This is a genomic window from Micromonospora sp. NPDC050784 (assembly GCF_044456765.1).
In the GTDB taxonomy this organism is placed as follows: domain Bacteria; phylum Actinomycetota; class Actinomycetes; order Mycobacteriales; family Micromonosporaceae; genus Micromonospora; species Micromonospora foliorum.
Genome location: NZ_JBITGG010000002.1, coordinates 113,422 through 154,388, shown reverse-complemented (window position 1 = coordinate 154,388; position 40,967 = coordinate 113,422). Strand labels below are relative to the sequence as shown.

The 40,967-nt window shown below is 70.8% G+C and carries 36 protein-coding genes; 18 read left to right on the top strand and 18 right to left on the bottom strand.

The annotated features are described in order from the left end of the window. Positions 1-403 (top strand): hypothetical protein (locus tag ACIBD9_RS03145; protein ID WP_396714055.1); only part of this gene is annotated, 403 nt, incomplete at its 5' end. A gap of 795 nt (positions 404-1,198) precedes the next feature. Here the strand turns inward: ACIBD9_RS03145 and ACIBD9_RS03140 are convergent. After that, the gene (locus ACIBD9_RS03140; RefSeq protein ID WP_396714053.1) at positions 1,199-2,074 is read right to left on the bottom strand and encodes a patatin-like phospholipase family protein; all 876 of its coding nucleotides are present in this window, start codon (positions 2,072-2,074) and stop codon (positions 1,199-1,201) included. Positions 2,075-2,158: 84 nt separating this feature from the next. Continuing rightward, positions 2,159-2,803: a class I SAM-dependent DNA methyltransferase gene (locus tag ACIBD9_RS03135; protein ID WP_396714051.1), complete on the bottom strand. Its 645-nt coding sequence runs from the start codon at positions 2,801-2,803 to the stop codon at positions 2,159-2,161. An 87-nt stretch (positions 2,804-2,890) separates the two neighbouring features. On the opposite strand from ACIBD9_RS03135, the gene ACIBD9_RS03130 reads away from it, so the two are divergent. Then, positions 2,891-3,442 carry a DUF4240 domain-containing protein gene (locus tag ACIBD9_RS03130; RefSeq protein WP_396714049.1) on the top strand — a complete coding sequence of 184 codons (552 nt, stop codon included), beginning with the start codon at positions 2,891-2,893 and terminating at the stop codon, positions 3,440-3,442. A 30-nt stretch (positions 3,443-3,472) separates the two neighbouring features. Here ACIBD9_RS03130 and ACIBD9_RS03125 read toward each other — a convergent pair whose 3' ends face one another. Beyond that, positions 3,473-4,090, bottom strand: a complete 618-nt coding sequence (locus ACIBD9_RS03125; protein WP_396714047.1) for a pyridoxamine 5'-phosphate oxidase family protein — start codon at positions 4,088-4,090, stop codon at positions 3,473-3,475. A gap of 166 nt (positions 4,091-4,256) precedes the next feature. On the opposite strand from ACIBD9_RS03125, the gene ACIBD9_RS03120 reads away from it, so the two are divergent. The 3 genes from ACIBD9_RS03120 to ACIBD9_RS03110 are packed head-to-tail and all read left to right on the top strand — an operon-like array spanning position 4,257 to position 6,425. Beyond that, positions 4,257-4,760, top strand: a complete 504-nt coding sequence (locus ACIBD9_RS03120) for a DUF2231 domain-containing protein (protein WP_387170939.1) — start codon at positions 4,257-4,259, stop codon at positions 4,758-4,760. Then, entirely contained in the window at positions 4,760-5,311 is a 552-nt protein-coding gene (locus ACIBD9_RS03115; RefSeq protein ID WP_396714045.1) for an Hsp20/alpha crystallin family protein, read from the top strand. Before ACIBD9_RS03120 ends, ACIBD9_RS03115 begins: the two co-directional genes overlap by 1 nt. Before the next feature lie 7 nt (positions 5,312-5,318). After that, the gene (locus ACIBD9_RS03110; protein ID WP_396714043.1) at positions 5,319-6,425 is read left to right on the top strand and encodes a glycosyltransferase family 9 protein; all 1,107 of its coding nucleotides are present in this window, start codon (positions 5,319-5,321) and stop codon (positions 6,423-6,425) included. Between the two features lies 1 nt (position 6,426). Here ACIBD9_RS03110 and ACIBD9_RS03105 read toward each other — a convergent pair whose 3' ends face one another. Both ACIBD9_RS03105 and rfaE2 read right to left on the bottom strand, forming a co-directional pair. Further along, positions 6,427-7,305 (bottom strand): glycosyltransferase family 2 protein, encoded by an 879-nt coding sequence (locus tag ACIBD9_RS03105; RefSeq protein ID WP_396714041.1) that lies wholly within the window; start codon positions 7,303-7,305, stop codon positions 6,427-6,429. Next, positions 7,302-9,137 (bottom strand): D-glycero-beta-D-manno-heptose 1-phosphate adenylyltransferase, encoded by a 1,836-nt coding sequence (rfaE2, locus tag ACIBD9_RS03100; RefSeq protein WP_396714039.1) that lies wholly within the window; start codon positions 9,135-9,137, stop codon positions 7,302-7,304. Before rfaE2 ends, ACIBD9_RS03105 begins: the two co-directional genes overlap by 4 nt. 180 nt (positions 9,138-9,317) lie before the next feature. Between rfaE2 and ACIBD9_RS03095 the strand changes: the two genes are divergently transcribed. Both ACIBD9_RS03095 and ACIBD9_RS03090 read left to right on the top strand, forming a co-directional pair. Continuing rightward, positions 9,318-9,857 (top strand): type 1 glutamine amidotransferase domain-containing protein, encoded by a 540-nt coding sequence (locus ACIBD9_RS03095; protein WP_387170949.1) that lies wholly within the window; start codon positions 9,318-9,320, stop codon positions 9,855-9,857. A 171-nt stretch (positions 9,858-10,028) separates the two neighbouring features. Continuing rightward, positions 10,029-11,705, top strand: a complete 1,677-nt coding sequence (locus ACIBD9_RS03090; protein ID WP_396714037.1) for an MDR family MFS transporter — start codon at positions 10,029-10,031, stop codon at positions 11,703-11,705. A 46-nt stretch (positions 11,706-11,751) separates the two neighbouring features. Here the strand turns inward: ACIBD9_RS03090 and ACIBD9_RS03085 are convergent, their stop codons facing one another. Beyond that, the gene (locus tag ACIBD9_RS03085; protein WP_396714035.1) at positions 11,752-12,606 is read right to left on the bottom strand and encodes a helix-turn-helix domain-containing protein; all 855 of its coding nucleotides are present in this window, start codon (positions 12,604-12,606) and stop codon (positions 11,752-11,754) included. 151 nt (positions 12,607-12,757) lie between these two features. On the opposite strand from ACIBD9_RS03085, the gene ACIBD9_RS03080 reads away from it, so the two are divergent. Continuing rightward, positions 12,758-13,867, top strand: coding sequence for an NAD(P)/FAD-dependent oxidoreductase (locus ACIBD9_RS03080; RefSeq protein ID WP_396714033.1), 1,110 nt, complete (start codon positions 12,758-12,760; stop codon positions 13,865-13,867). Between the two features lie 14 nt (positions 13,868-13,881). Here the strand turns inward: ACIBD9_RS03080 and ACIBD9_RS03075 are convergent, their stop codons facing one another. Beyond that, the gene (locus ACIBD9_RS03075) at positions 13,882-14,514 is read right to left on the bottom strand and encodes a TetR/AcrR family transcriptional regulator (protein ID WP_396714031.1); all 633 of its coding nucleotides are present in this window, start codon (positions 14,512-14,514) and stop codon (positions 13,882-13,884) included. A 125-nt stretch (positions 14,515-14,639) separates the two neighbouring features. Here ACIBD9_RS03075 and ACIBD9_RS03070 point away from each other — a divergent pair, with 125 nt between their 5' ends. Continuing rightward, on the top strand, positions 14,640-15,674 hold the full coding sequence (locus tag ACIBD9_RS03070; RefSeq protein ID WP_396714029.1) for an aldo/keto reductase: 1,035 nt from the start codon (positions 14,640-14,642) through the stop codon (positions 15,672-15,674). Between the two features lie 35 nt (positions 15,675-15,709). On the opposite strand, the gene ACIBD9_RS03065 is transcribed toward ACIBD9_RS03070, so the two are convergent. Beyond that, positions 15,710-16,201: an NUDIX domain-containing protein gene (locus tag ACIBD9_RS03065; protein WP_030334282.1), complete on the bottom strand. Its 492-nt coding sequence runs from the start codon at positions 16,199-16,201 to the stop codon at positions 15,710-15,712. 71 nt (positions 16,202-16,272) lie between these two features. On the opposite strand from ACIBD9_RS03065, the gene ACIBD9_RS03060 reads away from it, so the two are divergent. Continuing rightward, complete coding sequence (locus tag ACIBD9_RS03060) at positions 16,273-17,907, top strand: fatty acid--CoA ligase (RefSeq protein WP_396714419.1); 1,635 nt, start codon at positions 16,273-16,275, stop codon at positions 17,905-17,907. A 187-nt stretch (positions 17,908-18,094) separates the two neighbouring features. Here the strand turns inward: ACIBD9_RS03060 and ACIBD9_RS03055 are convergent, their stop codons facing one another. The 6 genes from ACIBD9_RS03055 to ACIBD9_RS03030 form a co-directional block, all read right to left on the bottom strand. Next, positions 18,095-19,105: an NADPH:quinone reductase gene (locus ACIBD9_RS03055; RefSeq protein WP_396714027.1), complete on the bottom strand. Its 1,011-nt coding sequence runs from the start codon at positions 19,103-19,105 to the stop codon at positions 18,095-18,097. A gap of 28 nt (positions 19,106-19,133) precedes the next feature. After that, positions 19,134-19,787 (bottom strand): HAD family hydrolase, encoded by a 654-nt coding sequence (locus ACIBD9_RS03050; protein WP_396714025.1) that lies wholly within the window; start codon positions 19,785-19,787, stop codon positions 19,134-19,136. Between the two features lie 32 nt (positions 19,788-19,819). Continuing rightward, positions 19,820-20,647, bottom strand: coding sequence for a hypothetical protein (locus ACIBD9_RS03045; protein WP_396714417.1), 828 nt, complete (start codon positions 20,645-20,647; stop codon positions 19,820-19,822). Between the two features lie 189 nt (positions 20,648-20,836). Then, the gene (locus ACIBD9_RS03040; RefSeq protein WP_396714023.1) at positions 20,837-21,517 is read right to left on the bottom strand and encodes an FKBP-type peptidyl-prolyl cis-trans isomerase; all 681 of its coding nucleotides are present in this window, start codon (positions 21,515-21,517) and stop codon (positions 20,837-20,839) included. A 146-nt stretch (positions 21,518-21,663) separates the two neighbouring features. Then, positions 21,664-22,302: a DUF4241 domain-containing protein gene (locus ACIBD9_RS03035; RefSeq protein WP_396714021.1), complete on the bottom strand. Its 639-nt coding sequence runs from the start codon at positions 22,300-22,302 to the stop codon at positions 21,664-21,666. A 72-nt stretch (positions 22,303-22,374) separates the two neighbouring features. Further along, positions 22,375-23,403, bottom strand: coding sequence for a Ku protein (locus ACIBD9_RS03030; protein WP_396714019.1), 1,029 nt, complete (start codon positions 23,401-23,403; stop codon positions 22,375-22,377). Positions 23,404-23,488: 85 nt separating this feature from the next. On the opposite strand from ACIBD9_RS03030, the gene ligD (ACIBD9_RS03025) reads away from it, so the two are divergent. Both ligD (ACIBD9_RS03025) and ligD (ACIBD9_RS03020) read left to right on the top strand, forming a co-directional pair. Then, a complete protein-coding gene (ligD, locus tag ACIBD9_RS03025) occupies positions 23,489-24,430 on the top strand; it encodes a non-homologous end-joining DNA ligase (protein ID WP_396714017.1) in 942 nt (313 codons plus the stop codon). Further along, a complete protein-coding gene (gene ligD, locus ACIBD9_RS03020) occupies positions 24,420-25,334 on the top strand; it encodes a non-homologous end-joining DNA ligase (RefSeq protein WP_396714015.1) in 915 nt (304 codons plus the stop codon). Before ligD (ACIBD9_RS03025) ends, ligD (ACIBD9_RS03020) begins: the two co-directional genes overlap by 11 nt. Positions 25,335-25,411: 77 nt before the next feature. Here the strand turns inward: ligD (ACIBD9_RS03020) and ACIBD9_RS03015 are convergent, their stop codons facing one another. Continuing rightward, complete coding sequence (locus ACIBD9_RS03015; protein ID WP_396714013.1) at positions 25,412-26,470, bottom strand: hypothetical protein; 1,059 nt, start codon at positions 26,468-26,470, stop codon at positions 25,412-25,414. A 144-nt stretch (positions 26,471-26,614) separates the two neighbouring features. Between ACIBD9_RS03015 and ACIBD9_RS03010 the strand changes: the two genes are divergently transcribed. The 3 genes from ACIBD9_RS03010 to ACIBD9_RS03000 all read left to right on the top strand — a co-directional run bounded on the left by ACIBD9_RS03010 (position 26,615) and on the right by ACIBD9_RS03000 (position 33,761). After that, entirely contained in the window at positions 26,615-27,367 is a 753-nt protein-coding gene (locus ACIBD9_RS03010; RefSeq protein WP_396714011.1) for a TIGR03089 family protein, read from the top strand. Between the two features lie 159 nt (positions 27,368-27,526). Next, entirely contained in the window at positions 27,527-28,480 is a 954-nt protein-coding gene (locus ACIBD9_RS03005; protein WP_396714010.1) for a zinc metalloprotease, read from the top strand. Between the two features lie 295 nt (positions 28,481-28,775). Next, positions 28,776-33,761, top strand: coding sequence for a carbohydrate-binding protein (locus ACIBD9_RS03000; RefSeq protein WP_396714008.1), 4,986 nt, complete (start codon positions 28,776-28,778; stop codon positions 33,759-33,761). A 192-nt stretch (positions 33,762-33,953) separates the two neighbouring features. Here ACIBD9_RS03000 and ACIBD9_RS02995 read toward each other — a convergent pair whose 3' ends face one another. After that, complete coding sequence (locus ACIBD9_RS02995) at positions 33,954-34,325, bottom strand: DUF4267 domain-containing protein (RefSeq protein WP_396714006.1); 372 nt, start codon at positions 34,323-34,325, stop codon at positions 33,954-33,956. Positions 34,326-34,413: 88 nt separating this feature from the next. Here ACIBD9_RS02995 and ACIBD9_RS02990 point away from each other — a divergent pair, with 88 nt between their 5' ends. After that, the gene (locus tag ACIBD9_RS02990; RefSeq protein WP_396714004.1) at positions 34,414-34,986 is read left to right on the top strand and encodes a TetR/AcrR family transcriptional regulator; all 573 of its coding nucleotides are present in this window, start codon (positions 34,414-34,416) and stop codon (positions 34,984-34,986) included. 19 nt (positions 34,987-35,005) lie between these two features. On the opposite strand, the gene ACIBD9_RS02985 is transcribed toward ACIBD9_RS02990, so the two are convergent. Further along, on the bottom strand, positions 35,006-35,272 hold the full coding sequence (locus ACIBD9_RS02985; protein WP_387170985.1) for a hypothetical protein: 267 nt from the start codon (positions 35,270-35,272) through the stop codon (positions 35,006-35,008). 484 nt (positions 35,273-35,756) lie between these two features. Between ACIBD9_RS02985 and ACIBD9_RS02980 the strand changes: the two genes are divergently transcribed. Both ACIBD9_RS02980 and ACIBD9_RS02975 read left to right on the top strand, forming a co-directional pair. Further along, on the top strand, positions 35,757-35,966 hold the full coding sequence (locus ACIBD9_RS02980; protein WP_396714415.1) for a GntR family transcriptional regulator: 210 nt from the start codon (positions 35,757-35,759) through the stop codon (positions 35,964-35,966). A 335-nt stretch (positions 35,967-36,301) separates the two neighbouring features. Then, positions 36,302-39,208 carry a hypothetical protein gene (locus tag ACIBD9_RS02975; RefSeq protein WP_396714002.1) on the top strand — a complete coding sequence of 969 codons (2,907 nt, stop codon included), beginning with the start codon at positions 36,302-36,304 and terminating at the stop codon, positions 39,206-39,208. 48 nt (positions 39,209-39,256) lie between these two features. Here the strand turns inward: ACIBD9_RS02975 and ACIBD9_RS02970 are convergent, their stop codons facing one another. After that, entirely contained in the window at positions 39,257-40,936 is a 1,680-nt protein-coding gene (locus ACIBD9_RS02970; protein WP_387116126.1) for a DNA repair helicase XPB, read from the bottom strand. Positions 40,937-40,967: the final 31 nt, after the last annotated feature.

The following is a 40,967-nucleotide window of genomic DNA, read 5'->3' as shown; positions in this document are numbered from 1 at the left end:
CCGCGTCGCCCTGCGGACCCTGGGCACCTGCGTCGCCTTGGGCGCCGGTGGCGCCTTGGAAGCCTTGGGCGCCTTGGACGCCTGCGTCGCCCTGTGGACCCTGGGCGCCGGTGGCACCTTGAGCACCCGCGTCGCCCTGCGGACCTTGAGCGCCGGTGGCACCTTGAGCACCCGCGTCGCCCTGCGGACCCTGGGCACCTGCGTCGCCTTGGGCGCCGGTGGCGCCTTGGAAGCCTTGGGCGCCTTGGACGCCTGCGTCGCCCTGTGGGCCTTGAGCGCCGGTGGCACCTTGGGCGCCGGCGTCGCCTTGAGCGCCTTGGGCGCCGGTGGCGCCTTGGAAACCTTGGGCACCTTGAGCGCCTGCATCGCCCTGAGCGCCCTGGGCGCCCGTGTCGCCCTGTGAGCCTTGGGCACCGGTGGCACCTTGAGCGCCCGTGTCGCCCTGAGCACCTTGCGCACCCGTGTTGCCTTGCGCGCCTTGAGCGCCCTGATTGCCCGCCTCGCCTTGGAATCCTTGGGCGCCTGCGTCGCCCTGGGCGCCCTGGGCACCGTTAGCGCCTGCGTCGCCCTGTGCTCCTTGAGCACCCTGGGGGCCCTGGGTGCCATGCTTGTCGTGCGGGTAGTCCCCCTTGTCCTTGTCGTGACCACCCCAGGGGCTCTGCCAGCCCTGCGGGCCGTAGTCCGTCTGGCCGTCGGGGTACTGGTCCCACGAATCGCCGGGTCCGTCGGCGTCTCGCCGGACGGTTGACCAGGATGACGGCCACCCGCCGTGCTGGCCCAGCGGACCGGGCGTACCGATGTGTACGTCCTGTGCGGAGGGCTTCGTCTCCAGCGGTTGCGCTGCGGTTGCGGGCCCACCCGTCATCCCGACTACCAGTAGAGCGGAACTCAGCCCTGAAGCGGCCCGGCCATGGTTCAGCTTTCGCCGCAGCCGTCGGTTGTTGCTCATGACCCCTCCAGAACCACCCCGGATCACCCAGGGCTACCTACTAGTCACCCAAAGTGGTTGTTGGGCGAGTCGTAGCGTATTCGACCGGTTGATCGGTCGAGAGGGGTTTTGGCCGCAGTTGCGTATATTTAGGAGAAAGAAGAATTTCTTTATGAGGGGGCGTAAGCCCTGGTCCGCGCTGTGAAGCCGCCGTGCGGCCGCCCATCCAAAGGAATCGTCACGTTCGACGGTGGATGACGAGGCCTGGGGTCAGCCGCGCGCTTCCTTCCCCGGCGATGTCTCCGAGAGTGCGGCAGCCACCCGGGACGCCTCGCGTCGGCCCTGGTCGCGAGCCGCGGCCACGAGCGCGGGTACGACGGATCGGTCCATCACGCTGGTTCCCTGCGCTCGCTTGGAGGCCGCGTCCCGGAGCAGCAGCTCGACCCGGCGACCCGTTCCCAGCGCTGCTCGCTGCTTGTCGATGCGCGCCCACGGTCCGATCGCGGCAGTGCTCGGCGCGAGGGCGATGACCGGGCCATTTCCGGGGGCGAGATCAAGGTTGAGGGTCGAGCGCATGCCGCCATCCATGTAGCGGCGGCCGTCGATGGTGACCGGGGCGGCGGAGATCGGCATGGCGCAGCTCGCGGCGACGGCGTCCACCAGCGGGACGCCGTCGTGCCGGGTGATGGTGCGACTGGCACCCGTCCCGGTGTCGACGACCACGATGCGCAGGTCGACATCGTTCTGCCAGGCGTGGTTGGGCAGTCGTGCCTCGGCTATCCGGCGCTGCCGGGACGGGTCGTCGATGCGTACGGAGAGGGCGAGTCGACCGAGGCGGCGAGCGGCCTGCTCGGGGGTGCGGGCGAACAGTTGTGCCCGGGCGAGCCGAAGCAGATCCAGAAGGCCCAGTGCGGGTGAGGTCTCGTGGGCGACGCCGCCGCGCTGGCGCTCGAAGAGTTCCGACAGTGGGGTGCCGCTGGCGAGCTGGGCTCCCACGACGGCACCGGAGCTGGTGCCGATGAGGACCGCCTCCGGGGTCACGGTCACTCCCTCGTCCGCAAGCCCGGCCAGGATGCCGACCTCCCAGGCGATGCCAGCCACTCCGCCGCCACCGAGCACCCAGACGGGCCGCGCGTCGTCCGTCATCAGTCGCCTCATTCGGGGTCGAATACTGCTAACGCTGTACGCAGTTAAGGCTAACAGCGGTGGCGGAGGATTGACAACGGGTGATCAGGGCTCGCGGCGCCCGACGATGATCCCGCCGAGCCGGCTCTCCGCCGAGGTGACGGTGGTCTGCGAGTCGACTGTGAACCCGTTCTGACGCAGCCAGGTTGCCATCTGGGCTGGCTGCCGACGATGGACGCGCACGTTCATCGGATGGCCGCCGTAGCCCTCCGTCTTGAGGGTCGTCTCGTCGCCCACGTGGAAGCCGAGCAGCAGGGGGCCACCGGGACGCACCACCCGCCGGAAGTGCGCGAACACCGCGCCGATCTGGTCGTCCGGGATGTGGATGAGGGAGTACCAGGCGACCAGGCCGGCGACCGAGCCGTCCGCCAGATCGAGGTCGGTCATCGAGCCGACCTCGAACCTCAGCTCAGGGTGATCACGGCGGGCCACGTCGATCATCCCGGGCGAGAGGTCGATCCCGAAGGCATCGACGCCGAGCGTGTGCAGGTGGGCGGTGATGCGCCCCGTCCCGCAGCCGACGTCCGCGACCGGCCCGCCGCCGATACCCCGCAGGAGCTGGGCGAACGATGCCAGAGCGGCTCGTTCGTGCGGCGCCTCCGCCAGGAGGTCACGTACCAGGCGCGCGTAGCTGACCGCGACCGTGTCGTAGGAGGTGCGGGTCGCTGCCAACCAACCGTCATCGTCCACCCGGGCAACGCTAGAGCAGCGACCCGGCGACCGGCCGATGTGGAGAGAGCCGGCGGGAGTGTCGGTGCTGGTCGATATGGTCCGGCGGTGACCGTGACCACCGATGCCCCCGGGACGTTGCCCACCCCCGCCGACGAGGCCCGGCTGTGGGCACTCATCGAGGCGGCCTGGGCCGAGTTGGGCGCCGAGCCCTTGGCGCTGCGGCAGGCCCTCATCGAGCGCGACCCCGCCGATGACGGCGGCGACGACGACGGCCCGTCCTCTGCGATCGACGCCTGGCTTGACGCCTTCCTGGGCCACCTCGGGGAGTTGACCGCCGAGTTGACCGGGCAGGAGTTGACCGATCTCGACCGGGTGGTGGAGCGCAAGCTGCACGACATCGATCGGGAGGACATCCACGAGGTGACCGACGGCTCGGACGACGGCTTCCTCTACGCCCGAGGTTTCATCGTTGCCCTCGGTCGGGAGTACTACGAGGCGGTCCGCGCCGACCCCGCGATGGCGCTGCTGGACGCCGACTGCGAAGGCATGTGCTACCTCTTCGCACACCTGCACAACGACCGGTTCGGTTCGTGGCCGGAGACCGGCTCGGGGATCTCCCGGGAGTCGTTCGGCAACCCGGCCGGCTGGTCGGCCTGACCGGTAGGGGCCGCGCGGCGCGGATCGGAATCAGACGTAGATTTTCGTGGCGTACTCCGGGCCGTAGTGCCGTTCCAGGTCTTCGAGGCTCTCCGTCGGCGCCTCGACCTCCTTGATCAGGCGTGCCCGGGACGGCAGTACCTCGGGCTGCCAGGTCTCCGGCCGCCACAGCGCGGACCGCAGGAACGCCTTCGCGCAGTGGTAGAAGATCTGCTCGATCTCGACCACCACGGCGAGCACCGGCCGGTGCCCCTTGACCACCATGTCGTCGAACCAGGGCGCGTCGCTGACCAGGCGGGCCCGTCCGTTGATCCGTAGCGTGTCGGTCCGCCCGGGGATCAGGAAGAGCAGCCCGACGTGCGGGTTGTCGAGGATGTTGCGGTAGCCGTCGGCGCGCCTGTTGCCGGGCCGCTCGGGCAGCGCGATGGTCGTGTCGTCCAGCACCAGGGCGAACCCCGCCGGGTCGCCCTTGGGTGAGACGTCGCAGCTGCCGTCCGCGCCGGCCGTGGCCATCAGGCAGAACGGCGAGGCACCGAGCCACTCGCGGTCCCGCTCGTGCAGGCGGGTGCGTTCCTTGTCGGCGGCCCGCGCGTTCGGTACGCCGAGCAACTCGCGCAACTCCTCGTGCGAGGTGATCTCCACCGTCACGTTGATCCTCCCTCAGGCGTTGAGCCGGTGGCGGGCACCACCGTCGTCAGCCTAGGCCGCCGTGACCAGCGCGAGGTTTGTGCCTGGTTGCCGGGGGTACGGCCTCACCCGACGCGCTCGCCGCACGAGACCGTTCCGCAGGACGCCGACCAGTGGAGGCCGGAAGATGGAGAGCCGACTCAAGGTGCTGGGTCACCCAGTCCATCCGATGCTGGTCATGTTCCCGGTCGCGCTGCTGGCCACGGCGGTGCTGTTCGACGTGGTGGACACCGTGGGTGGTCCCGACTTCCTCGGCGAGGTCGCGTACTGGAACATCACCGTCGGCCTGATCGGTGGCCTGCTCGCCGCGGCGGCCGGCTCGTTCGACCTGCTGGCGATCCCGACCGGCACCCGCGCCAAGCGGGTGGGTCTGCTGCACGCGGGCGCCAACGTCGCGGTGATCCTGCTCTTCGCCGCCGTGTGGGCCGTGCGGCTCAACGCGGATTCCCGGGCCGCCGGCGGGGCGCTGGTCGCCATCGAGGTGGTCGCGCTGGCGATTCTCGGCATCAGCGCCTGGCTCGGTGGTGAGCTGGTCGACCGGCTCGGTGTGGGCGTCGACCGCGATGCCGGCCTGGACGCGCCCAGCTCACTACGGCCGCCGGCGGCCACCCAGCGGATCGGAGAGGTGTGATGAGCGAGCAGCAGTTTGGTGGCTTCGGCCGGGGCTGGCGCGGCGGCCGGCAGCAGGGCTGGGACCCGATGGGGGAGTTGCAGTCGCTGCGCGCCGAGCTGAGCCGCCTGGTCGGAGGTCGCGCCGGGGCGTCGGACGTCGAGTTGACCGAGACCTCGGACGGCTGGGAGGTCGTCGTCCGGCTGCCCGGGGTGGCGCCGGAGGAGGTGGCGGTCGAGCTGGACGACCGCGAGTTGTGCGTGCGGGCCCGCTCGGAGGCGGAGGTCAACGCCGACCAGGGCATCCCCGGCGGCTTCGAGACGCGCGGCTTCGAGTACCGCGTCAACCTGCCGTCGCGGGTCGACCCGGACGCCATCGACGCGGTGATGGACCACGGCCTGCTCCGGGTCCGCCTGCCTCGGGCGACCCGACCCACGCCGCGCACCATCACCGTGGGCCGCACCGGGCCGCGCTCCGGCGACCTCGCCGCGGGTACGCCGATGCCGGCCGATCCCGCCGCGGACCGGGAGCTGCACCGCCCGGACACCGCTGGCGAGATCGACCGGCCGTAGCGGCCGGGTGGTCACCCCGTCCGTGCTCGGCCCGACGGCCGAGCGCCTTTCCGACGTGCGGCGGATCGCCGTGCTGCGCGCCAACGCGCTCGGTGACTTCATCTTCGCTCTGCCGGCACTGGAGGCGTTGCGTAGCGCGTACCCCTCGGCGGAGATCGTGTTGCTCGGTGCGCCGTGGCACGCGAAGCTCTGGCGCGACCGGCCCGGCCCGGTGGACCGGGTGCTGGTGGTGCCGCCGGCACCCGGCATCCGTAAGCCTGAGGCGGGTGAGCCGGAGTCGTCGATGGACGACTTCGTGGCCGCTGCCGCCGGCGCGGAATTCGACCTGGCGGTGCAGATCCACGGTGGGGGTGACAACTCCAACCCGCTGATCAGTCGGCTCGGTGCCCGGCTGACTGTGGGTCTGCGCACCGAGGACGCGCCGCCGCTGGACCGGTGGCTCCGCTACGTCTACTACCAGCACGAGGTGATCCGCTACCTGGAGGTGGTGGCGCTGGCGGGAGCGCCGGCCACCACCATCACGCCGACGCTGACGGTGACCGACGCAGACCGGGCCGAGGCCGCCCGGGTGCTCGGCCCGGCCGACCGGCCCCGGGTGGCGCTGCATCCGGGAGCCACCGACACCCGCCGCCGCTGGTCCGCCGAACGCTTCGCCGAGGTGGCCCGAGCGCTGCACGAGGACGGCTACGAGGTGTTGGTCACCGGCACGCCCTCCGAGCAGGAGGTGGTGGACCGGGTCGTCGCCGCGGCGCGGGTGCCGGTGCGACCACAGGTGGGCACGCTCAGCCTGGGCGGGCTGGTGGGCTGCTACGCCGACTGCGCGTTGGTCGTCTCGAACGACACCGGCCCGCTGCACCTGGCCGCCGCGGTGGGCGCGCCCACGGTGGGGATCTTCTGGGTCGGCAACCTGATCAACGGGGCCAGCCCGCTGCGCGGCCGACACCGGCCGATCAGCTCCTGGACGGTGCACTGCCCGGTCTGCGGGGTGGACTGCACACCGGGCATCTATCCGCACCGGCCCGGCGACGGTGAGTGCCCGCACCGGGATTCCTTCGTCGACGACGTTCCGGTGATCGAGGTGCTGGAAGCCGCCCGGGAGTTGCTCACCCTGTAGGTCAGGCCGGCTGCGGCGTGTCCTCCTCGGCGAGGACGACCTCCCACGCCTCCACGTCCCGTTCGGTGACCGTGGTGGGGGACTCCAGGTGGTATGCGCCGCTGGGCAGGACTCCCGCGCCGCCGTGGCGGGACATCACGGCGAGCTGCGCGGCCACGTCCTCGCCCTGGTGCTTCTCCTGCACCCGACGCCAGAAGTCGAAGCCACCGGCGTCGACGAGCTTGGCCCGGTCGTAGAGCACGCACCCACCGATCCAGGAGACCTTGTACGCCCGCCACGCGCCCGGCGGCAGCGCCAACTGCTCGGTGATGTGCAGCAGGTTCGCGGCGGAGTGGATCCGGGCCCGGTTCCACTCCGGGGTGTCGGGTCGGATCCGCTCCGGTGTGGGCGGGCCGACCCACTCCTCGTAGTGGCCATGCGACTCCGGCCGCACGTCGTCGGTGTACGAGAGCCCGTGCACGCCGTTGCCGACGAACCCGCAGCCCAGCTCCCCGATCGCGGTGACCAGTCGGTGCAGCGCACCCGGTTCCAGCCAGATGTCGTCGTCGAGGCTGAGGACGTACCGGGCGGCCGAGGCGGCGAGCAGGTACGCCCGGTGTTCGGCCAACCCCCGTCGGGGCAGCCGGCGGGTCAGCAGCACTGGGTGACCCCGGTGGCGCAGCGCCCGGACCATGGTGGCCGCGGCGGGATGCGCGTACGCCGGATCCCCATCGGACTGATCGCTGACGACCACGCCGAAGCCGGGTACGCCGTCCTGGGCGGCGAGCCCGCCCAGGGTGACGGCCAGCTCGGCGGGCCGGTTCCGGGTCGGAATCAGCACGTCGACCAGCCGGTCGGCGCGGAACTCCTCCGGGGATCCGGGGTCGAGAGGGCGGTTCACGACGCCTGGGTGCGGGAGCTGAGCGACGGGTCGGGCTCCCGGTCGTTGGTGTGTGGCGACGGGTCCTGGCTGTGCGACCGGATCCGCTCGATGATCGCGGAGGTGGACCGGTCCGGCACGTACCCCAGGGTGCGCACCTGGCCGCCCAGCCGGCGCACCAGCGGCGCCTCCGGCACCAGCTCCGGTGGATAGTCGCCGCCCTTGACGTACACGTCCGGTCGGACGGCCTCGATCAGGGCGGCGGGTGAGTCCTCCTCGAAGACCACCACGTGGTCCACGCAGGCCAGCGCGGCCAACAGGGCTCCCCGGTCCTCGACCGGGTTGACCGGCCGGTCCGGGCCCTTCAGCCGTCGTACGCTGCCGTCCGAGTTGACCGCCACGATGAGCAGGTCGCCCAACTCGCGGGCCTGTTCCAGGTAGCGCACGTGCCCGCGATGCAGCACGTCGAAGCAGCCGTTGGTGAAGACCACCGACCGTCCCGCCTCGCGGTACTCGGCGACGATCGCGTCCAACTCGTCGCCGTCGACAAGCGCGGGGTGGCTCGTGGTGTCGGTCGGCTGGTCCAGCGCCGCCAGCAGGTCGTCCCGTCGGCACACGCAGGTGCCGGTGTCCGAGACGGTGATGGTGGCCGCCAGTTGGGCGAGCTGGGCCGCGGTGGGGAGGGGCGCGTCGGCGGCCAGGGCCAACGTCATCGCCGCCAGGTACGCGTCGCCGGCACCCACGGCGTGGCTCGCCGGCACCGGGGTGCTGTGGCTGCGTCGTGGCTCCCCGTCGGCGCCGCCGACCACCGCGCCCTCGGTGTCCAGGGTCACCGCGACCACGTCGGCACCGGTGTGCGCGCGCAGTTCGGCCAGGCGCGACTCGGCCAGGACGGCCCGGTCGACGCCCTCTCCGGCCCGGGTGTTCACGGTGACACCGGTGCCGGTGACGCTGAGCCCGTCGCCGGTGAGGGCCACCCGTCCCTCCCCCGGGGTGGGCTCGCCGACCGGCCCCGGGCGGTCGGCCCGCGCCAACGCGGCGGTCGTGTCGTCGGCGCGTACCGCGCCCGGGGCCGCGCCCACGGTCATCTCGGAGGGCCCGTCGGCCGGGTCGCCGTCCGGGTGTTCCAGGTGCAGTTCGGTCCCGCCTGTCGGTCGGGTCGTACCGCCCGCGCGGGCCAACAGTCGGGTCGCCTCGGCGAAGCTGGGCGTGACCACGGTCGGCGCGAGGCCCCGCCAGTCGGCCAGGTCGTGGGCGTCCAGCGCGACCGTGGCGTACCGCTGGCGGTTCTCCACCAGCCACGCGCGGACCGGCGCGGGGAGTGCGCCCAGGCCGTAGTCGCAGACCACCAGGGTCGGCGCCTCCCCACCGGCGGCGGCGCGCAACTCCTCGGTGGCGCAGCTCAGGGCGGTGAGCAACCGAGCCACACCATCGTGGTCCAGGGCGTCCTCCGGGTCGCCGGAGTCCTCCCGCAGCAGGATCTGGTTGCCGGCCAACATCCGCCGCTTCACCGGGGTGGGCCGCCCGGGCTGGTTGACCGTACGGTCCCAGACGCTCGCGCGGTCCAGGCAGTCGTGCAGTTCGTCCCCGGCGACGTCGGCGCCGACCGGTGCCACCAGCACCGCCCGGCCGCCGAGGGCGGCGACGTTGACGGCGGTGTTCGCGGCCCCGCCGGCGGCGGAGATCCGCCGGCGCAGGGTGAGGACGGGGGCGGGCGCCTCCCGGCACAGCCGGTCGGAGTCGGCGAACCGCCATTCGTCCAACATGGCGTCGCCGACGATCAGGACTGGGCGTCCGAGCCAGCTCTCCACGACGGTGGCGAGCCGGCGCTGTTCCGCTGCTGCTCCTGCCATGCCTCCCCGGGTCCCCAGCGGCCTGGCGGACAAACCTGGGTGGCGGCCGGTCCCGCCGCCGGTCACGCCGCCTTCGGTGGCCCCTGACCGGTCCGAACCGGTCCGAACCTGTCCGACCTGTTTCGGTCGGTCGAGGGCGGGAAGGGGATTGAGGTACCCCCGGAAAGGAGATGTACCGAGATGGCAGCGACATTGCAGGGCAAGCGGATCGCCTTCCTGGCCGCCGACGGCGTCGAGGAGGTCGAGTACGTCCAGCCGCGCGAGGCGGTCGAGAACGCCGGCGCGACGGCCGAACTGGTCTCGCTGAAGCCCGGTTCCATCCAGTCCTTCAACCACCTGGACCACTCCAAGACGTACGACGTGGACGTGACAGTCGACAAGGCCGACGCCGCCGGCTACGACGCGCTGGTGCTGCCCGGAGGGGTGGCGAACCCGGACTTCCTGCGGGGCGACGCGGACGCGGTGCGGTTCGTGAAGGCGTTCTTCGACGCGGGCAAGCCCGTCGGGGTGATCTGTCACGGCCCGTGGACGCTCATCGAGGCGGACGTGGTGCGCGGTCGACGGATCACCTCCTGGCCCACCCTGCGTACCGACCTGACCAACGCCGGAGCCACCTGGGTGGACGAGGAGTGCGTCACGGACGGCAACCTGACCAGCAGCCGCAAACCCGACGACCTCCCCGCCTTCTGCGCAGCAATCACCAAAACCTTCACTGCCTAACCGCCCCACCCCTCTTCCCCTGTTGATCAAGAGCTTTGCGTCACGAACGCGACGTGCGATGACGCAAACCTCTTGATCAACGCTGCGGGGCGGGAGCGCGAGAGGGGTGGGTGGGAGTTGGTTTTTTGGCGGTTCGGCGCATGTTCTGCGGCTCGCGGGATAGAAGGGCACATGACCACCGAAGCCTCGGATGCGCCGGTGCTGAACCGTCAGCAGATCCGGCTGCTCATGTTCGGCCTGATGACCGGCATGCTGCTGGCCGCACTCGACCAGACCATCGTCGGCACGGCGCTGCCGACCATCGTGGGCGAGCTGGGCGGGATCAACCACTACTCCTGGGTGGTCACCGCGTACCTGCTCGCCTCGACCGCGTCGACGCCGCTCTACGGCAAGATGGCCGACCTGTACGGACGTCGGCCGGTCTTCCTCTTCTCGATCGGCACGTTCCTGCTCGGGTCGTTGCTGGCCGGGTTGTCGCAGAACATGACCCAGTTGATCGTCACCCGGGGTATCCAGGGTCTCGGTGCCGGTGGTCTGCTGACGCTCGCGTTCACCATCATCTCGGACGTGGTGTCACCCCGGGAGCGTGGTCGCTACCAGGGCCTGTTCGGCGCGGTCTTCGGGATCTCGTCGGTCGCCGGGCCGCTGGTGGGCGGTTACTTCGCGGAGACCGACTGGCGGTGGATCTTCTACATCAACGTGCCGCTGGCGATCCTGGCCATCGTCGTCTGCTACCACGTGATGCGGCTGATCCCGTTCGAACGTCGGGACCACTCGATCGACTGGCTCGGCGCCGGCCTGCTGGTGGCCGGGGTGAGCGCCCTGCTGCTCGCGCTGAGCTGGGGCGGCAACGAGTACGCCTGGGGTTCCGGCGTGATCATCACGCTCTTCGTGGTCGGTGCGGTGCTGGGGGTGCTCTTCGTCCTCCAGGAGGCCCGGGTGGCCGAGCCGATCCTGCCGTTGCGGCTGTTCAAGAGCGCCACCTTCGCGCTGGCCAACTCGGCCCTGCTCGTCATCGGTCTGGTGATGTTCGGTTCGATCATCTTCATCCCGCTGTACCTGCAGATCGTGAAGGGTGCCTCGCCGACCCGCAGCGGTCTGCTGATGCTGCCGATGATGGCCGGCATCATCATCACCTCCATCCTGACCGGCCGCGCGATGACCCGGATCGGCCGCTACAAGTGGTTCCCGGTGGCCGGTTCGGTGACCCTCCTGGTCGGCATGTTCCTCTTCACCCAGTTGGAGGTGGCCACCTCGCTCTGGGTCGCGTTCGGGTTCATGGTGGTGATCGGCGTCGGGCTGGGCCTGTGTATGCAGTCGCTGATCCTGGCGGTGCAGAACGCGGTCTCCGTACGCGACCTGGGGGCTGGCACCTCCTCAGCGACCTTCTTCCGGTCGCTGGGTGGTTCGTTCGGGGTGGCGATCCTCGGCACGGTGCTCTCGTCCCGGCTGACCAGCGGGCTCGCCGACCGGTTGCCCGGTGCGATCGCGCAGCTTCCGCCGCAGGAGCAGGCCGCCGTGGCGGCGAGTGGCGGCACCAACATCTCGATCAACGACCCGGCCACCATCCTGGCCCTGCCGGGGCCGGTACGTGCGGCCATCCAGGGCGCCTTCGTCGACGCGCTGGACATGGTGTTCCTGACCGCCGGCCTGATCGCGATCGTGGCGGTGGTGGTCACCCTGACGTTGCCCAACACGCAGCTGCGGGGCGCCGGCCCGAAGGGCGCCACCGGTGGCGCCGACCCGCTCGGCGGCGAGGCCCCGGCGCCGGGCGGCAAGCCGTTGACCCGCGAGTCGAAGGAGGAGGCCGCCGCGGACATGGAGGCCAAGTCCCAGACGATGATCTGAGCGCCTCGAACACCGACCGCCCCGGACCGCTCCGGGGCGGTCGGTGTCAGCCGGCCACGAGGCGTAGCCGCTGCGGGTGTTGGTCGTTGAGGCGGTCGAGCGCGTCGGAGGTCGCCGCATCGGCGGGCAGGTACACGATCAGGCGTTGGTCGTCGTCCGCCGGGAGTTCGAGGGTCTCGTACGCGAGCCGGAGCATGCCCGCCTCGGGATGGGCCAACCGGAAGATGCCGCTGGCCTTCGGCAGGCTGGTCACGGTGTCGACGCGCCGGGTGAAGGCGTCGCCCGCCGTGATGGTCAGCTCGTCGGCCAGGGCGGCCATCGGCGGGTACGCCCGGAACGGACCTTGTTTGAGGGCGGCGACCTGCTCGTCGGCCAGGTGGTCCCAGTCCGGGTACGCGCCGCGTGCCCGGACGTCGCCGAGGATGAATCGGGCGAGGTTGGCCGGCGTCGCGTCCAGCAGGCCGATCGGACCGACCAGCCGCGCGTAGCCGGCGGTGTGGGCGAGGACGTCGCTGAGCCGGTTGAGCAGCACCGCCGGCCCGGGTTCGAGACGGTCGAGCAACGCCTGCACGGTCCGACGTACCTCGCCGCTCGGGGTGGTCTGGCCCCGGCAGTTGTAGCTGGGATCAGCCGCCTTGGTGAGGCGGTGCAGGTGGGCGCGTTCGTGCCAGTTCAACCGGAGTGCGTTCGAGAGCGCGGCGAGCACCTGCGGGGACGGTCGGCGGTCGCGGCCCTGTTCGAGTCTCGTGACGTACTCAACGCTCACGTCGGCGAGGGCCGCCACCTCGGATCGGCGTAGCCCCGGGGCGCGACGGCGTGGCCCGGCGGGCAGCCCCACCTCGGCCGGTGTCACCGCTTCCCGGTGAAGGCGCAGGAACAACCCAAGCTCGTTGTCGCTCACCGTCCGAACGTAACAACGCCGGCCGGCCGGATGGTGTCCCTGCCACTACCAGCCTCAGTCCGGTCTCCCTGGCCTGCTCTCAGCTGACGACCGTGAAGGGAGGCGCTCGACAGCGGTCGAGCGGAAATTCCTGATCGGTTGGAGCTGAGTCATGAGTCGTATGGTTGCGGTCGTCGGCGGCGGTTACGGGGGTACGGCGGTCGCCAAGGCGCTGGAGTCGGTGGCCGATGTCGTCCTCATTGATCCTCGGGACGCGTTCGTCAACGTCGCCGGGGCGCTGCGGGCGCTGGTCCGGCCCGACTGGGCAGGCAACATCTTCTTTCCCTTCGACACGGTGCTCACGCGGGGCACGGTGATCCGGGACCGAGCGGTCTCGGTGGATCCCGGTGGTGTCACGCTGGCTTCGGGTCAGCGTGTCGCTGCGGACTATCTGGTGCTGGCCACCGGCTCCAGTTACGCCTACCCGGCCAGGCTCAACGCCGACTCCATCGAGGCGGCGCTCGACGACCTGCGTCAGACCAACAAGGAGTTGGCCAGCGCCGAACGGGTCCTGATCCTCGGTGCCGGGCCGGTCGGACTGGAACTGGCCGGTGAGATCAAGGAGGTCTGGCCGGACAAGCACGTCACCCTCATCGATCCGGCCGAGCAGCTGCTGCCCGACTTCGGGCCGGGGCTGCGCGACGACCTGCACCGGCAGCTCGACGAGCTGGGCATCGAGGTGCGGCTGGGGACCAGCCTGGCCGCGCCGTTGCCGACCGACGCCAACCGGGCCGCGACCGTCACGGCCACCACCACCGACGGCGACGAGATCACCGCTGACATCTGGTTCCGTGCCTTTGGCCTGCGGACCAACAGTGACTATCTCGTCGACGGCCGGCTGACGACGCTCACGTCGCAGGGGCAGGTAGCCGTCACCGAAACTCTCCACGTGCGCGGGGCCGACGACATCCTCGACCACGTCTACGCGATCGGCGACCTCACCGACGTCGCGGAGGACAAGATGGCCGCGTACGCGTTGCAGCACGCCGAGGTCGTGGCGCGGAACATCACCGCGCAGCTGCGTGGCGGGCAGCCGACGGCCACCTACCAGCCGATGCCCCATCCCATGATCCTGGTCCCGCTCGGGTCGCGACACGGTGTCGGCCAGATGCCCACGCCCGACGGCCCGGCCGTCGTCCCTGCGGCGACGGTCGCCGAGTACAAGGGCGTCGACCTGTTCACCGGGCGCTTCACCGAACAGTTCGGCCCCACCGCGGCCTGAGACGACCGCGGTGGTCAGGCGGGGCGGCGGTAGGCGCCGTACCACCAGGTCGCGGCCAACTCCCGGGCCGCCGCCGCGTCGGTCTCGGGGTCGGCCGAGGTCGTGCTGACGTGGTCGGCCAGGAAGCGGTCGCCGCCGACCACGATCAGCCGGCTGGCCGTGGTCACGTCCACGTCGGCGGGGGTACGCCCGGCCTGCTGCTCGGCGCGGAGCACGTCCACGGTGCGGGCCACGAACTGCTCCAGCCCGGCCGCCCAGTACTCCCGGACCGCCTCGTCGTACGCGGCGACCTCGCTGACCGCGGCCAGCACCGGGGCGTACGTCCGGTATATCCGGATCACGTCGGCGAAGATCTCGGTCAGCCGCGCGAGCGGGTCGCCCGGCCCGCCCGGGTCCCATTCGCCGGTGCGGTCGAACGAACTCTCCCGCATGGTGCCGGCGAGGCGCATGAGCAGCTCGCTCTTGTCCCGGAAGTGGGTGTAGAAGGTCGACCGCGCCACGCCGGCCTCGGCGGCGATCCGCTGCACGCCGAGGTCGGTGAAGCGGGTCCCCTCCTTCAGGAGTCGCTCGGTGGCCGCCAGCACCCGCGCTTCGACGGCCGCACGTCCGTCGGGGTTGCGCGGGCGGCGGCGGGTGATCGAGGGCATAGCCGGAATCCTAGGTGGCCGGGGGTCGGGTCGGCGACGTACGCTCGTTGCCGGACACACTGTCCGACATAGTGACCACGGAGGGCCTGACCTCGGCCTCCGACCCACCACGAGGAGCAACACACGTGAAGTACCGACTGCTGGGCACCACCGGGGTGTACGTCTCGGAGATCTCGCTCGGCGCGATGACCTTCGGCGGCAGCGGGCACCCGCTCTGGGGCACTCTCGGTGGGCTGGCGCTGCCCGAGGTGCAGCGGCTGGTGGACACCGCGCTGGACGCGGGCGTCAACTTCGTCGACACCGCCGACGGCTACAGCGACGGCGAGAGCGAGGAACTGCTCGGCAAGGCGCTCGGCAAGCGGCGTCGGGACGTCGTACTGGCGACGAAGGTGCACTCCCGGACGGGCCCCGGCCCGAACGACGTCGGCACCTCCCGGCTGCACATCATGCAGAACCTGGAGGACAGCCTGCGCCGGCTGGGCACCGATCACATCGACCTGTACCAGATCCACAACTTCGACCAGATCACCCCGTTGGAGGAGATGCTGCGCGCGCTCGACGACGCGGTCCGGCAGGGCAAGGTCCGCTACGTCGGCGCCGCCAACTTCGCCGCCTGGCAGATCTCCAAGGCGCTGGGCATCTCCGCCCGGGAGAAGTTGGCCGGGTTCGTCTCGGTGCAGGAGTACTACTCGCTGCTGGGCCGGGACGTGGAGCGCGACGTGGTGCCGATGGCGCTCAACGAGGGCGTCGGGCTGACCGTCTGGAGTCCTCTCGCCGGTGGTTTCCTCTCTGGCAAGGTCAGCCGGGACGGCGCCGTCGCCGACAGCGGCGCGCGCAGCGCCCAGCCCGGTTACGCCAGCTTCACCCCGTTCGACCCGGAACACGCCTTCGGGGTGGTCGACGTGCTCAAGGGCGTCGCCGAGCGACACGGGGTCAGCCCGGCCCGGGTGGCGGTCGCCTGGCTGCTGTCCCGGCCGGCCGTGACCAGCGTGATCGTCGGTGCCCGCAAGGAGGAGCAGCTGGTCGACAACATCGCCGCCTCGGACCTGACCCTGACCGCGGAGGATCTCACCGAGCTGGACGAGGCCACCAAGCTGCCGGTCGCGTACCCGAACTGGATCCAGGAAGGGTTCTTCGCCGGGCTCCGCCTTCCCCAGTGAGGGACGGCACCGGGGTCGGTGACCCCGGGGCCGCCCTACTTGAGGATGAGTCGGTTGGTCTGCTCGAAGACGTCCAGGTCGGCCAGGGTCTCGATGACCGAGGTGGAGAGCGGGGCGGGGAACCGGTCGCGGGCGAAGAACCCGGCGTCGGTGGTCTCGTCGGTGACCCGGGCCAGTTGGCCGTCCCACTCCTCGACCTTGAACGCCGTCGTGAACACCTGGTACGTGTGGCCGTACATGTTGGTGCTCGTGCGGTCCGGGCCGGTGTAGAGGGCGAACGCGCAGACCCGCAGCGCGCGCAGCCCGGTCTCCTCACGGACCTCGCGTACCGCGCAGTCGGCGATCGACTCGCCCAGCTCCATCGCGCCGGCCGGCATGGCCCACTGGCCGTTGTCCGAGCGTTTGATCAGCAGGATGCGTCCGGCGTCGTCGTTGACCACGGCTCGGGCGCCGACGAACATCAGCGTCCGGTCCCCGGCGAGCGCGCGTAACTGCCCCACGTATGAGTCGGCCCAGGAGATGCTCACCTGCGACAACTTACGGGGGTTCCCAACGTGTGACCGCCGACACTAGCTTGTTACCCATGCGTAGCACGATGATGGACGCCCCTCTGCAGATCTTCCGGATCCTCGACCACGGTGCAGGGGTGCACGGCACGGCCGAGGTGGTCACCTGGACGGGCGCCGAACCCCGCCGGATGACGTACGCCGAGGTGGGCCGTGCCGCCGCCCGGCTGGCCCACGCGCTGCGCGACGAGTGTGGAGTGACCGGCGACGAGCGGGTCGCCACGTTCATGTGGAACAACAACGAGCACCTGGTCGCCTACTTCGCGGTGCCGAGCATGGGTGCGGTGCTGCACACGCTCAACATCCGGCTCTTTCCCGACCAGGTCGTCTACATCGCCAACCACGCCGAGGACCGGGTGGTGCTCGTCGACAGCACGTTGCTCCCGCTGCTGGCCCGGGTGATCGGTGAGCTGACCACGGTGCGGCACGTCGTGGTGGTCGGCGGCGGTGACCCGGCGCCGCTGGTGGCGGCCGCCGGTGACCGGATCACGGTGCACCACTGGGACGCGTTGCTCGCCGACCGGCCCGACACGTACGACTGGCCGGAGGTGGACGAGCGGGACGCCGCCGCGCTCTGCTACACCTCGGGCACCACCGGCAACCCGAAGGGCGTCGCCTACTCGCACCGGTCGATCTACCTGCACTCGTTGCAGGTCTGCATGCCGGAGGGCTTCGGTCTCGGGCCGACCGACCGCGAGTTGGCCATCGTGCCGATGTTCCATGCCATGTCGTGGGGTCTGCCGTACGCGGCCTTCCTCTCCGGCGCGTCGCTGATCATGCCGGACCGGTTCCTCCAGGCCGCGCCGATCGCCGAGATGATCGCCGCCGAGCGGCCCACCCTGGCCGGCGCGGTGCCGACCATCTGGACCGATCTGCTGGCCTACCTGGACACCCACGACGTGGACACCTCCTCGCTCGGTGAGGTGATCGTCGGCGGCTCGGCGTGCCCGCCGGCACTGATGCACGCGTTCGACGAGCGGCACGGAATCAACGTCATCCACGCCTGGGGGATGACCGAGATGTCCCCGCTGGGGTCGGTTTCACGTCCGCCCGCCGGTGCGACCGGCGAGCAGGCGTGGCGCTACCGCTACACCCAGGGTCGGGTGCCGGCGGGCGTGCAGGCGCGGATCGTCGGCCCGTCGGGCGACCCGATGCCCGCCGATGGCACGGCCGTGGGCGAGCTGGAGGTCCGGGGGCCGTGGGTGACCGCGCGGTACGTCGGTGACGACGCCCCGGACGAGGAGAAGTTCCGCGACGGCTGGCTGCGTACCGGCGACGTGGGCACCCTTTCGCCGGACGGGTACATCACGCTGACCGACCGCGCCAAGGACGTGATCAAGTCCGGGGGTGAGTGGATCTCGTCGGTGGAGCTGGAGAACGCGCTGATGGCCCACCCGGCGGTCCTGGAGGCGTGCGTGGTCGGTGTCCCGGACGAGCGCTGGGACGAACGTCCGCTGGCCACCGTGGTGGTCCGGGAAGGCGCTTCGGTGACCGCCGAGGAGTTGCGGGAATTCCTGGCCGGGTCGGTGGCGCGCTGGCAGTTGCCCGAGCGCTGGGCCTTCATCGACACGGTGCCGAAGACGAGCGTGGGCAAGTTCGACAAGAAGGTCGTCCGTTCGCGGTACGCCGGGGGTGAGCTGACTGTCCGGGAGCTGACAGCCCCGTAACGTTTTCCCCGGCACTGTCGCCTGTTGGGCGGGAGTACTCCTGAAACAACCCTCCCCAGAGGGCGGCCCCGGCGTTCGCACCGCGCCGGGGCCGCCCGCTTCACGCGGGGTGACCCGCACCGTCATTGTTGCGAAAATTGTTCGCTTCTGTCCTGCTGACGGGGAAATCGGGTGGTCAGCGACCCGATCAGGCGTCGCTGGTGGTGATGAGTACCTTGCCCACCGTCGCATCCTCGACCGCCTGGTGCGCCGCGGCCGCCTCGGCCAGGGGGTAGTAGTGCAACGGCAGGCCGGCGTCCGCGCCGACCCGGATGCCACCCTGGCTGGCCGCCGCCGCCACGTCCTTCACGCCCTGCGCCTTGGCCGCCTTCGGCTCCGTGTAGACCAGCACGAACTGCCAGCGGGCGTTCGGCGCCATCATCGCCCGGATCGGGATGCTCACCTCGTCCCCGCCGTCGTCGGCGTACATGCAGACCGCGCCGCCGTGCCGCAGCACCCGTACGTCGACCGCGGCGTTGCGGGCGGGGGAGACCTCGACGATCGTGTGGACCCCGTCGGGGGCGATCTTGTGGACCTCCTCGACCACGTTCTGCTCCCGATAGTTGATCACCAGGGAGGCGCCGGCCGACGCGGCGAGCTGTGCCTTCTCCGCGCTGCTCACCGTGGCGATCACCGTTGCGTCGGCCCACCGGGCGAGCTGGATCGCGGCGTTGCCGACCGCACCCGCGCCGCCCTGCACCAGCACCGTGTGATCCGCCAGCGCCCCGGCCCGCAGCGTGTCCGGCATGAACTCGCCGGCGGTGAGACAGCGGTGCGCGGTGAGGAACGGGATGCCCAGGGCTGCGCCCAGCTCGAACGGAGCGGGGCCGAGGCGTACCGCCTGCCGGACCGGCACCAGCGTGTACTCCGCCGTCGTGCCCCACGGTCGCTGCCAGGCGGCCTCCCAGACCCACACCCGCTCACCGATCAGGTCGGGGTCGACGCCCTCGCCGACCGCCTCGACCACCCCCGCGCCGTCCTGCCCGGGGATCTGCCACCCGTTCGGCGGGGCGTTGCGGCGCGACTTCCAGTCGGTCGGGTTCACCCCGGAGACCGCCATCCGCACCAGTACCTCGCCCGCGCTCGGCTCCGGCACCGGCCGGTCGACCAGATCGAGCACCGAAGGGTCGCCGTTGCGTTCGTACACGATGGCCTTCATCCGTGGTCTCTACCCGGCTCGACCCGGGTCAACCCAGCTCGTCCACCAGCTCCGGGGTCAGCTCACCGATCGCGTTCAGCGTCGCCACGGCCAGCCCGGAGGCGTCCGGATCGAGCGGGTACGAGCCGTGCGGCACCGCCACCACCCGCATCCCCGCTGCCGCGGCGGAGCGCACCCCGTTGGACGAGTCCTCCACGGCGACACAGCGGGTCGGGTCGACGCCGAGGCGCTGCGCCACGCTCAGGTACACGTCCGGTGCGGGCTTGCCCCGCTCGGTCTGCTCGGTGGAGAGGGTCGCGCCGAACGCGTCGGTCAGACCGGTCGCCGCCAGCGCCGCCTCGATCAGCCGGGTCGGCGACGAACTGGCCAACCCGAGCGGCCACCGCGCGGCCAGCCGGCGAACGACCTCGTCGGCGCCGTCGATGAGGGGTACGTGGTCCCGGTAGCGACGGGTCATCTCCTCGACCACCTCGACGGCGACCTGCTCGGCGGTGCGGTCGACGCCCAGCTCACCGCTGAGGTAGTGGGCCCACTCGCCGGTGCTCATGCCCATCAGTCGGCGTTGCGTGTCCGGCTGCCACGTCCCGCCGTGCGCCGCCACGTACGCCCGGCGGACCTCCTCCCACACCGGCTCGGAATCCACGATCACGCCGTCCAGGTCGAAGACCACCGCATCAGTCACGGGCCCATCCTGCCCGACCGGCGGGCGCCCGGTCAGCCGGGCAGCGCGGGCAGGCCGAGCGGGCTGCCCTCGGGGAGCAGGGTGTGGCCGGACCGGGCGATCGGCTCCAGCAGCTCCCGGAGCCGGTCCGTGTCGTGAGGGCCGAGCGCCTGCCACGGGTGCGCGGCGGCCCGGTCGGTGGCGTCCTCGATGGCCTGGAACTCCGCCCGGGCGTGGTCGGTGGCCGCGCCGTCCCCGGTCAGCCAGCCCCGCTGGGTGAGCCGCTCGCGGGCGGCGTGCCACTGCTCCTCGGACCAGCCCCGGCCCAGCAGGTACTGCGGCGACGAACCGTCCAGCGCGACCCGCCCGGTCAGTGTCTCCACCGGGTCCAGCCCGGCGGCCACCAGTGCCGCCACGTGCCCGTCCCCCCGGTGTTCGCGCAGCGTGGTGGCGGCCTGCCAGAGCCGCGCCAGCGGGTACTCGCCGGCCGGGAGCGCCGCGTTGGCCGCGCCGAGCACCCGGCCGGCGGTCTGCGCCGCCGCGGCGGCCCGTTCCAGCAGGTCGGCGGCCTCCACCAGATGCGACTCCGGTAGCTCGTAGGTCAGCTCGGCGAGCGCCTGCACGGCACCGGTCAGGCGGGCCCGCAGCGCCTCCTGCGGGGTGGCCAACCGCCACACCGCAGGCAGCGCGCGGGCCACCATCGGCGGCGCGAAGTTGAAGAAGGCCGCGATCACCGGGGCCGCCTCGGTGGCTCCCAGCGGTGCGGCCCGGCCGGCGAAGTAACCGCGCCAGTAACCGCGCAGCCCGACCGCCTCGTACGCGGCCCGGGCCCGGGGGTGGAGGTAGGTGACGGTGTGCACCGGCTCGAAGTACGCCCACATCGACCGGGCGGTCCGCCCGGGCTCGTCCAGCGCCGTCACATGCACCTCCGCGTCCCGGTTCCGGATGCTCACCCCGGGCGGCGAACCGCCCGGGGTGACGCCGAACCTACTGCCGCTGGGTGACGGGCCGGAAGCCCCATGTGAACAACTCCATCGCGGCCCGGCGACAACCGGGACGACCCGGACAGGTCACTGGGCGGCGAGGACGTCCACCACGAAGCGCAGCGGACCGGTCGGACGTCCACCGGCGGCGGCCTCGTCATTGCCGTACGCCAGCTCGCCCGGGATGTCGAGCTGCACCCGGCTGCCCACGGTCACGCCGACCAGACCCTGGTCCCAGCCGGGGATGACCTGACCGACGCCGATCGGGAAGGTGGCCGGCTGCCCCGACTTCCAGGAGGAGTCGAACTCCTTGCCGTCCTTGTAGAACACGCCCACGTAGTTGGTGGTGATGTTCTGGCCCTTCTTCACGGCCGGGCCCTTGCCCTGGATCACCGGGGTGACCGTGAGCTTCTTGAGGTCACCCTTGCCCGGCGTCACCGTCGGCTTGGTGCCCAGGGCCGGGTCGGCGCCCTCGGGCAGCTGCGGAGCGGGGGGTGCGCCGGCCTCGTCGGGAGCCGGGGCGGAGGCGGACGGGGTCGCGTCGGCCTGGGTCTTGGGCTTGTCGTCGCCCCCGCCGATCGCCACGAAGACGGCGATCAGCCCTCCGACCACGGCGACGGCGAGGAGACCGCTGAGCCACGCGTTGCGCTTTCGCCTCGCGTCGGCGGCCTTCTTCTCCGCCAACTGGGCGGCCAGGCGGCGCCCCGACTTGGTCGCCGGGCTCTGGTCCTGGCCTGCCGACCGGTTCTGCTGCGTCCGCTCGCTCACGTCGTCGACTCCCTGCTGCGAAGTGTGGCCGGCACCCGGTGCCGGGGGGAAAGCCGACGCACACGGTACCCGCACCGCGGCCTACCGTGCCCGCCGCGGACGCCTCGGATCGCCCAGCGCGACAGTTCCGGGTCTTTCCCGGGCGGTTATTCCGGGACGACCATGAAGTCGGTCACGAACGAGGTGACCCGGCCATCGGCGGCACGGCCGATCCAGGTGCCGTAGCAGCCGTCGCCCCAACCCGTGGACACGGTGACGACGTTGGCGCCGCTGGCCTCGTCCAACACGGCGGTGATCAGCCCCGGGACCGGGGACGAGGGCAGCTCGGTCGGGATGAAGACCTCCTCGACCCGGTCGTAGTCCCAGCCCTCCAGGACGGCGAGCGCCGTCGGGTCGGCAAAGGTGCCGACACCGGCGTCCACCCCGTACCCGAAGTAGTCGTCCGCGCCGAGCGTGGCGACGTCCTGGTCACCCGCGACGGCCGGCTCCCAGCGAAGCGTCGGCTCGGTCGAGACGACCAGCTCCAGCGCGGCGACCCGTCGGTCCACCTCGGCGTCCTCCCGGAGCACCACCGCCACCCAGGCCCGGGCGGGATGCCGCCCCGGCGGCACGGTCACCGTGAACGGCTCCGCCTCCGGGCAGACCAGCGGGTCACACCCGACCACGCGGCCGGTCGGCAGCACGATGTCGCCCACCGGGTGAACCTCGATCAGGTACCCGCCGTGCTCGTCGGTGAAGCGGGCGCCGGGCGTCAGTAGCCGGTCCAGATCAGGGGTGTACGGCATGGGGCTCCTCCGGTCGCCAGCGGCCGGCGGAGCGTACCCGGCGCGGCGGACACCGCCGCCGCTGCCGTACGGTCAGGCGCTCTTGCGGGGTGCGGTCTTGCGCGCGGCGGTCTTCTTCGCCGGCTCCGCCTTCTTCGCGGCGGCCTTCTTGGCAGCGGTCTTCTTCGCCGGCTCGGCCGCCTTCTTCTCGGCCGTCTTCTTCGCCGCGGTCTTCTTCGCGGGGGCCTTGGTCGCCTTCTTCTCGGCTGCCTTCTGCGCGGACCGGGCCGACGAGATGGGTGTCGGCTCGCCACCACCGCCACCACCACGGGCCGGTTGCTCGCCGCGAGCAGTCTTGGCGCGCTCCACCGAGGCCTTCAACGCCGCCATCAGGTCGACCGCCGCGGCCGGCGCCTGCTCGACCTCCTCCGGCTGGACGACCTCCCGACCCTCCACCTTGGCGTCGATGACCTCCTGCAACGCGGCCCGGTAGTCGTCGGTGAAGACGTCCGGCTCGAACTCGCCGGTCATCGAGTCGATCAGTGAGCTGGCCATGGCCAGCTCCGGCGGGCGCACCTTGAGGTCCTCGTCGAGGAAACCGAAGTCCGGGGTACGGATCTCGTCCGGCCATAGCATGGTGTTGAGCAGCAGCACCCCCTCCCGGACCCGCAGCGTGGCCAGCTGCTCCCGCTGGCGCAGCGCGACCTTGACGATGGCCACCCGCTCCGAGTCGATCAGCGCGTCGCGCAGCAGCACGTACGGCTTGGTCGCCGCGCCGTCCGGCTCGAGAAAGTACGCCTTGTTGTAGAGGATCGGGTCGACCTGCTCGGCCGGAACGAACTCCAGCACGTCGATGGCGCGGGAGCTGGTCAGCGGCAAATCCGCGAAGTCCTCGTCGGTGAGGATCACCATTTCGCCGCCGCCGATGTCGTAGCCCTTGGCGATGTCGTCGTAGGTGACCTCCTCGCCGCAGACCGAGCAGGTGCGCTTGTAGCGGATCCGCCCGCCGTCCTCGCGGTGGACCTGGTGGAACCGAATGTCCTTCTCCTCGGTCGCGGAGTAGAGCTTCACTCCGATCGAGACGAGCCCGAACGACACGGCTCCCTTCCAGATGGCACGCATCCTGCGCTCCCTTCCCCGGTATTGACCATGCTCGCATCCGAAAGAACCGGACGCGAGGTGTTCGGCCTGGTACTACAGTCGGGTCGTGCCCGGAGCGCCGCTCAAGCCGATGCTCGCGATGACCGGGCCGCTCCCGGCGGGCGACGGCTGGGCTTACGAGTTCAAATGGGACGGCATCCGGGCGCTCGCTGACATCTCCGGTCGTGCTCAGCATCTGTACGCCCGATCCGGCGTGGAGATCACCGCCGCGTACCCGGAGCTGGCCACCCTGCCCGAGCAGGTCGATGACGCGCTGCTCGACGGCGAGGTGGTGCTGCTCGGCGAGGGCGGCCAGCCGTCGTTCACCGCGTTGGCCGAGCGGATGCACGTCAGGGACCGGGCCAAGGCGGCCCGGCTGGCCGCGGTCATGCCGGTGACATACATGATATTCGACCTGCTCCGGCTCAACGGTGACGACCTGACCGGCTGGCCGTACGAGCGGCGCCGGGAGGCGCTGGAGGCCCTCGCGCTCGGTGGCCCCCGGTGGGCGGTGCCCCCGATGTTCGCCGACGGGCCGGCCACCTACGAGGCGGCCGGGGAGCACGGCCTGGAGGGGGTGATGGCCAAGCGGATCGGGGCCGTCTACCGCCCGGGGGTGCGCTCGCCGGACTGGGTGAAGGTCAAGCTGGAGGTGACCGGCGACTTCGTCGTCGGCGGCTGGCGACCGGGTGCGCGCCGGATCGGCGGTCTGCTGGTCGGGGTGCCCGGGCCGGACGGCCGGCTGATCTACCGGGGCCGGGTCGGCGGCGGGATCGGCGCGGCCATCGAGCGGGAGCTCCTCGCCGAGCTGGAGCCGCTGCGGTCCGGCGCGTCACCGTTCGCGCCTGGAGTGCCGCGCGAGGATGCCCGGGGGGCCATCTGGGTAGAACCACGGGTGGTGGTGGAGGTGAAGTACGGCCAGCGCACCCCCGACGGCCGGCTGCGCTTCCCCCGGGTGCTGCGGTTGCGCCCGGACAAACCTCCGGAGGAGGTCGACGATGCCGGCTGAACGGCTACGGGTGGACGTCGAGGGTCGCGCGCTGGAGCTGTCCAACCTGGACAAGGTGCTCTACCCGGCGGCCGGGTTCACCAAGGGCGAGGTGATCGACTACTACACCCGGATCTCCCCGGTGCTGTTGCCGCACCTGCGGGACCGGCCGGTCACCCGGATCCGCTTCCCCAACGGCGTGGACGACAAGTCGTTCTTCGAGAAGAACACGCCGGCCGCGACCCCGGACTGGGTGCGGGTGGAGAACCTGCCCGCGCCCGGGTCGACGAAGGGCCGGGAAACCATCGACTACGTGGTCGCCGACGATCTGCCCACCCTGGTCTGGCTGGCCAACCTGGCCGCGTTGGAGCTGCACACACCGCAGTGGAAGGTGGGCGAGCACCCGGACATGATGGTCGTCGACCTGGACCCGGGCCCGCCGGCCGGGCTCGCCGAGTGTTGCCCGGTGGCGGTCCTGATGCGCGACCGCCTCGCCGACGACGGCATCGATTCGTACCCGAAGACCTCCGGCAAGAAGGGCATGCAGCTCTGCTGCCCGATCGCGGGCACCCAGTCGTCCGACCTCGTCTCCGACTACGCCCGGCGGATCGCCCAGGAGCTGGAGAAGGCCCACCCGAAGCTGATCGTGTCGAAGATGGCGAAGAACCTCCGACCGGGCAAGGTCTTCATCGACTGGAGCCAGAACAACGCGGCGAAGACCACCGTGGCGCCGTACTCGCTGCGGGCCCAGTCGGTGCCGTCGGTGTCGACGCCGCTGACCTGGGACGAGGTCGAGGCTGGCGCACGCGGCCGGAAGCCGGCCGTCCGCCAGTTCACCGCCGCCGAGGTCCTGGCCCGGGTCGAGAAGTACGACGACCTGCTCGGCCCCCTGCTCGACGGCGGCCCGGAGCTGCCCACTCGCTGACGGTCCGGAGCCCGGATGGGCGGGGGTGGTGGCGCCAGTACCGGGGTCACCTGACGTGATCGGCCGGCGCCTCCCGGTCAGGCTGGCGGCGGCGACACCGGCTGGCGGTGAGCGCGGTGGGCACGCAGCCGCCACCAGGCGGCCCCGACCAGGGCGACCGTGACGACGGTGACCGCGACGTCGCCGGCCAGGGCGGCCGCCGGGCTCGCCGGGGAGTACGGCGGCACCAGGTACGCGAACGCCGCGGCGGTCACCAGGCCCGCGGCTCCAGCCGTGAGTACATGCCGCTCCCCCCAACCGGCGCGCGACGACCAGTACGCGATCAGGGCTCCGGCGGCAGCGGCCAGCGTCAGTGCGATCGCCACCCCCGCCCAGCCGGGCGTCAGGTCGCCGCCGAGTCGGACGAGGACGACCAGCAGACCCACCCAGAGTGGATGCGGCACCCGACCGGCCCGGCGCGGCTGGGCGCGACGCCAGCGGGGCAGCAGGGCGACCGCGACGAGGGCGACGACAACCACGGCGGCGAAGGCCAGTTGGAGCGGGCTGGCCAGGAAGCCCTTCCGGCCGCTGCTGTCGGAGAAGATCAAGAGACTGCCGAGCACATAGATCACGCCGACCACGGCGAGACCGGGCCGGCCCAGCCACGGCCGCAGCCGGCGGTCCGCACCGAGAAACGACTCGATCAGCACGATCGGGGCGCAGATGGTCAGCACGATGTGGTTGCCCACGTAGTCGAACGCCTGCCGGAGGCTGAACTCCAACCCCGGCACCAGCGACGCCTCGGCGGCGGCCCGGGTGTCGCCGTACTGCGTGTCGTCGAGGTAGTCGGGGTTGAACAGCGACTGGTCGACCAACCCGGCCTGGAGTACGCCGAACGCGGCGGCGAGCAGCACGATCGTCGGCCAGCCCGCGCCAAGGTGCCGGGCGGACTCCCGGACGAGGATCGCCGCGCCGCCGTACATCGGGCCCAGGAAGATCAGCACCGGGAGGAAGTCGTCGATGGCGAAGCCACCCCACGAGCACTCGGCCGCCCACGGCGCGAGCAGCAACAACGCGATCACCGGCAGGAGCCGCCGGCGCAGCGGCAGGCGGTCGGCGGCGACCGGGCGGTCGGCGGGGTCGGGTCCGGTCGGCATGGGCGCTCCTCGGCGGCGTTTCGGGGATCGTTCCCTGCACCGTGCGCGGGCCACCCGGTCACCCGATACGGCCATCGGCCGACGACCCTTGCGACCAAAGTCGTTGAGTACTGTGGTGCCGACGTCGACCCGGGGAGCGTGGAGATGCGGCCAACCGACACTGCCGGCCTGGCGGCCCGGCCCGTCGAGGCCGAGCGTCCGCTGCTCAGCTACCGCGACGAGGCGACCGGCGAGCGCGTCGACCTGACCGCACAGCAGGTCGGCTCGTGGGCGGCGCGCAGCGCGAGCCTGCTGCGGGAAGGTTGCGGTCTCGGCCCCGGCAGCCGCGTAGCGGTGTTGCTGCCGCCGCACTGGCGTACCGCCGCGGTGTTGTTGGGCGCCTGGGCCTCCGGCCTGGCGGTGTCGTTCCGACCGCGCGCCACCGCGGGCCTGGCGGTGCTCGAACCCGGCGGCGACCGGCCGTTCGACGCGGTCTTCGTGACGCCGGAGCGGCAGGACGACTGGCTGGAGGACGTGCCGGACGCGCCGCACCGCTATCTCGTCGGCACCGGGCCGGGGCGGCTGGCCGACGTGCCGTTGGGCTGGTTGGACTGGTCCGCCGAGGTGCTTCGGCACGGCGACGGCGCGCCCGACCACACCGCCATCCACCCGTCGGACCCGGCCACCGCGGACGGCACCACCTACGGTCAGTGGGGTGCGCTCGCCCAGGAGTTCGCCGCGATGCTGGACCTACGCGCCGGCGACCGGCTGCTGGTCGACGCCGCCGAGACCGAGCAACCGCTGAAGTGGTTGCTCGCGCCGCTCTCGGCCGGCGCGTCCGTGGTGATCAGCGCCAACCTCGACCCGGCGCGGCGGGACGCGGTCCTCACCGCCGAACGGGTGACCCGCGTCCTCTGAAATCCGCCGTAGCGGCTCAAACAGCGCTGGCTGAACCGGTTTCGTTACATCGGCATCTGCCCTGCTCAGAGGGTTTTTCGTCGATGCCGTCGGCATGTTCTCATACCCGAACAGCGACGTCGTCGACCCGCACCGCCTCCCTCATCGAAAGGTGCACCGATGCGCAGAAGATCGACCTTCCGACTGGCGGTCCTCACTGCCACCGCCGCGACGTTCCTGGCGTCCGGCGGTGCCTCCGGGGCGCTCGCCACGGCCGCGCCCGCGCCCGCCTCCCCGGGCGTCACCGCGTGTGAGCCGGGCGCCGACGCGCACAGCGCCGCCCGGGTAGCCGAGGGCGCCACCGCCCAGGAGCCGGAGCTGTACTCCACGAACGAAGCCAACGCCTACGGCGTGATCAAGGACGCGCCGCGCCTGCCGAACGGCAGCGTCACCGTGCCGACGGTCTTCCACATGATCTCCGACCATCCGCTCACCGCAGCCGAGACGACCCGGTGGAACACCCTGATCGCCGCGCAGATGACGGTGCTCAACGACTCGTTCGCGGGCCGTACGGCGGGAGACGCCTCCAACACTCCGTTCCGGTTCTCGCTCGTCGACACGACGTGGACGGTGAACAGCGCCTGGTACACGGTCGTGCCGGGCAAGAACGAGCGGGACATGAAGAAGGCGCTGTACACCGGCGACTCGGAGACCCTGAACGTGTACGCGGCCAACATCGGCGACGGGCTGCTCGGCTGGGCGTACTTTCCGAAGGGCTACAACAACGGGCGCGACTACATCGACGGCGTGGTGATGCTCGACGAGTCGATGCCGGGCGGCACGGCCGGCAAGTACGCCCTGGGCGACACGCTGACGCACGAGGTCGGGCACTGGCTGATGCTGGAGCACACCTTCGCGCACGGCTGCTCCGCGTCCGGCGACTTCGTCGCGGACACCCCGCGCGAGGCGGCCCCGCAGTTCGACTGCCCGGTGGGTGCGGACACCTGCGCCGCGCCCGGGCTGGACCCGATCCACAACTTCATGGACTACACGCAGGACTCCTGCATGAACATGTTCACCACGGGCCAGGCGGACCGGATGAGCGACGCCTGGGTGGCGTTCCGCGCCGGATAACCCTCGGCTGGGCCTCGGGGCCGGCGAGTCGCTCAATGCGACTCGTCGGCCCCTTGTCCTGCCGATGATCAACTAACTGTTCACCCGTACAGCGTCCGGCTCTCATCCGGTTTGGCTGGCGAGTTCGCACAGAGCCGGCAGGGTCATCCAACGGCCGCGCACGCCGGCGTGCCACAGCACCTGTGGGCCGGAGCGTTGGCATGCCCTCAACCGCTCGTCGGCCCTGCGGTGTCGTGGCGGGTTTCTTCGCGTCGGCGGCGTCCACCCTGACCCGTCACGAAGGAGAAACCCCGCCATGACGCACGAAACACGTGCGCGTAGGAAGCGAACACGCGGAGTTCTGTCCGCTGTCGCGCTGATCCTCATCGCCGGGCCGGCAACGGCCCTCAACCCCACCCTCGCGGGTGCGCAAGCGACTCCGACCAGCGGTAACACCCCGCTGATCAACCTGAGCAGCGGGCAGAACGTCGAGGGCAAGCTCTCCGTCGTCGTCGAGCCGGTCACCGAGAACGACTCGGTGACCACCCTCGCTGTCGACGGCGACAGGATCGACGCCGAGAAGACCGCCGGCACCGCCCACTTCGCCTTCGAGATGGGTGGCAACGGCACCGAGGCTCGCTACCGCAACTACATCACCGTCAACGCCCACACGGCCGAGGCGGACCGGATCTACCTGCCGGACCTCGCCGGTGGGCAGGTCGGCACCCTCGACTTCCCGGGCGACTGGCTGCGCCCCGGCGCCAACACCATCACCGTCCACGCCGGAGCGAACTGGGTCGACACGACCACCAAGACCGCCGTCGGGTACGAGGAACTGCCCAACGGTGAGGGTGGCCGCTGCCCCAACTACGACGACTACGCGCTGAGCAGCATCAGCCTCAGTTTGCTCGGCGTGGTCGCCGACGGTGAGCAGAACCTGTTCAGCTACAGCTTCGGAGACGGCACCTGCGGCAGCTCGGCGAAGCTGCTCAACCAGGACCTGACGTTCGTCGTCTCCGGTGAGCCGGGCAGCACGTCCGGCCTGCGCACCGACCTCGACACCACCAAGCTCGCCAACGGTACGCACACCGTCAGCGCGACCACCCAGTCGGGCGCGAAGACGTCCGTGACGGTGGACGTCAACAACGCTCCGGCGGGCGCGGCGGTGGTCACCCCCGGTGACGGTGCCCGCGTACGCGGCACCCGACCGGTGATCGCCGCGCTGCCCAGTGGCGGCAAGGACCACGTCGAGTCGTTGGCCATCGACGACAAGCCCGCCGAGAACGCGGAGGCGCTGGCCGCCGGCACCGCCACCCTCGGCCTCACTGTCGCAGCCGGCAACTCGATCGAGGCGCGTTACCACAACTACGCGCTGGTCAACGGCCACCGGGTCGACCTCGGCGGTGACTACGGTGCCACCGGCGCGGAGGACGTCAAGCTGGCGTTCCCCAACCGGTTCCTGCACCTCGGCGACAACGTCGTCGAGATCCGGACCGGCGACTACAACGGCACCCTCAACGGGGCGACCTGCGCCAACCACGACGACTTCACGCTGACCCGGGCGGCGACGAGCCTCACCCTGAGCACGGCGGGCACGGTGACCGCTGGCACCACGTACCTCGTCACCACCAGCGGCACGACCGTGACGAAGGTGGAGACGACCGCCGCCACGCTGCCGCTGGGCGACGCCACCTGCGCGGCCAACTCCGACGCCGAACTCCACTTCACCATCGCGGACGCCCCGACGACGCGGACAATCGACACCCTCGGCAGCGGGGGCGACGCGCACCTGAAGGTGTTCGTGGGCGGCAACGGCAGCGACAACGGGTACGACAACAAGGTGCTGGTCAACGGCATCCCGGTGGAGATCGGCATGTGGGAGAAGGAGGTCGCCGACCTCGCCTTCCCGAACGAGTGGCTGGTGCCGGGCGTCAACGCCGTGGAGTTCGTCGCCGGCAACGACCACGGCAGCGCGAAGCCGGGCAGCTGCGACAACTTTGACGACTTCACCTTGCGGGACTTCCAACTGCTGCCGACCGGCGCGAAGGCGACCCAGCTGACCCGGTCGACCGCGCAGACGACGGTCACCATCGGCTCGGCGAGCTACCCCGCCGGCTCCCAGGTGACCACGTACATCGGGGACGGCACCTGCGGCAGCAGCTACAACGCGGTGCTGAACAAGATGGTCCTGTTCGACGTCACGGCGGCGGACGGCTCGGCGCTGGCGGCGCTGGGAAAGCGCGCCGACGTGGACACCACGTCGATCGCGGACGGCACCCACACCATCAAGGCGGTCGTGGGGGACAAGACCTCGACGCGGCGCTTCACCACCGACAACACCGCCCCGGAGGTCGAGAACAGCGTCCCGGCGGCCGGCCAGCGGCTCACCTCGACCGTGGCGCTCAACGTCAAGATCAAGGATGCCACCGGGGTGGTCGGTACGCCGGTCATCACGCTGGACGGCACGGCCGTCAAGCAGGGTGACCAGATCGGCCACGGCCTGCCGGCCGGGGAGCACACCATCGCGGTCACGGCGACCGACGCGCTCGGCAACACCGCCACCCGCGAGGTGCGGTTCAGCAGCGCCAGCATCCCGGACGTCCCGACCGAGCTGAACTCGACAGTCAAGAGCACCGACCCGCTCTCGGCCGAGCTGTCCGCGCGGATCCCCGGTGCCGAGGGGGTCGGGCTGACCGCCACCTTCACCAAGGCGGACGTGGTCCTGCCGACCGGCGGCTACCAGGGTGAGGCAACCGACGTGCCGACCACGCTCGACGTCCAGCACGACCGGAACGTGGACGTCGCCTCGCTGCGTCCGCTCGACGGCGCGACGATCGACACCCCGTCCAGCCGTGGGTTGATCTTCCAGCGCTACGACCTGCCGCTCGGGGCGACCAAGCAGGTGCCGACCCTGCGTTGGTCGGGCACGATCGACCCGGCCCGGATCGTGGCGTTGCGGGCGTGGAACCCGGCCACCGACAAATGGGTCGTGCTGACCTCCTCGCGTGGCCAGGTCGGACGCGAGACGGTGCTGACCGCGCCGGTGGAGGCCGGTTACCGCGACGGCGGTGTGGTGCACGTGCTGGTCACCGGCGAGGACCCGTTCGCCGACGACCTGTCCCCGCGCGACTCGACGGCGCAGAACGACAAGGACCGCTTCGAGGACCCAGCCTCGTACGACTTCTCGCTGGCGCACTTCACCGACACCCAGTACGTCACCGAGGGTGCGGCCGGCGGCACCTACGACGACTTCGACGGCAAGGCCGAGCCCACGGACGTCGAGACGGTCGAGGAGCAGGCGATCTGGTCGGCCGCGTACCGCGACCAGATGCAGTGGATCGCCGACAACGCGGCCAGCCGCAAGATCGCGTACGCCGCGCACACCGGCGACGTCATCGAGAACGACTACTACGACCCGCTGGCCACCAACCCGGACGGTTCGCTGAAGCGGCCCGGTCTGCACGAGCAGGTCGAGAAGGAACTCGCCGCCGCCTCCGGCTTCCAGAAGATCCTCGACGACAACGGCGTCGTCAACCAGGTCATCGCGGGTAACCACGACGACCAGCTGGGTGCCGAGACGGGCCCCACGTCCCGGTTCAGCCGGACGTTCAGCGCCGACCGGTACTACGGGACGGCGAAGTCCTGGCCGAAGGGCACCGAATACCACGCGTGGGACGAGGTGACCAAGGCCGACGGCTCCGTCACGCCGGGCAAGGACAACCAGAACAACTACCTGCTCTTCTCCGCCGGTGGTCTGGACTTCGTCGCGGTCGGCCTGTCGTACGGCGTCACGCCGGCCGAGGCCAAGTGGGCTGACTCGATCTTCAAGCGGTACAAGGACCGCAACGGGATCCTGCTCTCCCACGACTACCTGAAGCCCTCGGCCAACCCGGACGGGCGGGGTGCGGACTTCTCCGCACCGGACGGTTCGCCGCTCTTCAAGCAGGTCGTCGAGGTCAACCCGAACGTCTTCCTGGTCCTCGCCGGTCACGAGCACGGCGTCGGCACCAACCTGAAGTCGAAGATCGGCGTCACCGTCAGCCACGACGTCGTGGAGTTGCTCGCGGACTACCAGTTCTACACGGTCACCGCCGCCGAACTCTGGCCGAAGCAGGTCGCCGCCGACGGCACCATCGACGTCAACGGCGACGGCACCCCGGACCACAAGGCCACCGACCGGTTGCAGTTCGGGGCGAGCTTCCTACGCCTGCTTCAGTTCGACGTGGACCGGGCCGAGATGCACATCGACACGTACTCGCCGTTCCTGAAGAACTTCGGGGCGACCGAGTACGACATCCGCCAGGACGGCAGCCAGCCCAAGCCGCGGTACAACGGCTCGGAGGACAACCTGACCCTGCCGGTGGACCTCAGCACCCGCAAGACGTCGTTCACCACCGACTCACTGGCCGCGTACGTGCCGTCCGGCACGATCGGCACCGACGAGGTGACCTCGAACGGTGTCGCCACCACGACCTGGGGCAAGCTCCTGCCGGGCACCTCGTACGGCTGGATCGTCTCGGCGAGGAGCGCCGACGGCGGCGAGGCGGTGGCCCAGCCGGCCGTGTTCGCGACCGCCAAGCAGGTTCCGACGATGACCGTCACCGCCGCCCCGACCACCTGGGGCACCGCGGCGACGGTGACAGTGCGGGTCGCGGCCGGCAGCACACCGGTCACCGGCGCGGTGGAGTTGCGCGAGGGTACGACCGTTCGCGGCTCGGCCGCGGTCACCAACGGGACCGCGACGTTCACCCTCCCGGTGGGCCTCGCGGGTGGTCAGCACACCCTGACCGCGTCGTACCAGGGCAGTGACCTGCTCACGCCGGTGGAGGCCACCGCCGTACTGACGGTGAACCTGCCCGCGGAGTGGAGTTCGTCGACGGTCTACAACGACGGCGACAGGGTGACCTACCAAGGTCGGGTCTTCCGGGCCTCCTGGTACACGAAGAACCAGAAGCCGGGCGCCGACCCCAACGGCGCATGGCAGGAGATCGCCATGACCGAGGACGGGACGGCGATCTGGACCGCGTCGCGCGTCTTCAACTCGGGCGACCTCGCGATGTACGACGGCAAGAAGTGGCGGGCCCAGTGGTACACCCGCAACCAGAAGCCGGGTGACCGCAACGGCTCCTGGGAGGAGATCGCCCCCACCCCGCCGGACAACAGCCCGGCGGCCTGGACCCTCACCAAGGTCTACAACGCCGGCGACCGGGTGTCCTTCAAGGGCCACGTGTACGAGGCGAAGTGGTGGACCCGTGGCCAGGAGCCGGGCGACAAGTCCGGCCCCTGGAAACTGATCAAGTAGGCAGGTTCGCGTGATCGCCGGCCCGGGACCGCTGCTGGTCCCGGGCCGGTGCGCACTCTAGTCCGCGCCTTGATCGACTCGGCTTCAGTGAAACCGGGGCCTCAACTGGCGTCGGATGCCGCGACTTCCTGGAAGCCGAGTCGATCAAGGTGGGCGGCGGTCAGGGCAGAGGCGGTAGGACGCTTCCGGTTGTCACAGGGCGAACAGCAGGGCGGCGTCCAGGAGGACGACGACTGCGGTGGCGAAGTGGATGCCGAAGGCGACCGCCTTCTTCCCGCCGTTTCGCAGCACGATGACGGTGTCGCCCAGCGGGACGAGCGCGACGATCAGCATGAACCAGGCGACCGCGTCGGCGGTGGTGAAGGCGATCAGGGCGAGGCCGAGCAGGCCGAACGTGAGGTCCTTCAGCCCTTTCACCGTCAGGTAGGCGGGGTCGCCGTCCGGCCGGGCCGGCACGCCGTACCCGGCGGCGGCGGCCTGCGGTACCAGCAGGAACCGCGCGCCGATGAAGGCGACGAAGAGGCTGAGCACGACGGCGAGCCCGTAGGCGACAAAGGACAGCATGGTCCACTCCAATTCCTAGCGCTGCTAGATGTGAGAGCGACGCTAGCAGAGCACCGACAGGATATCTAGCGGTGCTAGCATGGCGGTCATGTCGACACAGGGACGCCGGGAGCGCGAGCGGGCGGAACGGGAACAGGCGATCGTCGCCGCGGCACGCGACCTGGCCCTGGCCGAAGGTTGGGACGCGGTGACCACCCGCCGGCTCGCCGCCGAGATCGAGTACAGCCAGCCCGTCCTCTACAGCCACTTCAAGGGCAAGGACGCCATCATGGCGGCCGTCGCCGTCGAGGGCTTCGCCGAGTTGGCCGACGCCCTCGCCGCGGCCCGGGCCTCGGCCGCCAGCCCTCGGCAGGTGGTCGCCGACGTGGCGGCGGCATACGTCGCGTTCGCCGAGCAGCGTCCCGCGCTCTACGACGCGATGTTCACCCTCGCCGTGGACCTGCCGTTCGCCACCCAGGACGTCCCGACGGACCTGGCCCGCGGCTTCGCCGAACTGGCCGAGGCGGTGCGCCCGGTCGCCGGGGACGACGACCTGGAGACGGTCACCGAGACGTTCTGGAGCGGCCTGCACGGGCTGGTCACGCTGATGCGCAGCGGCCGGCTCCGCCGCCCCGGCCACGACCGCCGGCTGGCGGTGCTGGTGGACCGCTTCTCCCGCTGAGCGTTGCCACGCGCTAAGTTCACCGACCGCTGGGCCTGGGCGTGCGTCGGGCGCAGGGCGACAGGTGGTCGGTGGGCAGGGCGCACCGCGCGCCGCCGGGTAGTGGCCGATCACAGAAGACCCAATGTCGTACGCCCTGCTGGTCCTCCGCCGAGACGGTCACCCCGCCCGGCTCGACCCGCGCGCTGAGCCGGACCAACACCCGAGCGGCGGTACGCGCGAAGATCCGGGCCCGCAGCAGGTCGGGCGCGGTGATCGGCAGGTGGATAACCCAACGGTCGCTCATCGGTGGCGGCGCCGTTCGAGGCTCTGCCAGGGCTGCGGCTGCTCTGCCCGCCCTCTCGTCGGAGGTGGCTCGTCGCGTCGGCTCGCCAGCCGTCGGATCAGGTTACGCACGGTGACTGCCCTTCGTCAGATGGGACCGACGTGGAGGGCGGTCTCCGCCGGTTGCGGTCGGCGGAGACCGCCCGGCCCGCGGTCGTTCGGGGGTACGGCAGCAGGGCCGCGCCGGGGAGCGCGGCGGATGGAGTCTCGACGGTCGGATCTCGGCGGCGATGCGAGACCAGCACGAGAGGCGCCAACCGACCGCAGCAGCACCGCATCACCGAGAGCGACGCTACCGATACTGAGTCACCTATGTAAAGCACGTCTCCGAGTCAGTTACCCACCTAGGTCACTCGCGCTACATACGTTGCCTGCGTCGAAGCGGCTGATCAATACTGGGCGAGCCAACCGACTGCAAGGGGCTCCACGTGCCTATCCCGCCCACAATGGACGAGTTGCTCGACGATCTGCTGAAGAAGATCAAGGACGGGACCTATCCGCCTGGGTCCCAGCTCCCGTCCGGCCGCGTGCTGGCAGACGAGTACGACGTCTCACAGTCCACGATCAGTCGTGCGGTGGCGAAGCTACGGGAACAGGACGTGCTCGTCGGTCGTCCGGGGCGCGGGGTCTTCGTCGCGGAGTCCCGCAAGCGCTGACGCTCAATGGCTGCCCGGCGCGCGCCGTGGGAGGCCCGCCCGGCGTTGTCCGTGGCCGCCATCCATGCGGATGGCTGACTCGTCTACGACATCAGCTCCATAGCGAGTGCGAGAGACACCGCGTCCCCGCCCGCGCCCGACACTCTGATCCACCGGTTTCCGTGAAGCCGGGGCACCAATCCGCCCCCGCGACTTCGTGAAACCGAGTCGATTTCCGTCCTCATTGACGAGTCCGAGACGACCCGGATTGCTGAGGCGTAGCTTGATAATGCGCCGATATGCTCGCCCCCTTCGATGGCGACGTACGCCATCGTCTACGGGGGGAGGGCATCGTCGTGCGCGTACGAAGATTACTGGCCGCGTCACTCGGCATGGTGCTCGGTGCGGGTCTGGTCAGCGTGACCGCAGTGCCGGCTCAGGCCTACCAACAGCGGGACGTGGGCAAGTCGGGTTGGGCATACACCGACTCTCAACTGCCGAAGACGTCATTCGTTGACACCAGCGGTGACGCGCCGATCGGCGCCTGGACCGACGAGGGCGGGAAGAAGCACAAATCCCGGTCCTACTTCAGCTTCGACATCTCACGTTTCAGCGGAACGGTCATCCACAAGGCGGATCTCGTCATCGCCGAGCGGTCGGCGGCCGACTGCACGTCAGCGCAACCGGTCGAGCTGTGGCGAACCGATGAGATCAAGACGACGACGAGTTGGGATTCGGCACCGCGTCGACGTGAACTACTCGGCACCGTGCAGGCCGGCGGCGAGGCGACCTGCCCCGGCTATCTCGCCTGGGACATCATGCCCGCCCTGCAGAAGTTGGCTAAGCAGGGCAAGAAGACCCTGACCGTCGAAATCCGGGTGCCGCACGGGTACGAGGGCGACCTCTCCCACGGCCGTAAGCTCCGCCCGTTCCCCGTGATCCACAGCGAGTCGAACCACGCGCCGACGGTGACCCAGATCGGGCTCGAGTTTCCGTCCTGGTCCTGCGGCACGAAGGACAAGCCGCAGCCCGTGGGGGCACGCAACTACACCTTCATGGTCCGGGGAGCGGACGCGGACCCCAACGACTTCAACTACAACGGGCAGTTCGCCGCGTGGCCGATCGGCCATGAGGACCAGCGTTCCGAGTTGTTCGGATCCGGCTACGGAGGCGCCCTCGCCAAAGTCACCTGGGACATGGGGCAGTACCCACACGGGACCGTGGTGGCGTGGACTGCCCGCGCCTACGACGGGCACGACTACTCGTCGTGGGCGAAGCCGTGCTTTGTGAAGGTCGACGGCGAGCGACCGGCCACGCCAGTGATCAGTTCGGTGAAGTACCCGGACGACGGCCAGCCGCATGGTGGCTCGGGGGTACCGGGCACGTTCACCGTGAAGGCGAACGGGTCGTCGGACGTGGTCGGCTACTACTGGGGGCGCTTCGGCGAGACGTACACCTACATCGCCGCACCGCGGCCGGGCGCGGATGTCACCTTCGAATACACGCCCACCTCGTTCGTCGAGTACCTGAGCGTGCGCAGCGTGGACAGCGCGTCGAACTCCTCCGAGGTGGCTGACTACCGGTTCTACGTCAAGTCCACCGCGCCGCAGGTGCGGGTGACCATGGGCGGTGTCGACCTGCCGAGCAAACTGGCGATCTCCACCAATGTGGAGGGCGTCACCGAGTTCGGCTACCGCATCGGCGACGCTGCAGAGGTTCGAGTCCCGGCGGACACCGATGGGACGACCGACGTTCCGGTGGTGTTCCCGCAGAGCGGTACCGTCCGGCTCCAGGTGAGCAGCTACGTCGGCACCGAGTTGGTCGGCGCGTACAGCGAGGACGTGCGGGTCCGCGACACCCCGGTCGTGGAATCGGCCGACTTCGCCTTCCCGGACCACGACGGTGTGGTGGACCGTGCCGGCAGCTTCACCTTCCGTCCCGGTCGGGCGGGCGTGGTGGCCTACGAGTACGCGTTCCGCTATGACGAGTTCCAGCGCATCGACGCGGCGGAGGACGGCAGCGCGGTGCTGCGTTGGACGCCGACGGAGCCCAACTGGTACACGCTGAACGTGCGCAGCATCAGCGCCGACGGCACCCTCTCGGAGGTCGAGCAGTACCAGTTCAACGTCATCGACACCAAGCCGACCGTGTCCTCCGGCACCTACTACGAGTATGGCGCGTGGGGCGGGGTGGGCATCCCGGGTGAGTTCGACTTCGACACCGCGATGCCGGACGTGGACGCCTACCTCTACCGGCTCAACGACGGGCCCGAGCAGACCGCCGACCCCGAGTACAGCTGGGCCCGGGTCACGCTCGCCCCGGATCACTCCGGCAGCAACACGCTGACGGTGCGTACGCGCTTCCTGGACGGGTCCTTCTCGCCGACGCGGACCTACACGTTCGAAGTCAGCGACGCTCCCGTGGTGACGTCCAGCGACTACCCGGAGAACGGCGAAGGCGGCCAGCCCGGCCAGCCGGGCCGGTTCACCTTCAGCCCGGGTCGCTCCGACGTGGTGGAGTACCGCTACGTGCTCGAGTACAGCGGCGAGGAGCAGGTGGTGCCCGTCGGACCGGACGGCAAGGCGACCATCGAGATCACGCCCGCGCACTCCGGGTACACCCTGCTGACGGTCACCAGCCGGACGGCCGACGGCACGGCCAGCGCCGAACGGCGGTACTACTTCCGGGTACGCGATCCGCGAGTGAACGTGAGCAGTGCGTACGACGAGTACACCCCGCGTGGCGGGATCGGCGCGGTCGGCAGGTTCGGTGTCTACACCGAGATCGGCGAGGTGACGACCTTCGAGTACCAGCTCAACGGCGGCGCCTGGCAGAGCGTGCCGAAGGCGCCCGACGCGCTGGTCACCGACATCTCGGTGACCATGGAACGGAATGGCGCGAACGTGTTCTCCGTCCGGGGCCGCACCGAAGCGGGCGAGTACACGCCGCAGACGGACTATCCCTTCCTGGTCGGCACCGCACCACGGGTGTCGTCGACCACCTATCCCGAGAGCGAGTGGGCCGGTGGTGTCGGCGTACCGGGCGACTTCACCTTCACTCAGGGCAGCCCGGGCGTGGTGGAGTTCGAGTACACGATCGACGGCGGGGAGCCGGCGCGAGTGGCGGCGAACACCACCGGCGTCGCCACCGTCACCTACACGCCGACCTCGACCAACTCGCACACCATAAGCGTGCGCGGACGTACGGCCGACGGCGGGTGGACCGACCCGGCCAACTACTACTTCCTAGTCGACTTCTCCTGATCCGGCGATGACGCGGTGGGCCGCCTCGAACGGAGCGGCCCACCGCGCTCAGTCGAAGGACGGCAGGGACGGGCCGAGGACGTCGTCGGCGTCGACGATCGTGTACGCGTACCCCTGCTCGGCGAGGAAGCGTTGCCGGTGGGCCGCGTACTCCGTGTCGATCGTGTCCCGGGACACCACCGTGTAGAAGTGCGCCTGCCGGCCGTCGGCCTTCGGCCGGAGCACCCGGCCGAGCCGCTGCGCCTCCTCCTGGCGTGACCCGAACGTCCCCGACACCTGGATCGCCACCGCCGCCTCGGGCAGGTCGATGGAGAAGTTGCCGACCTTCGAGATCACCAGCGTGCGGATCTCCCCGGTGCGGAACGCGTCGAAGAGCCGTTCCCGCTCCTTGTTGGTGGTCGAGCCCTGGATGATCGGCGCGTCGAGGTACTCGCCGAGCTGGTGCAGCTGATCGATGTACGCGCCGATCACCAGCACCTGGTCGTCCGGGTGACGGTCGACAAGCGCCTTGACCACCGGCAGCTTGGTGCGGGCGGTCGCCGCCATCCGGTAGCGCTCCTCGGCCTCCGCCGTCGCGTACGACATCCGCTCCGCGTCGGTCAGGGTCACCCTGACCTCGGTGCACTCGGCCGGGGCGATCCAGCCCTGCGACTCGATGTCCTTCCACGGCGCGTCGTACCGCTTCGGGCCGATGAGGCTGAACACGTCCCCCTCGCGGCCGTCCTCGCGTACCAGAGTCGCGGTGAGGCCCAGCCGGCGGCGGGCCTGGAGGTCCGCCGTGAACCGGAAGATCGGCGCGGGCAGCAGGTGCACCTCGTCGTAGACGACCAGGCCCCAGTCGCGGGCCCCGAAGAGGTCCAGGTGGGTGAACGCGCCGCCGCGCCGTGAGGTGAGCACCTGGTACGTCGCGATGGTGACCGGGCGGATCTCCTTGCGCTCGCCGGAGTACTCGCCGATCTCCTCCTCGGTCAGCGACGTACGGGCGATCAGCTCCCGCTTCCACTGCCGGCCGGCGACCGTGTTGGTGACCAGGATCAGGGTGGTCGCCTTCGCCTCGGCCATCGCCGCCGCGCCGACCAGGGTCTTGCCGGCGCCGCAGGGCAGCACCACCACCCCCGACCCGCCGGCCCAGAACGCCTCGACGGCCTCCCGCTGGTACGAGCGCAGCGTCCACGGCTTGCGCCCGTCCTTGCCGGCCTCGGCCAGCTCGATCGGGTGCGCCTCACCGTCGACGTAACCGGCCAGGTCCTCCGCCGGCCAGCCCAGCTTGAGCAGCGCCTGCTTGAGCCGGCCGCGCTCGGACGGGTGCACCCGGATGGTGTCGTCGTCGATCTTGTCGCCGAGCATCCCGGCGAGCTTCTTGCTCTTGGCCACCTCGATCAGCACCAGCCGGTCCAGTGCGCGCAGCACCAGCCCGTACGCCGGGTCGTTGGCGAGCTGGAGCCGGCCGTACCGGTCCATCGTCTCGGCCACGTCCACCAGCAGCGCGTGCGGCACCGGGTAGCGGGAGTACTTGAGCAGCGAGTCCACGACGCCCTCGGCGTCGTGCCCCGCCGCGCGGGCGTTCCACAGACCCAGCGGGGTCAGGCGGTAGGTGTGCACGTGCTCCGGCGAGCGTTCCAGCTCCGCGAACGGCGCGATCGCCATCCGGCAGGCCTGCGCGTCGGGGTGGTCGATCTCCAGCAGCAGGGTCTTGTCCGACTGCACGATCAGTGGTCCACCGCTCACGCCAGCGTCCTCTCCTCGGTTGGCCGTCCGG

Coding starts and splice junctions, on each gene's coding strand:
- ACIBD9_RS03140 (WP_396714053.1), bottom strand. CDS start 2,074: ATGACGGACGACGCGCGGCCCGTCTGGGTGCTCGGTGGCGGCGGAGTG.
- ACIBD9_RS03045 (WP_396714417.1), bottom strand. CDS start 20,647: ATGTGGGCGTACTTCGAGCCGGTGCACACCGTCACCTACCTCCACCCC.
- ACIBD9_RS02980 (WP_396714415.1), top strand. CDS start 35,757: ATGGACGAGTTGCTCGACGATCTGCTGAAGAAGATCAAGGACGGGACC.
- ACIBD9_RS03005 (WP_396714010.1), top strand. CDS start 27,527: ATGCGCAGAAGATCGACCTTCCGACTGGCGGTCCTCACTGCCACCGCC.
- rfaE2 (WP_396714039.1), bottom strand. CDS start 9,137: ATGGCAGGAGCAGCAGCGGAACAGCGCCGGCTCGCCACCGTCGTGGAG.
- ACIBD9_RS03060 (WP_396714419.1), top strand. CDS start 16,273: ATGGACGCCCCTCTGCAGATCTTCCGGATCCTCGACCACGGTGCAGGG.
- ACIBD9_RS03120 (WP_387170939.1), top strand. CDS start 4,257: ATGGAGAGCCGACTCAAGGTGCTGGGTCACCCAGTCCATCCGATGCTG.
- ACIBD9_RS02985 (WP_387170985.1), bottom strand. CDS start 35,272: ATGAGCGACCGTTGGGTTATCCACCTGCCGATCACCGCGCCCGACCTG.
- ACIBD9_RS03015 (WP_396714013.1), bottom strand. CDS start 26,470: ATGCCGACCGGACCCGACCCCGCCGACCGCCCGGTCGCCGCCGACCGC.
- ACIBD9_RS03030 (WP_396714019.1), bottom strand. CDS start 23,403: ATGCGTGCCATCTGGAAGGGAGCCGTGTCGTTCGGGCTCGTCTCGATC.
- ACIBD9_RS03000 (WP_396714008.1), top strand. CDS start 28,776: ATGACGCACGAAACACGTGCGCGTAGGAAGCGAACACGCGGAGTTCTG.
- ACIBD9_RS02995 (WP_396714006.1), bottom strand. CDS start 34,325: ATGCTGTCCTTTGTCGCCTACGGGCTCGCCGTCGTGCTCAGCCTCTTC.
- ACIBD9_RS03075 (WP_396714031.1), bottom strand. CDS start 14,514: ATGCCCTCGATCACCCGCCGCCGCCCGCGCAACCCCGACGGACGTGCG.
- ACIBD9_RS03055 (WP_396714027.1), bottom strand. CDS start 19,105: ATGAAGGCCATCGTGTACGAACGCAACGGCGACCCTTCGGTGCTCGAT.
- ACIBD9_RS03090 (WP_396714037.1), top strand. CDS start 10,029: ATGACCACCGAAGCCTCGGATGCGCCGGTGCTGAACCGTCAGCAGATC.
- ACIBD9_RS03010 (WP_396714011.1), top strand. CDS start 26,615: ATGCGGCCAACCGACACTGCCGGCCTGGCGGCCCGGCCCGTCGAGGCC.
- ligD (WP_396714015.1), top strand. CDS start 24,420: ATGCCGGCTGAACGGCTACGGGTGGACGTCGAGGGTCGCGCGCTGGAG.
- ACIBD9_RS03080 (WP_396714033.1), top strand. CDS start 12,758: ATGAGTCGTATGGTTGCGGTCGTCGGCGGCGGTTACGGGGGTACGGCG.
- ACIBD9_RS03115 (WP_396714045.1), top strand. CDS start 4,760: ATGAGCGAGCAGCAGTTTGGTGGCTTCGGCCGGGGCTGGCGCGGCGGC.
- ACIBD9_RS02990 (WP_396714004.1), top strand. CDS start 34,414: ATGTCGACACAGGGACGCCGGGAGCGCGAGCGGGCGGAACGGGAACAG.
- ACIBD9_RS03035 (WP_396714021.1), bottom strand. CDS start 22,302: ATGCCGTACACCCCTGATCTGGACCGGCTACTGACGCCCGGCGCCCGC.
- ACIBD9_RS03095 (WP_387170949.1), top strand. CDS start 9,318: ATGGCAGCGACATTGCAGGGCAAGCGGATCGCCTTCCTGGCCGCCGAC.